Origin of the sequence: Rhodococcus sp. KBW08, assembly GCF_003852455.1 — a bacterium.
In the GTDB taxonomy this organism is placed as follows: Bacteria; Actinomycetota; Actinomycetes; order Mycobacteriales; family Mycobacteriaceae; genus Rhodococcus_F; species Rhodococcus_F baikonurensis.
The window spans coordinates 556,958-612,304 of record NZ_QAJJ01000002.1 but is presented as its reverse complement, the minus strand read 5'-3'; the positions used below and the strand labels follow the sequence as shown (position 1 = coordinate 612,304).

59 protein-coding genes and 1 riboswitch (2 of these 60 only partly in view) are annotated in these 55,347 nt (G+C 62.9%); of the genes, 27 read left to right on the top strand and 32 right to left on the bottom strand.

Annotation, left to right across the window (positions count from 1 at the left end; all coding sequences use genetic code 11):
• Positions 1 to 345, top strand: the 3' portion of a protein-coding gene (locus tag DBV08_RS03245) for an excalibur calcium-binding domain-containing protein (RefSeq protein ID WP_124566489.1). 333 nt of this gene lie to the left of the window's left edge; the window shows 345 of its 678 coding nt (coding positions 334-678); the start codon falls outside the window, past its left edge; it ends in the stop codon at positions 343 to 345.
• 33 nt (positions 346 to 378) lie between these two features.
• Positions 379 to 999, top strand: a complete 621-nt coding sequence (locus tag DBV08_RS03240) for a pentapeptide repeat-containing protein (protein WP_095968982.1) — start codon at positions 379 to 381, stop codon at positions 997 to 999.
• 6 nt (positions 1,000 to 1,005) lie between these two features.
• Here DBV08_RS03240 and DBV08_RS03235 read toward each other — a convergent pair whose 3' ends face one another.
• On the bottom strand, positions 1,006 to 1,281 hold the full coding sequence (locus tag DBV08_RS03235; protein WP_124566488.1) for a DUF1905 domain-containing protein: 276 nt from the start codon (positions 1,279 to 1,281) through the stop codon (positions 1,006 to 1,008).
• A 32-nt stretch (positions 1,282 to 1,313) separates the two neighbouring features.
• A complete protein-coding gene (locus tag DBV08_RS03230) occupies positions 1,314 to 1,826 on the bottom strand; it encodes a GNAT family N-acetyltransferase (RefSeq protein WP_260395268.1) in 513 nt (170 codons plus the stop codon).
• 31 nt (positions 1,827 to 1,857) lie between these two features.
• Between DBV08_RS03230 and DBV08_RS03225 the strand changes: the two genes are divergently transcribed.
• Positions 1,858 to 2,715 (top strand): bifunctional methylenetetrahydrofolate dehydrogenase/methenyltetrahydrofolate cyclohydrolase, encoded by an 858-nt coding sequence (locus DBV08_RS03225; RefSeq protein ID WP_185564411.1) that lies wholly within the window; start codon positions 1,858 to 1,860, stop codon positions 2,713 to 2,715.
• A gap of 5 nt (positions 2,716 to 2,720) precedes the next feature.
• The gene (locus tag DBV08_RS03220) at positions 2,721 to 3,005 is read left to right on the top strand and encodes a DUF3017 domain-containing protein (protein ID WP_003940740.1); all 285 of its coding nucleotides are present in this window, start codon (positions 2,721 to 2,723) and stop codon (positions 3,003 to 3,005) included.
• 5 nt (positions 3,006 to 3,010) lie between these two features.
• On the opposite strand, the gene DBV08_RS03215 is transcribed toward DBV08_RS03220, so the two are convergent.
• The 4 genes from DBV08_RS03215 to DBV08_RS03200 all read right to left on the bottom strand — a co-directional run bounded on the left by DBV08_RS03215 (position 3,011) and on the right by DBV08_RS03200 (position 7,992).
• A complete protein-coding gene (locus DBV08_RS03215) occupies positions 3,011 to 3,586 on the bottom strand; it encodes a hypothetical protein (protein WP_124566486.1) in 576 nt (191 codons plus the stop codon).
• Positions 3,586 to 5,415, bottom strand: a complete 1,830-nt coding sequence (locus DBV08_RS03210) for a DEAD/DEAH box helicase (RefSeq protein ID WP_260395267.1) — start codon at positions 5,413 to 5,415, stop codon at positions 3,586 to 3,588. The genes DBV08_RS03215 and DBV08_RS03210 overlap by 1 nt, the downstream gene beginning before the upstream one ends.
• Before the next feature lie 118 nt (positions 5,416 to 5,533).
• Positions 5,534 to 6,670 carry a homoserine O-acetyltransferase gene (locus DBV08_RS03205; protein WP_124566485.1) on the bottom strand — a complete coding sequence of 379 codons (1,137 nt, stop codon included), beginning with the start codon at positions 6,668 to 6,670 and terminating at the stop codon, positions 5,534 to 5,536.
• A complete protein-coding gene (locus DBV08_RS03200) occupies positions 6,667 to 7,992 on the bottom strand; it encodes a bifunctional o-acetylhomoserine/o-acetylserine sulfhydrylase (protein ID WP_124566484.1) in 1,326 nt (441 codons plus the stop codon). The genes DBV08_RS03205 and DBV08_RS03200 overlap by 4 nt, the downstream gene beginning before the upstream one ends.
• 143 nt (positions 7,993 to 8,135) lie before the next feature.
• A riboswitch (SAM riboswitch) is annotated at positions 8,136 to 8,276 on the bottom strand.
• A 305-nt stretch (positions 8,277 to 8,581) separates the two neighbouring features.
• Between DBV08_RS03200 and DBV08_RS03195 the strand changes: the two genes are divergently transcribed.
• The 7 genes from DBV08_RS03195 to yhjD all read left to right on the top strand — a co-directional run bounded on the left by DBV08_RS03195 (position 8,582) and on the right by yhjD (position 15,227).
• A complete protein-coding gene (locus DBV08_RS03195; RefSeq protein WP_003940772.1) occupies positions 8,582 to 9,805 on the top strand; it encodes an NADP-dependent isocitrate dehydrogenase in 1,224 nt (407 codons plus the stop codon).
• A 130-nt stretch (positions 9,806 to 9,935) separates the two neighbouring features.
• Positions 9,936 to 11,144, top strand: coding sequence for an MFS transporter (locus DBV08_RS03190; protein ID WP_387412481.1), 1,209 nt, complete (start codon positions 9,936 to 9,938; stop codon positions 11,142 to 11,144).
• Between the two features lie 36 nt (positions 11,145 to 11,180).
• Positions 11,181 to 12,026, top strand: coding sequence for an exodeoxyribonuclease III (locus DBV08_RS03185; protein ID WP_124566589.1), 846 nt, complete (start codon positions 11,181 to 11,183; stop codon positions 12,024 to 12,026).
• A 26-nt stretch (positions 12,027 to 12,052) separates the two neighbouring features.
• Positions 12,053 to 12,586: a ribonuclease domain-containing protein gene (locus DBV08_RS03180; protein WP_095969267.1), complete on the top strand. Its 534-nt coding sequence runs from the start codon at positions 12,053 to 12,055 to the stop codon at positions 12,584 to 12,586.
• Complete coding sequence (locus DBV08_RS03175; protein ID WP_124566483.1) at positions 12,586 to 13,080, top strand: barstar family protein; 495 nt, start codon at positions 12,586 to 12,588, stop codon at positions 13,078 to 13,080. The genes DBV08_RS03180 and DBV08_RS03175 overlap by 1 nt, the downstream gene beginning before the upstream one ends.
• Before the next feature lie 26 nt (positions 13,081 to 13,106).
• Positions 13,107 to 14,141 carry a tryptophan--tRNA ligase gene (gene trpS / locus DBV08_RS03170; protein ID WP_003941025.1) on the top strand — a complete coding sequence of 345 codons (1,035 nt, stop codon included), beginning with the start codon at positions 13,107 to 13,109 and terminating at the stop codon, positions 14,139 to 14,141.
• 51 nt (positions 14,142 to 14,192) lie between these two features.
• Complete coding sequence (gene yhjD, locus DBV08_RS03165) at positions 14,193 to 15,227, top strand: inner membrane protein YhjD (RefSeq protein WP_095968993.1); 1,035 nt, start codon at positions 14,193 to 14,195, stop codon at positions 15,225 to 15,227.
• On the opposite strand, the gene DBV08_RS03160 is transcribed toward yhjD, so the two are convergent.
• Positions 15,224 to 16,531: a D-alanyl-D-alanine carboxypeptidase family protein gene (locus DBV08_RS03160; protein ID WP_260395266.1), complete on the bottom strand. Its 1,308-nt coding sequence runs from the start codon at positions 16,529 to 16,531 to the stop codon at positions 15,224 to 15,226. The genes yhjD and DBV08_RS03160 overlap by 4 nt on opposite strands.
• Before the next feature lie 103 nt (positions 16,532 to 16,634).
• Here DBV08_RS03160 and DBV08_RS03155 point away from each other — a divergent pair, with 103 nt between their 5' ends.
• Both DBV08_RS03155 and DBV08_RS03150 read left to right on the top strand, forming a co-directional pair.
• Positions 16,635 to 17,033: a hypothetical protein gene (locus tag DBV08_RS03155; RefSeq protein ID WP_124566482.1), complete on the top strand. Its 399-nt coding sequence runs from the start codon at positions 16,635 to 16,637 to the stop codon at positions 17,031 to 17,033.
• 119 nt (positions 17,034 to 17,152) lie between these two features.
• Positions 17,153 to 17,725, top strand: coding sequence for a dihydrofolate reductase family protein (locus DBV08_RS03150; RefSeq protein ID WP_124566481.1), 573 nt, complete (start codon positions 17,153 to 17,155; stop codon positions 17,723 to 17,725).
• 62 nt (positions 17,726 to 17,787) lie between these two features.
• On the opposite strand, the gene DBV08_RS03145 is transcribed toward DBV08_RS03150, so the two are convergent.
• From DBV08_RS03145 to iolC, 8 genes are read right to left on the bottom strand one after another with little or no spacing between them, the layout of a single operon-like run.
• On the bottom strand, positions 17,788 to 19,293 hold the full coding sequence (locus DBV08_RS03145) for a CoA-acylating methylmalonate-semialdehyde dehydrogenase (protein ID WP_124566480.1): 1,506 nt from the start codon (positions 19,291 to 19,293) through the stop codon (positions 17,788 to 17,790).
• 24 nt (positions 19,294 to 19,317) lie between these two features.
• Positions 19,318 to 20,202: a sugar phosphate isomerase/epimerase family protein gene (locus DBV08_RS03140; RefSeq protein WP_020969134.1), complete on the bottom strand. Its 885-nt coding sequence runs from the start codon at positions 20,200 to 20,202 to the stop codon at positions 19,318 to 19,320.
• Positions 20,199 to 21,245: a Gfo/Idh/MocA family protein gene (locus DBV08_RS03135; protein WP_124566479.1), complete on the bottom strand. Its 1,047-nt coding sequence runs from the start codon at positions 21,243 to 21,245 to the stop codon at positions 20,199 to 20,201. The genes DBV08_RS03140 and DBV08_RS03135 overlap by 4 nt, the downstream gene beginning before the upstream one ends.
• 26 nt (positions 21,246 to 21,271) lie before the next feature.
• The gene (locus DBV08_RS03130; protein WP_095969268.1) at positions 21,272 to 22,177 is read right to left on the bottom strand and encodes a sugar phosphate isomerase/epimerase; all 906 of its coding nucleotides are present in this window, start codon (positions 22,175 to 22,177) and stop codon (positions 21,272 to 21,274) included.
• A gap of 52 nt (positions 22,178 to 22,229) precedes the next feature.
• Positions 22,230 to 24,185 (bottom strand): 3D-(3,5/4)-trihydroxycyclohexane-1,2-dione acylhydrolase (decyclizing), encoded by a 1,956-nt coding sequence (gene iolD / locus DBV08_RS03125; RefSeq protein ID WP_124566478.1) that lies wholly within the window; start codon positions 24,183 to 24,185, stop codon positions 22,230 to 22,232.
• Positions 24,186 to 24,199: 14 nt separating this feature from the next.
• On the bottom strand, positions 24,200 to 25,072 hold the full coding sequence (gene iolB / locus DBV08_RS03120; protein WP_124566477.1) for a 5-deoxy-glucuronate isomerase: 873 nt from the start codon (positions 25,070 to 25,072) through the stop codon (positions 24,200 to 24,202).
• Between the two features lie 21 nt (positions 25,073 to 25,093).
• Entirely contained in the window at positions 25,094 to 25,993 is a 900-nt protein-coding gene (locus DBV08_RS03115) for a hypothetical protein (protein ID WP_046378298.1), read from the bottom strand.
• Positions 25,986 to 26,990, bottom strand: a complete 1,005-nt coding sequence (gene iolC, locus DBV08_RS03110; protein WP_185564409.1) for a 5-dehydro-2-deoxygluconokinase — start codon at positions 26,988 to 26,990, stop codon at positions 25,986 to 25,988. The genes DBV08_RS03115 and iolC overlap by 8 nt, the downstream gene beginning before the upstream one ends.
• A gap of 199 nt (positions 26,991 to 27,189) precedes the next feature.
• On the opposite strand from iolC, the gene DBV08_RS03105 reads away from it, so the two are divergent.
• The 5 genes from DBV08_RS03105 to DBV08_RS03085 all read left to right on the top strand — a co-directional run bounded on the left by DBV08_RS03105 (position 27,190) and on the right by DBV08_RS03085 (position 32,641).
• Positions 27,190 to 27,927, top strand: coding sequence for a GntR family transcriptional regulator (locus DBV08_RS03105; protein WP_003941006.1), 738 nt, complete (start codon positions 27,190 to 27,192; stop codon positions 27,925 to 27,927).
• 106 nt (positions 27,928 to 28,033) lie between these two features.
• Complete coding sequence (locus DBV08_RS03100; protein ID WP_124566476.1) at positions 28,034 to 29,182, top strand: Gfo/Idh/MocA family protein; 1,149 nt, start codon at positions 28,034 to 28,036, stop codon at positions 29,180 to 29,182.
• A gap of 30 nt (positions 29,183 to 29,212) precedes the next feature.
• Positions 29,213 to 30,598 carry an MFS transporter gene (locus tag DBV08_RS03095; RefSeq protein WP_124566475.1) on the top strand — a complete coding sequence of 462 codons (1,386 nt, stop codon included), beginning with the start codon at positions 29,213 to 29,215 and terminating at the stop codon, positions 30,596 to 30,598.
• Between the two features lie 121 nt (positions 30,599 to 30,719).
• Entirely contained in the window at positions 30,720 to 32,210 is a 1,491-nt protein-coding gene (gene iri, locus DBV08_RS03090; protein WP_124566474.1) for a rifampin monooxygenase Iri, read from the top strand.
• Positions 32,211 to 32,215: 5 nt separating this feature from the next.
• Positions 32,216 to 32,641, top strand: a complete 426-nt coding sequence (locus DBV08_RS03085) for a hypothetical protein (protein ID WP_260395263.1) — start codon at positions 32,216 to 32,218, stop codon at positions 32,639 to 32,641.
• 39 nt (positions 32,642 to 32,680) lie between these two features.
• Here the strand turns inward: DBV08_RS03085 and DBV08_RS03080 are convergent, their stop codons facing one another.
• From DBV08_RS03080 to DBV08_RS03065, 4 genes are all read right to left on the bottom strand, one after another.
• Positions 32,681 to 32,998 carry a hypothetical protein gene (locus tag DBV08_RS03080; RefSeq protein WP_260395262.1) on the bottom strand — a complete coding sequence of 106 codons (318 nt, stop codon included), beginning with the start codon at positions 32,996 to 32,998 and terminating at the stop codon, positions 32,681 to 32,683.
• A gap of 62 nt (positions 32,999 to 33,060) precedes the next feature.
• A complete protein-coding gene (locus DBV08_RS03075) occupies positions 33,061 to 34,245 on the bottom strand; it encodes a phytanoyl-CoA dioxygenase family protein (protein ID WP_124566473.1) in 1,185 nt (394 codons plus the stop codon).
• A gap of 172 nt (positions 34,246 to 34,417) precedes the next feature.
• Complete coding sequence (locus DBV08_RS03070) at positions 34,418 to 35,194, bottom strand: TIM barrel protein (protein ID WP_124566472.1); 777 nt, start codon at positions 35,192 to 35,194, stop codon at positions 34,418 to 34,420.
• The gene (locus tag DBV08_RS03065) at positions 35,191 to 36,216 is read right to left on the bottom strand and encodes a Gfo/Idh/MocA family oxidoreductase (protein ID WP_124566471.1); all 1,026 of its coding nucleotides are present in this window, start codon (positions 36,214 to 36,216) and stop codon (positions 35,191 to 35,193) included. Before DBV08_RS03065 ends, DBV08_RS03070 begins: the two co-directional genes overlap by 4 nt.
• 115 nt (positions 36,217 to 36,331) lie before the next feature.
• On the opposite strand from DBV08_RS03065, the gene DBV08_RS03060 reads away from it, so the two are divergent.
• The 4 genes from DBV08_RS03060 to DBV08_RS03045 all read left to right on the top strand — a co-directional run bounded on the left by DBV08_RS03060 (position 36,332) and on the right by DBV08_RS03045 (position 40,434).
• A complete protein-coding gene (locus DBV08_RS03060; RefSeq protein ID WP_124566470.1) occupies positions 36,332 to 37,333 on the top strand; it encodes a LacI family DNA-binding transcriptional regulator in 1,002 nt (333 codons plus the stop codon).
• A 160-nt stretch (positions 37,334 to 37,493) separates the two neighbouring features.
• Positions 37,494 to 38,495, top strand: a complete 1,002-nt coding sequence (locus DBV08_RS03055) for a substrate-binding domain-containing protein (RefSeq protein WP_007727338.1) — start codon at positions 37,494 to 37,496, stop codon at positions 38,493 to 38,495.
• Between the two features lie 64 nt (positions 38,496 to 38,559).
• Positions 38,560 to 39,618 carry an ABC transporter permease gene (locus DBV08_RS03050; protein ID WP_003940759.1) on the top strand — a complete coding sequence of 353 codons (1,059 nt, stop codon included), beginning with the start codon at positions 38,560 to 38,562 and terminating at the stop codon, positions 39,616 to 39,618.
• Between the two features lie 3 nt (positions 39,619 to 39,621).
• The gene (locus tag DBV08_RS03045) at positions 39,622 to 40,434 is read left to right on the top strand and encodes an ATP-binding cassette domain-containing protein (protein WP_007727336.1); all 813 of its coding nucleotides are present in this window, start codon (positions 39,622 to 39,624) and stop codon (positions 40,432 to 40,434) included.
• 55 nt (positions 40,435 to 40,489) lie between these two features.
• Here DBV08_RS03045 and DBV08_RS03040 read toward each other — a convergent pair whose 3' ends face one another.
• From DBV08_RS03040 to DBV08_RS03025, 4 genes are read right to left on the bottom strand one after another with little or no spacing between them, the layout of a single operon-like run.
• Positions 40,490 to 41,491, bottom strand: coding sequence for a Gfo/Idh/MocA family protein (locus tag DBV08_RS03040; RefSeq protein ID WP_124566469.1), 1,002 nt, complete (start codon positions 41,489 to 41,491; stop codon positions 40,490 to 40,492).
• A complete protein-coding gene (locus DBV08_RS03035) occupies positions 41,488 to 42,354 on the bottom strand; it encodes a TIM barrel protein (protein WP_124566468.1) in 867 nt (288 codons plus the stop codon). Before DBV08_RS03035 ends, DBV08_RS03040 begins: the two co-directional genes overlap by 4 nt.
• Complete coding sequence (locus DBV08_RS03030) at positions 42,351 to 43,391, bottom strand: Gfo/Idh/MocA family oxidoreductase (protein WP_124566467.1); 1,041 nt, start codon at positions 43,389 to 43,391, stop codon at positions 42,351 to 42,353. Before DBV08_RS03030 ends, DBV08_RS03035 begins: the two co-directional genes overlap by 4 nt.
• On the bottom strand, positions 43,391 to 44,182 hold the full coding sequence (locus tag DBV08_RS03025) for an SDR family oxidoreductase (RefSeq protein ID WP_124566466.1): 792 nt from the start codon (positions 44,180 to 44,182) through the stop codon (positions 43,391 to 43,393). Before DBV08_RS03025 ends, DBV08_RS03030 begins: the two co-directional genes overlap by 1 nt.
• A gap of 75 nt (positions 44,183 to 44,257) precedes the next feature.
• On the opposite strand from DBV08_RS03025, the gene DBV08_RS03020 reads away from it, so the two are divergent.
• Positions 44,258 to 45,280: a LacI family DNA-binding transcriptional regulator gene (locus DBV08_RS03020; protein ID WP_124566465.1), complete on the top strand. Its 1,023-nt coding sequence runs from the start codon at positions 44,258 to 44,260 to the stop codon at positions 45,278 to 45,280.
• A 58-nt stretch (positions 45,281 to 45,338) separates the two neighbouring features.
• Here DBV08_RS03020 and DBV08_RS03015 read toward each other — a convergent pair whose 3' ends face one another.
• From DBV08_RS03015 to sdhC, 4 genes are read right to left on the bottom strand one after another with little or no spacing between them, the layout of a single operon-like run.
• Positions 45,339 to 46,106 carry a succinate dehydrogenase iron-sulfur subunit gene (locus DBV08_RS03015; RefSeq protein ID WP_003940925.1) on the bottom strand — a complete coding sequence of 256 codons (768 nt, stop codon included), beginning with the start codon at positions 46,104 to 46,106 and terminating at the stop codon, positions 45,339 to 45,341.
• On the bottom strand, positions 46,106 to 47,857 hold the full coding sequence (gene sdhA / locus DBV08_RS03010) for a succinate dehydrogenase flavoprotein subunit (RefSeq protein ID WP_124566464.1): 1,752 nt from the start codon (positions 47,855 to 47,857) through the stop codon (positions 46,106 to 46,108). The genes DBV08_RS03015 and sdhA overlap by 1 nt, the downstream gene beginning before the upstream one ends.
• 15 nt (positions 47,858 to 47,872) lie before the next feature.
• On the bottom strand, positions 47,873 to 48,328 hold the full coding sequence (locus DBV08_RS03005; protein WP_003940699.1) for a succinate dehydrogenase hydrophobic membrane anchor subunit: 456 nt from the start codon (positions 48,326 to 48,328) through the stop codon (positions 47,873 to 47,875).
• Between the two features lies 1 nt (position 48,329).
• A complete protein-coding gene (sdhC, locus tag DBV08_RS03000; RefSeq protein WP_185564407.1) occupies positions 48,330 to 48,734 on the bottom strand; it encodes a succinate dehydrogenase, cytochrome b556 subunit in 405 nt (134 codons plus the stop codon).
• 253 nt (positions 48,735 to 48,987) lie between these two features.
• On the opposite strand from sdhC, the gene DBV08_RS02995 reads away from it, so the two are divergent.
• The 3 genes from DBV08_RS02995 to DBV08_RS02985 are packed head-to-tail and all read left to right on the top strand — an operon-like array spanning position 48,988 to position 51,775.
• On the top strand, positions 48,988 to 49,392 hold the full coding sequence (locus DBV08_RS02995; RefSeq protein ID WP_095969016.1) for a cytidine deaminase: 405 nt from the start codon (positions 48,988 to 48,990) through the stop codon (positions 49,390 to 49,392).
• A complete protein-coding gene (locus DBV08_RS02990; RefSeq protein WP_095969017.1) occupies positions 49,385 to 50,680 on the top strand; it encodes a thymidine phosphorylase in 1,296 nt (431 codons plus the stop codon). Before DBV08_RS02995 ends, DBV08_RS02990 begins: the two co-directional genes overlap by 8 nt.
• Before the next feature lie 9 nt (positions 50,681 to 50,689).
• On the top strand, positions 50,690 to 51,775 hold the full coding sequence (locus tag DBV08_RS02985) for an adenosine deaminase (RefSeq protein WP_124566463.1): 1,086 nt from the start codon (positions 50,690 to 50,692) through the stop codon (positions 51,773 to 51,775).
• Between the two features lie 15 nt (positions 51,776 to 51,790).
• On the opposite strand, the gene DBV08_RS02980 is transcribed toward DBV08_RS02985, so the two are convergent.
• Genes DBV08_RS02980 through DBV08_RS02960 form a run of 5 tightly spaced genes read right to left on the bottom strand, consistent with a single transcriptional unit; the run spans position 51,791 to position 55,026 of the window.
• Positions 51,791 to 53,029, bottom strand: a complete 1,239-nt coding sequence (locus DBV08_RS02980) for a primosomal protein (RefSeq protein WP_095969019.1) — start codon at positions 53,027 to 53,029, stop codon at positions 51,791 to 51,793.
• Positions 53,030 to 53,076: 47 nt separating this feature from the next.
• Positions 53,077 to 53,367 (bottom strand): YbaB/EbfC family nucleoid-associated protein, encoded by a 291-nt coding sequence (locus tag DBV08_RS02975; protein WP_234036935.1) that lies wholly within the window; start codon positions 53,365 to 53,367, stop codon positions 53,077 to 53,079.
• Positions 53,368 to 53,372: 5 nt separating this feature from the next.
• Entirely contained in the window at positions 53,373 to 53,726 is a 354-nt protein-coding gene (locus tag DBV08_RS02970) for a hypothetical protein (RefSeq protein ID WP_387412440.1), read from the bottom strand.
• A complete protein-coding gene (locus DBV08_RS02965; RefSeq protein ID WP_124566461.1) occupies positions 53,723 to 54,715 on the bottom strand; it encodes a C40 family peptidase in 993 nt (330 codons plus the stop codon). The genes DBV08_RS02970 and DBV08_RS02965 overlap by 4 nt, the downstream gene beginning before the upstream one ends.
• A complete protein-coding gene (locus tag DBV08_RS02960) occupies positions 54,712 to 55,026 on the bottom strand; it encodes a type VII secretion target (RefSeq protein WP_124566460.1) in 315 nt (104 codons plus the stop codon). The genes DBV08_RS02965 and DBV08_RS02960 overlap by 4 nt, the downstream gene beginning before the upstream one ends.
• A gap of 81 nt (positions 55,027 to 55,107) precedes the next feature.
• Between DBV08_RS02960 and upp the strand changes: the two genes are divergently transcribed.
• Positions 55,108 to 55,347 carry the beginning of a uracil phosphoribosyltransferase gene (gene upp, locus DBV08_RS02955; RefSeq protein ID WP_007727319.1) on the top strand. 384 nt of this gene lie beyond the right edge of the window, so only the first 240 of its 624 coding nucleotides appear in the window; the start codon lies at positions 55,108 to 55,110; its stop codon lies beyond the right edge, outside the window.

The following is a 55,347-nucleotide window of genomic DNA, read 5'->3' as shown; positions in this document are numbered from 1 at the left end:
AAGAGCACTGTCCCGTCGACGACGAAGACCACGACTTCGTCCCTCGTGCCGACGACGACAACGATCGTGCCGCCGACGACGACAACCGTGGCGATCGTGCCGCTGGTTCCGCAGGTCCCGGAGACCACGACTACGCCGTACGTTCCGCCCGCCCCGGCGTACACGCCGCCGAAGACAACGGAACCCGCCTACGTTCCTCCGCCGGCCAAGGTGCCTGATGCAGGGGTGTATTACGCCAACTGTGCAGCGGTACGAGCGGCCGGTGCGGCCCCGATCTACCGCGGCGATCCCGGTTATTCATCCAAGCTCGATGGCGACGATGACGGCGTGGCCTGCGAGCGCTAGGCGGTCGAACCGGTGTCGGCGCGGCGGGGCAGTATGGACGTCATGCTCCCCGAAGAATCCGACGACGTCGTCGGCGAAGACTATTCAGACGCTCGGCTGGCCGGGCAGAAGTGGCGTCAGCGCACTTTTACCAACTGCAATTTCCGAGACGCCGACCTCACCGGACTCACGACGGAGTCGGTGGTGTTCACGGACTGTGATTTCACCGGTACCGATCTGGGGGAGTCCGTGCACACGGGAACAGCGTTCCGCTCGTGCAATTTTGCTCGGACCAGCCTGTGGCACAGCACGTTCCGAAACTGCAGTCTGCTCGGTTCGACGTTCGACGGTTGCCGTATCCGGCCGTTGACGCTCGACGAAGTCGACTTCTCGTTGACCTCACTGGGCGGGGCGGACTTGAGGAAGATCGACTTCACCTCGTGCCGCTTCCGTGAAGCGAACCTGGTTCGGGCCGACATGCGGGGCGCGGTTCTGGCGTCGGCGGATCTGTCCGGTGCTCGCACGGGTGGACTCAAACTCGAAGGTGCAGACCTGCGCGGTGCGCGGATCGACCCGAGTCTGTGGACGTCCGCGTCTGTCGGAAACGCGCAGATCGAGTTGATGCAGGCCGTGGCTTATGCGTCGGCGCACGGTCTTGTCGTCGACATGAAGTAGTAGCGCCTAGCTCTGCACGCGCTCCTCGAGGTGCACGGTCACCAGTTCGCCCGCCTCCTTGCCGATGGCTTTGCGGAGATCGGCTTTGACCGGCAGCTTGTGGTTGCCGTCTCCCAAGGCCATGAACGAACTCTGGAACGGATGTCCGTCGATCGTCCCGCGAACCTTGACCAGGCCGCGGGTGCCGAAGAACTCGGCGGACTCCGGCCAGATGACGTAGGTCCACCCACCCTTGGCGTCACTCTTCTGCAAGGTGGCCGTGAATTCCTTGTCCAGCAACATGATGTCTGTCCTCTCGGGCCGGGGCCTGTCGATCAGCGGATGAATTCCCGTGCGAGCAGATCCATCAGCAGGCCGTCCTTCCACTTACCGTGGCGATCTCGCGAGTACTCGCGCATCACCCCGACGTCCTTGAAGCCCACTGATCGGTAGCAAGCGATGGCGACGGAGTTGTCGACTTCCGGGTCGATGACAAGACGGTGAAATGCGAGGTCGTCGATCAGATGGGCACACAGCACCCGTATCGATTCGCGGCCGAACCCTTTGCTGTGAAAGTCGGGATCGAGGAACAAGTCGAGACCAGCGTGGCGGAAGTCGGGGTTGTCTTCCGCTTCGTACCACTGGATGAAGCCGATCAAGTGGTCGTCGTAGAAGATGCTGTAGCGCGTGGTGCCGGCCTCCGGCGCCGCAGGCCAGTCGTCGTCGGGATTCTGCCACCACTGCACGACGTCCGGGTGCAGGTGAATTGCCCGCAGACGAGCGTGATGGTCGGGCGCGACGGGGGAGAGGAGCACCCTCGGGCCGCGTAGTTCCGGAGCCGTTGTCACTCATCGACCCTAACCTGGAACAATGGTCGCCGTGACTGCAACGATCCTCGACGGCAAAGCTACCCGCGACGAAATCTTCGAAGACCTGAAGGTGCGGGTGAGCGCTCTGAAGGCAGAGGGCATCACACCCGGCTTGGGCACCATCCTGGTGGGCGACGACCCCGGATCCGCGGCTTACGTGCGCGGCAAGCACAACGACTGCGCCAAGGTCGGTATCAATTCCTTGCGACGTGACCTGCCTGCCGACATCACGCAGGAACAGCTCAACGCGACGATCGACGAACTCAATGCCAATCCCGAGTGCACCGGCTACATCGTGCAGTTGCCGCTCCCCAAGCACCTCGACGAGAACGCGGCCCTCGAGCGTATCGACCCCGACAAGGATGCCGACGGCTTGCATCCGGTCAACCTCGGTCGACTGGTGTTGGGCAAGGAAGCCCCGCTGCCGTGCACCCCACGTGGAATCCTCCATCTTCTGCGTCGCTACGAGGTCCCGATTGCCGGTGCACACGTGGTGGTTGTCGGACGCGGCGTCACGGTCGGTCGTCCGATCGGATTGCTGCTGACGCGTCGTAGCGAGAACGCGACGGTCACGCTCTGCCACACCGGTACCCGCGATCTCGCAGCCGAGGTTCGCCGCGCCGACATCATCGTCGCCGCCGCCGGCGTTCCCGGCCTCATCACCGCGGACATGGTCAAGCCCGGAGCAGCGGTCCTCGACGTCGGCGTCAGCCGCACCGACGACGGCCTGCGCGGTGACGTCGCAGCCGACGTCAACGAGGTCGCCGGATTCGTCTCACCCAACCCCGGTGGTGTCGGACCGCTGACCCGCGCGTTCCTGATCACCAACGTGGTCGAGCGCGCCGAGCGGGTTCTGGCCGGAGCCTGAGTCCGATGTCCTCACTGGTCGGCCTCGCGAAGAAGAATCTGCCCATGCTCGCGGTCCTCGCCGTGATCGCGGCAGCCGTTGTTCTCGTGCTGGCCGACCGGTGGCGTCGCGGCGCCCTCGTATTCGGTGTTGCCGTCATCATCGGTGCTGCTGCTCGGTGGTTCGTTCCCGAGAATCGTGTGGGGCTGCTCGCGGTGCGTGGAAGGGTCTTCGACACCGCGGCGATGGGCGTCATGGGTGTGTTGATCGCGACGCTCGCCCTGACCATCGATCCGCTCGGCACCGACTGAGAAGATCAGTCCCCGTAAAACGAGCGAATGTCGATATCACTCAGAGGGATCCACTCCGGCGGATGTGTGGATGTCGACTTCTTTCCAGCCTTGACCGGTGCACTTCGCAGCGTCACCGCGAGTGCAGGTTCCTCGTCGATTCGCCCGGCCAGGGCGTAGATCGCGGCGAGATGGTGAACGCACGGCGAGCGTCGACCTGAGCAGTCGCAGTTGGCTGTGCACTCCGAAAGATCAACGGCGACTGCGATATTTCGAGCCTGCAGGTCGGTGACGATGCTGTCCGGCAGCTCGCCGGTCGAGACGGATCTGTTGGCCTTTCCAGCCGAGCGGAGAAGGTTCTTCACTGCAGCGATCTCGGATTTGGTCCAGAGCGGGACACCGATCGTCACCGACGAAGTTTTTGCTTTGGTGCTCACCTCGGCTACGACGGTCCCCGACGAGACGACAGTGAACTCCACGGAACCGTTGCGTGCCAGGGTACGAGCTGTCGGCAGGGACGGGTTCGGACCGGACGCCGCTGTCCGCTCCACCGTCCGCAGCCACGCTCGACCCCAAGCGGTGACGCCGAATTCGTTGGCCATCAGATGATCACCGCGCCGTCCAGTTCGAGAAGTTCACGCAGTTCGGTGTCGGGAAGATCGGCCAACGCGGCCTCGGCGTTCCCGGAAACAGCATCGGCCACAGCTCGTTTGGACTCGTGCATCGCTGCGATGTGGTCCTCCACGGTTCCGCCGGTCACCAAGGTGTGGACGTTGACGGTGCGCTTCTGGCCGATGCGGTGTGCCCGGTCGGTTGCCTGATCTTCGACGGCCGGATTCCACCACCGGTCGTAATGCACGACGTGACTCGCACGCGTGAGGTTGAGGCCGAAGCCGGCGGCTCGCAGGCTCAGAATCAGAACCGGCGGGGAATCCGCGTCGTTCTGGAAGGCGTCGACCATCCCGTCTCGCTTGTCGGTGTTCAGGCCGCCATGGAGGAAGGGGATTGCGCCGATTCCCAACTCGGATCCCAGATGCCGCGAGAGCATCTCGCCCATCGTCCGGTACTGCGTGAATATCAGCGCGCGATCGCCGTCATCGACGATCTCGGCGATCATTTCCGTTGCGCGGTCGAGCTTTCCGGATCTTCCGTAGAGATCGTCAGTATCGCCGGTGACCTGCGCCGGGTGATTGCATACCTGCTTGAGGGTGGTCAGAAGCGCAAGGATGTTGCCGCGCCGGGCAATTCCCGTACCCAATCCGGTGTCGAAGGCATCTGCTACAGCAGACCGATAGATGTGCGCTTGTTCCGACGTCAGAGTGCACGAGACGGTGGAGAATTGCTTGGGCGGAAGATCCTTGGCCACTGTGTCTTTGGTTCTGCGCAGAATGAAAGGATCGATGACCGCAGCAAGCCTGGTCGCCGCGGTGGCGGATCGACCGGATTCGATCGGTACGGCAAACCGTTGGCGAAAACGTGCGCGAGTTCCGAGGACTTCGGGATTGGCGACGCGAAAGAGCGACCACAATTCTTCGAGGCGGTTCTCCACCGGCGTGCCGGTCATTGCTACCTTGACGTCGGCCGACAACTGCATTGCGGCCTTCGCTGCCAGGGAAGAGGGGTTCTTGATCTGCTGTGCCTCGTCGAAGACCACTGAACTCCAATGGAACGGGGCCAATTGGTCTGCGTCGGAACGCAAGACGCTGTAGCTGGTCAGCACCGTGGTGCCGGCAGGAACACGAGTGGGAAGTGCGCGAGCGGTCCCGTGATGAACGTGCAGTGGCAGATGCGGAGCGAATCGCTCAATCTCGCGGCGCCAGTTTCCTATCACCGAGGTGGGACACACAACCAGGTGCGGACCGTCGTCGGCGCGGATCGCGATCATCGAAATCGCTTGCAGTGTCTTGCCCAAACCCATCTCGTCGGCGAGGATTCCACCGCCCGAACCCGACAGTGCAGTCAGCCAGGCAACTCCGTGCACTTGATACGGGCGCAATGTCGCCTGAATCTTTGCTCGGCGAAGACTCTCGATTGCCACGCGCGCTTGCGTGAACAATTGCACCGTGGACCGGGCGCTTCTGATTTTTGTGTCGTCGCCGTCGATCGCGGCATGCGCTGCGGTCGGAATGTCATGTGCGCCGGTGTCGACGACGCGCTTCCATGCGAGCAACGACGGTCCGAGGTCGTCGCGACGTGCATCGAGGGTGTGCAGGGCGTCGATCGCGGTGGCGAGGTCGAGCAGTTGCGCTTCGACGTCGGTTGCTGCGATCGACTCGTCGACCGGGATCGCGAGGCGGCAGATGCCCGGCGACCCGGTCGGCATCCCCAGCTCCGCCAGTCGCGCTTCCGGGTCTGCATCACCCCAGAACGCGAACGACATGTGCTCGGGAATGTACGTAGCCTGCAGGCGCGTCGAGCATGGCTGATTCACGTTCGCCGATGCTAGCCGCGCCAGCTCGGGTACGCCAATGAAAATGTCGGGAAAACCTGCAGATCAGCTGTGGTTTTCCCGACATTGACGGATCCTGAAAATGTGGCTCTGTGCCGGATCAGCGGGCCGTGCGTGCGAACTCCATCGTTCGGCGCAGCAGTCCGGCGACAGCGTCCGCCTCCGTCAGGAAGCCGTCGTGGCCGTCCTTGGACTTGAGGATCTCGAGGCCGGAGCACGTGGAAATGCCGTCGGCGATCTCCTCCTGCAAACGAAGGGGATACAGCCGATCCGAGTCCACGCCGCCCACGACGACCGGCGCTGTGATCGATGCCAACGCCGCCGCAACGCCGCCGCGTCCACGACCGATGTCGTGCCGGTTCATGGCCTCGGTCAGGAGGACGTACGTGCTCGGGTCGAAGCGGTCGACGAGCTTGTCTGCCTGATGTTCCAGGTAACTCTGTACGGCGTATCGTCCACCGTTCCAAGGGTTTTCGTCGTTCTGAGCGGAGTTCTCGAAGCGCGCGTCCAGTTCGGACTCGGTGCGGTACGTCAGGTGTGCGATGCGACGGGCGATGCCGAGTCCGGCGCGAGGTACCCGCCCCGTTCCGTGGTAGTCACCGCCCTGCCAGTCCGGGTCGGACACGATGGCAGCGATCTGCGTCGTCTGGGTGCCGATCTGATCCGCAGTGGCCCGTGAACCGGTTGCGAGCACCAACGCGGAGCGAATGCTGTCCGGGTAGGTTACTGCCCATTCGAGCGTGCGCATGCCGCCCATGGATCCGCCGACTACCGAGGCCAACTGGTCGATCCCGAGAAGATCGACGAGCTTCTTCTCCGCTGCGATCTGATCCCGGATGGAGATCTCCGGGAACCTGCTGCCCCACGGCTTGCCGTCGTCGGCCAGCGAACTGGGACCGGTCGTGCCGCGACAACCACCGAGGACATTGGTTGCGATGACGCACCATTCGCCCGTGTCGATCGGTTCGCCGGCGCCGACCATTCCGTTCCACCAGCCGGGGGAGGGCTGATTTGCGGAGATCGGTCCGGTGACGTGTGAGTCTCCGGTCAGTGCGTGCTCGACGAGTACGACGTTGTCGCGGTTCGGGGACAGCTCACCCCACCGCTGAACGGCGAGCGAAACCGATGGGAGTACCGCGCCGCTCTCGAGTTCCAAGGCACCGATGTCGACGAACCCCACCTGGCCGTCGGGCGGGGGGAGGAGGTCGATCCTGGGCTCCAATTCGTTCACGGTCACGAGTTTGCCACCGCAGCCAGGCCGACGGTGAGATCGGCGAGGATGTCGTCGATTCCTTCGATGCCGACCGCGAGGCGGACGAGCCCGGGTGTGACACCGGAGGCTAGCTGCTCTTCGGGGGTGAGCTGCGAATGCGTCGTCGAGGCGGGGTGGATGACGAGTGAGCGAACGTCACCGATGTTGGCGACGTGGCTGTGCAGCGTCAGGGCGTTGACGAACGTCTTGCCCGCATCGATACCGCCGGGCAGTTCGAAGGTGACGATGGCGCCGGTTCCCTTGGGCGTCAGCTGCTTTCCGCGCTCGAACCATGGTGAGGAGGGGAGTCCCGCGTAGGAAACGGAGGCCACCTCGCCGTGGCCGTCGAGGAATTCGGCGACCTTCTGTGCATTGGACACGTGACGCTCGATGCGCAGGCTCAAGGTTTCGATGCCCTGCGCGATGAGGAACGCGTTGAAGGGCGCCACGGCGGAGCCGAGATCGCGCAGCAGTTGGACGCGCGCCTTGAGTGCAAATGCCGGCGCGCCGAGGTCTGCGAAGGTGACGCCGTGGTAGCTGGGATCAGGCGTCGTGAAGTTCGTGTGGCGACCCTGCGTCCAGTCGAAGGTGCCACCGTCGACGATGACGCCGGCGATCGCTGTGCCGTGTCCGCCAAGGTATTTGGTGGCGGAGTGAACGACTATGTCGGCGCCGTGCTCGAGTGGGCGGAGCAGGTACGGCGTCGCAACGGTGTTGTCCACGATCAACGGGAGACCGTTCTCGTGGGCCAACGACGAGATTCCTGGGAGATCGAGGATGTGGTTCTTGGGATTGGCGATCGTCTCGCCGTAGAAGGCCTTCGTGTTCGGGCGAATGGCGTCGCGCCACTGCTCGAGATCGTCGGGATCCTCGACGAACGTGACTTCGATGCCCAGCTTGCGAAGCGTGTAATGCAGGAGGTTGTACGTGCCGCCGTACAGGTACGGGCTGGAGACGATGTGGTCGCCGGCCTCGGCAATGTTGAGGATCGCGATGGTCTCGGCAGCCTGACCCGAGGACAGCAGGAGTGCGGCGACTCCGCCTTCGAGGGCGGCGATGCGCTGCTCGACGGCGTCCTGTGTGGGATTCATGATCCGCGTGTAGATGTTGCCCGGCTCGGCGAGGCCGAACAGTGCCGCAGCGTGATCGGTGCTGTCGAAGACGTAGCTGGTGGTCTGGTAGATCGGCAGAGCGCGCGCATTGGTGGCGGTGTCCGCTGTTTGCCCGGCGTGCACCTGCTTTGTCTCGAACGACCAGTTGGCGGTCGGATCAGAAGTTGCTGCGGCGTCGGCTGTGTTGTCGGTCATGATTTGTTCACTCCAGTGGTCTGACGGATAGATGTCGGACGGGGGCGAAGGATCGCCGCCCCGTGCTGGGGTCTATCTACAAGTGCGACACATACTGAGTTACCTCCGTGGGGCTCGGCCCGGTCTGGGGTCCGTCCCTGTCGGACCCGCGCTTGTCACCCGAATTGCGGTGGAACTGCGTGAGCAGATCCACGTCGGGAAACCTGGTCATCACCCGGGGCACCCCACCGCGGTTGGAGGGTTGCCGTCCAGCGAGCCGGGGCTTGACGCTGGCACTCATGACCAAGTCGGATTCTACCGGGAAGTGAGCGCAGTCCTGACACGGGGCGAAATGTGAGCCGCGACCGCACGCGAGACAGAGCGACGCAGCCCACTAGCAGGCAAAAGTTACTCGCGAGTAGAGACCGGTGGGTGGACCTGCCGGTTGCAGCCTCACGGGTTAGCAGTACGCTTGTCTTGTTTGGGACTCATCTCCCGAGATCAGTCCACACCGTCTAGGTTTGATAATCGAACCGTTCGCGGACCCACTCACAAAGTGTGACCGCAACCGTGTAACCAGGGAAACTTCCTAGGAGGACGCGAAGCACCCATGTCCAAAATCAAGGTTGAGGGCACCGTCGTCGAACTCGACGGCGATGAGATGACGCGCATTATCTGGCAGTTCATCAAAGACAAGTTGATCCATCCGTATCTCGATGTGAACCTCGAGTACTACGACCTCGGTATCGAGTACCGCGACGAGACCGACGACCAGGTCACCATCGACGCAGCGCACGCGATCCAGAAGCACGGCGTCGGCGTCAAATGCGCCACGATCACGCCGGACGAGGCACGTGTCGAGGAATTCGGTCTCAAGAAGATGTGGCGTTCCCCGAACGGAACGATCCGCAACATTCTCGGCGGCACGATCTTCCGCGCACCGATCATCATCTCCAACGTTCCGCGACTCGTTCCGGGCTGGACCAAGCCGATCATCATCGGCCGTCACGCATTCGGCGACCAGTACCGCGCCACAGACTTCAAGGTCCCCGGCCCCGGCAAGGTGATGATCACCTACACGCCTGAGGACGGCAGCGCACCGATCGAGCACGAACTGGTCAACTTCCCCGAAGAGGGCGGCGTCGTCCAGGGGCAGTACAACTTCACCACGTCCATCCGTGACTTCGCTCGCGCGTCGCTCACCTACGGACTGCAGCAGAACTACCCGGTGTACCTGTCCACCAAGAACACCATTCTCAAGGCGTACGACGGTGCCTTCAAGGACATCTTCCAGCACGTCTACGAGACCGAGTTCAAGGCTGAGTTCGATGCCGCAGGTCTGACCTACGAGCACCGCCTCATCGACGACATGGTCGCTTCCGCACTCAAGTGGGAGGGCGGCTACGTCTGGGCATGCAAGAACTACGACGGCGACGTCCAGTCCGACACCGTGGCCCAGGGCTTCGGCTCGCTCGGCCTCATGACGTCGGTTCTGCTGACACCGGACGGAAAGACCTGTGAGGCAGAGGCTGCTCACGGCACCGTGACGCGTCACTACCGTCAGCACCAGCAGGGCAAGCCCACCTCGACCAACCCGATCGCGTCCATCTTCGCGTGGACCCGCGGGCTCGAGCATCGTGGCAAGCTCGACAGCACCCCTGAGGTCATCGGCTTCGCGCAGGCGCTCGAAGACGTTGTCATCAAGACCGTCGAAAGCGGCCAGATGACCAAGGACCTCTCGATGCTGGTCGGCGGCGATCAGGGCTACCTGACCACCGAGGAGTTCCTCGGCGCACTCGACGTGAACCTGCAGAAGGCCATGGCCGCGAAGTAGATTCACCGCTTCACCTTTCAGATGGGACGTCCGGGAAACCGGGCGTCCCATTTGTGTTCGTGGTCTCACGTGAGTGAACTCACCCGCTCTCACTTGGAAGTTCAACCCGATGTGAGACCACAATTGATCAGTGACTTCGTCTACCCTCTCCCGTTCTGACACCTCGACTCCCGGGGTTCGTTCCACCAGAGGTCCGGCGATGCTCGCTCTCGCCCTCGGCGGTTTCGGTATCGGCACCACCGAGTTCGTCGCCATGGGATTGCTCCCGGAAATGGCATCCGGGCTCGGCGTCTCGGAACCCGTCGCGGGCCACGTGATCTCCGCATACGCGCTCGGCGTTGTCGTCGGCGCTCCGCTGATCGCCGCACTCACCGCACGAGTACCGCGCCGCACGCTGTTGATCGCACTCATGGTCGCTTTCACCGTCGGCAATGCCGCTTCGGTTTTCGCGCCCTCCTACACGACGCTGATGATGGCTCGCTTCGTCGCCGGATTGCCGCACGGCGCCTACTTCGGAGTCGCCGCACTGGTCGCAGCTCACCTGGCCGAACCAGGAAAACGCGCGAAGGCCGTGGCCATGGTGATGATGGGCCTTTCCGTGGCCAACGTGATCGGGGTGCCGGTCGCGGCCTGGATCGGCCAGGCACTCGGCTGGCGCAGCGCCTTCGCCTTGGTCGCCGTAATCGGGGTGGCAACGGTTGCTTCGCTGTTCGTCTGGATACCGCGTTTGGACGGTATGCCGGTGACGAATCCGATCACCGAACTCGGAGCGCTGGGCCGCGTTCAGGTGTGGATGACCTTGATCGTGGGCATGGTCGGATTCGGCGGCATGTTTGCCGTTTACACCTACATCAGTACGACTCTCACCGACGTGTCCGGGCTCGGCGCTTCGTTCATTCCCCTCGCACTCATGCTGTACGGACTGGGCATGGTGGCCGGCAACTTCGTCGGCGGATACCTCGCGGATCGCGCACTGATGAAGGGTTTGTTCCTGTCGATGGGATCCCTCGTGGTGATCCTCGCGGTCTTCGTAATCGCCGTGCGCAATCCGTACACTGCGCTTGTCTTCGTCTTCCTCATCGGGCTCGCCGGGTCCTCGATGGTTCCCGGCCTGCAGACACGGCTGATGGATGTCGCCGAGGACGCTCAGACCTTGGCTGCGTCTCTCAATCACGCCGCGCTGAACATCGCCAATGCCTTCGGAGCGTGGATCGGCGGCGTCGTCATCGCGGCCGGTTACGGGTACACCGCGCCGGCGGCAGTTGGGTCGTTGCTGGCCGTCGCAGGTCTCGTCGTGCTGGCGGTTGCGGTGATTCTGCAGCGTAGGGCCGTGCGCTGACCTGGGAGCCCATCCGCGTCGGTGGAATCGGCTACGGTGCTTGCCGTGCCACAAACTGCTGACTCCCACATTCTTGCGCCCCACACCATCACGTCCGTGAACGTCAACGGCGTTCGAGCAGCGGCCCGCAAGGGCATGCTCGACTGGCTGGAGAAGACGTCGGCGGATTTCATCTGCCTTCAGGAAACGCGTGCGTCGGACGATCAGCTTCGCGAGACTCTCGAACCAGCGCTCGGCAACGGATGGTTCCTGGTCTCCGCCGAGCCGTCTGCGAAGGGACGAAACGGAGTCGCGGTGCTCTCACGTACCGAGCCTGACGCGGTGCGGATCGGCCACGGGGACGACGAGTTTCTCGACGCCGGTCGATACATCGAAGCCGACTTCGCGGATCTGACCGTCGCGAGCCTGTACCTGCCGTCCGGTGAGGCGCTCACGCCGAAGCAGGAGGAGAAGGAGCGGTTCATGGCGTCCTTCGCAGTTCACCTCGCTACCACCGCTGCGGCGGCCGAGGCTGCCGATCGTCACGTGGTGGTCAGTGGCGATTGGAACATCGCGCACACCGAACTCGACCTCAAGAACTGGAAGACCAACAAGAAGTCTTCGGGATTCCTTCCCGAGGAGCGCGCCTGGATGGATCTGCTGTTCGCCGAAGATTCCGCGTGGGTCGATGTCTTCCGCACCCTCCATCCGGGTGTCGACGGTCCGTACTCGTGGTGGTCGTACCGCGGCAAGGCCTTCGACAACGATTCGGGTTGGCGTATCGACTACCAGGTTGCCACCCGCGGATACGCCGAGCGGGCCAAGGTCGCGGTCGTCGAACGCGCTGAGTCCTACGACCTCCGATGGTCGGATCACGCACCTGTCACCGTCTCGTACCGGTAGGGACACGCATGCCTGAAGGTCTGAAAATGCCGAGCGCAAAGACGCGCAACGCCATCATCACGGTTGTCGTGGCGGTCGTGGCACTCGTGCTGGCGGTCACCCTGTCTTCGCGGGACTCCGACAGTTCGGCATCTTCGGCGTCATCGTCGTCGGTTACGAAGTCCGCGAGTGTCCAGCCTTCGAGTGCTCGAGCCAAACCCGGTGCAACTACCAAGGCTGCGCCGTCGAGTTCCGAGCCGTCGAGTTCCGCTGCAAAGACAACGCAGCAGGCAAGCACTGATGCGCCGGCGCGGGTTCTCGCCACGCTGGTGGAGATCGACGCCGGGCGGTGGCCGGATTCCGCCAATGCGCCGGGCACGAAGGGCGGCATCACCTTCCGCAACAGCGAAGGGCGTCTACCCGCGGTCGGTGCCGGTGGCGGACGTGTCGTCTACCAGGAATGGGACGTCAACGCGAAGAAGAACGGCCAAGGTCGCGATGCCGAGCGGATCGTCACCGGCAACGACGGTTCGGCGTGGTACACCCTCGATCACTACGACACGTTTGTGAGGATTCGCTGATGTCCGACTCGTCCACGGTCAGCGTGGTGCAGTGGCTGGATCCGTCTTCGGATGTGGCTTCGGTGGCGCTGCAGGGCGACCCGGCCGTTGCGGATGATCTTGCACGGGAACTCCGTGGCGAGAATTTTGTCGTTCGGGTGGTTCGCGGAGAGAACATGCGAACAACGGCGCAGCTCTTCGACGAGTTCGCGGCGGCCTTCCAGTTTCCGTCCCACTTCGGGCGCAACAAAGACGCTTTCGACGATGTCATGCGCGATCTCGACGACGTACTCGGACTCGGCGCCGGATATGTAGTTGTGGTCCGCGGTGCGGGTTCTCTACTGTCCGAGCAACAGGATCAGTTGGAGTGGTTCCGCGAAACGATGGACTTCTACGCCGAAGAATGGGAACCCGTCGTTTTCCGGACCGTCTACCAATTCGGCGCGGACGACCTCACCGCCCGCGGTGACGACCTCGTCGAACTCACCTACCCGGGCACCACGCCACTGCACTGATTTCCACTCGTGAAAAGATCGGAACCATGTCGACCCCTGCAGAACAGAAGCCCACCGCAAAGCCTCGCGTGCTTTCCGGAATCCAGCCGACCTCGGATTCTTTCCACCTCGGCAACTACCTGGGCGCGCTGCAGCAGTGGGTTCCGTTGCAGGACGATTTCGACGCTTTCTACTTCATTCCGGATCTTCACGCCATCACGGTGACGCAGGACCCGAAGGAACTGCGTCGTCGCACCAAGGTGGCGGTCGCTCAGTTGCTTGCAGTGGGTATCGATCCCGATCGGGCGACGCTGTTCGTGCAGAGTCAGGTTCCCGAGCATGCGCAGTTGGCGTGGGTCCTGAACTGCATCACCGGTTTCGGTGAAGCCAGCCGTATGACGCAGTTCAAGGACAAGTCCGCCAAACAAGGCAGCGACAACGCCAGTGTCGGTTTGTTCACGTATCCGGTTCTGATGGCCGCGGACATTCTTCTGTACCGCCCGCAGCGAGTTCCGGTCGGTGAGGATCAGCGTCAGCACCTCGAACTCGCACGCGATCTGGCCGGCCGGTTCAATACCCGCTACGGCAAGGCGTTCGTTGTTCCCGAACCGCAGATCATCAAGGGCACGGCAAAGATCTACGACCTGCAGGATCCGACCGCGAAGATGAGCAAGTCCGCTGCCAGTGCAGCCGGACTGATCAATCTGCTCGACGATCCCAAGGTGTCGGCGAAGAAGATCAAGTCGGCGGTCACCGACAACGAGCGCGAGATTCGCTTCGATCCGCAGGCCAAGCCGGGCGTCAGCAACCTGCTCACCATTCAGTCGGCTCTCTCGGGAGTACCGATCGAGACTCTGGTGGCCGGCTACGAGGGCAAGGGGTACGGCGACCTCAAGACCGATACCGCTGATGTGCTGACCGAGTTCGTCACCCCGCTCAAGGCGAAGGTCGACGGTTACCTCGCCGACGAGGCGGAGCTGGATCGCATCATCGCGGCCGGAGCGCACCGCGCCCGTGAGGTGTCTTCACGCACTCTCGCTGCTGTCTATGACAAGGTCGGATTCCTGGCACCGAAGGGCTGACCGACGCGAATTCGGACTCACGACGCCTGACCGAACATGAGGGGGACGGCAATGGCTGACACGGACGACGACGCACCGAGCTTTCTCGAGAAGCAACGGGCAGCGCGACCATGGCTCGATCATCTGGTTCGCGCGGCTGGACGGTTCCAAGAGCAAAAAGGCGATTACTACGCTGCAGGAATCACGTACTTCAGTGTTCTCGCACTGATTCCGATCATGATGGTCGCGTTTGCCGTGGCCGGCTTCGTATTGGCCGGGCATCCCGAGTACTTGGAGTCGATTCAGGAGCAGATCACCAAGAGCATTCCGGGCAGCTTGGGTGACACCATCAACACGCTGATCGATTCGGCCATCGACTCGCGCGCGAGCGTCGGAATCTTCGGTCTCCTGGGTGCCGCGTACGCGGGTCTCGGTTGGATGGCCAATGTTCGTGACGCACTGACGGCGATGTGGGAGAGCAAGCGCGAGCCGAAGGGTTTCGTGCGCACCAAGCTCGGTGACGCTGGTGCCCTGATCGGTCTGGCTCTCGCCATGGTCGTCTCGCTGGGCATGTCGGCCTTGAGTAGCGGGCCGGTCGCGACTCAGATCGTCAAATGGCTCAACCTCGAGAACATCACCGGTGTCGGAGTCGGGCTCAGAGTCGTTTCACTGGTGCTCTCACTCCTGGCGACGTGGGCGGTGTTCCTGTGGGTGATTGCCCGGCTACCGCGCGAGCCTGTCACGCTGCGGAGCGCCGCGCAGGCAGCGCTTATCGCCGCGGTCGTGTTCGAGATCTTCAAGCAGGTAGGTGCGATCTACCTCGCGGCCGTCACCAGCGGCCCGGCGGGCGTCGCATTCGGCCCGATCATCGGTTTGCTCGTGTTCGTGTTCACGGCGTCGAGGATGCTGCTGTTCTGCACGGCGTGGGCGGCGACGACCAAGGAAAGCATGGCTCTGGCGTTCGTTCCACCGCCGGACCCGGCCGTGATCTCGCCCCGAATCGTTGTCAGTGACGGGGCTTCACCATCGCGCGTGGCTGCATTGATCGCCACGGGTGCGGTTGCAGGTCTGGGTCTTTCGGGCTTCATGCGTCGTCGGCCGCGCTAGCGCCTTCGACGGTTGAGAGCAACTGCTCCCGCCACCAACGCGATCACCACTACTGCGCCGACAGCACCGACGAGGATGCGGTCAGTGGTGTCCGACTCGGCGTCGGCGGTGGGTGCTGCCGAGATCGATCCTGGTGCAGCGGCAGACGGTGTGCGAGTGACGTCGGGCGTGGCGTCGTCGGTGGATCGGTCCGTCAACGAGCCGACGGTTGTGCTCGCGGGGAGCGCATATCCGTAATCGAGTAGACGGGCAGCCTGTTCCCACGGACGGATCGGCTTGGCTTCGCCGCCCATCAATGTCACCAGTAGTTTCCGGCCGTTGCGCTCCGCAGCACCCACGTACGTGTGGCGGGCGTCGTCGGTGAAGCCGGTCTTGCCGCCCAAAGCGCCGTCGTAGTTGTAGAGCAACTGGTTGTCGTTCGCCAGTGTGAATCCAGGGCGGTCCAGATCGTCAGGAATCGTCGGATCCTTGGGGAAGCCGGGAAACTCGACGGTTTCGGTATGGATCAGACCGGCAAACGTCGGATTCTGCAGGGCGGTATGGAAGATCACGGCCAGGTCGTACGGCGAGCTGCTCATGCCCGGGCCGTCGAGTCCGGATGGAGTTGCCGTGCGGGTGTCGAGGGCGCCGAGGTCGGCGGCGAGGGCGTTCATCTTCGACACGGCCGCGGCGTCACCGCCGAGTTGGCGGGCAAGAGCATGTGCGGCATCGTTTCCCGACGCCATGACCAGACCCTGCATCAGTTGCCGGTTGGTGTACTTGCCGCCCTTGCCGATGCCGACAGCGCTACCTTCAGCGTCCGCGTCTTCGGCGGTTGCAGTGATTTCGGTGTCGAGATCGAGTTCGTCGAGTGCGACGAGAGCCAACAGCATCTTGATGGTGCTGGCCGGTCGGTAGCGACCGTGCGGATCTTTGGCGGCGAGGACTTCACCGGTCTCGGCGTCCGCGAGTACCCATCCGGATGCCGCGATATCGGCCGGGAGCGGGGGAGCGCCGTCTGGAAGTACGACGCCGCACTCGCCGAGTTTGTCTCCACCGACGGGGCTTTCCGGAATCGGGACAGCGGTGGGGGCAGTGGATCCGGGCGCGGGTGCTTCGGAGAGATCGATCGCCGGCGCCGGGAGACTGGTGAACGGGCAGCTGTCGGTGTTGGGTGTGGTGAACGGAGCCTCGGTGGTGGTGGGCGGCGGCGGGGCCGGTTGGGCGCCGGCGATTCCCGAGGTCCCTACGACACCGGTGAACGCAATGCTTCCTGAGAGCACTGTTCCGGCAACTGCCACTGCACACTTTCGACGCCACATCATCGATATACGAGGGTATGCGAACCGGAGGGAACGTCCGAATTGCCACGCTAGCGCGGAGATCGAAAACAGACGATTCGGTTTGTAGATCGGGCATAGTGGACGGATGAACCTCGCAGGTATACGCGGACGCCGGACGCTCGCGGCAATGACACTCCTCGGAGCGTTGGCCGCTGCGGTGGGGTGCTCCGGCGAGTCGGAGCCGTCGGCCGAGAGTCAAATTTCGGCAGTCGTCGGTAAGAGTTTCGAATTCATGGCGGCAAGGGACTGGGAGTCAGTGGACAGCACTCAGTGCAGTTCGATGCGCAGTGAGAGTCCGCGGGTCGACGAGTCGCCATTCGACGACACACTTGCCAGTCTGAGGCTGGACGGTGTGGAGAACATCGTGGTGAACGGGGATTCGGCGACGGCTGACACTCGCCACTACAGCACCGAGGATCCGTCCCGGATGATGCGCGAGGACATCACGTTGATCAAAGAGAACGGCGCCTGGGTTGTGTGCTGACTCTTCGGGTGCTGACGCTGCCGATTGCCGTCGATGAGTTCCCCGACCAACCAGAGTCTGTAACAGTGGGGTAGTCGACTACTCGCACGGTGCAGGAACACTGACGACAGGGGATCGGTATGGGCAAGATCGTGGTGACGGAATTCGTGTCTTTGGACATGGTCATGGAAGCGCCCGGTGGTGAACCGGGCTATGCGCATTCTGGATGGGTCTTTCCGTACCAGGAGGGCGATCAGATGAAGTTCAAACTCGACGAAACCCTCGCCGCGGACGTGCTTCTACTCGGTCGGCGGACCTACGAGAGCTTTGCCGGTGCCTGGCCTGACCGCGAGGACGACCAAGGCTTCGCGGACAAGATGAACGAGATGCCCAAGTACGTCGTCACGAGTTCGACGGAGCCACTCGAGTGGAACAACTCGACGGCGCTCGACGGTCCCATCGAGGAATCCGTTCCGAAGCTGAAGGAGCAGATCGACGGCGAAATCCTGGTCGCGGGAAGTCGGACGCTCGTCCACGCGTTGTTGCTGGCCGGTCTGGTCGACGAGCTGCGACTGATGGTCTTTCCGGTCATTCTCGGGTCCGGCGGGAGAGTGTTCCCCGAATCGGCCGACAAGATCGTCCTCGAGTTGAAGGACGATCGTCGGTACGAATCCGGAGTTCAGGTACTGACGTACCACCCCACGGTCGTGTAGACACATCGAAAACATCTGTGGCCGAGCCTCTTCGAGAGTCTCGGCCACAGATGTCTTGCCGGTTAGCTGTTCTCGGGGAAGCCGAGGTTGATACCGCCGTGGCTGGGGTCGAGCCAGCGACTGGTGACGGCTTTACCTCGCGTGAAGAAATGAACACCTTCGGTCCCGTGAGCGTGGGTGTCACCGAAGAGGCTGTTCTTCCAGCCGCCGAAGCTGTAGTAGGCCATGGGAACCGGGATGGGGACATTGATGCCGATCATGCCGACCTCCACCTCGTTCTGGAAGCGTCTGGCAGCGCCGCCGTCGTTGGTGAAGATGGCGGTGCCGTTGCCGTACGGGTTGTCGTTGATCAGTTCGAGGGCTTGGTCGTAGGTATCGACGCGCACGACGGAGAGGACAGGTCCGAAGATTTCGTCGGTGTAGATCGACATGTCGGTAGTGACATTGTCGATGAGGGTGGGCCCCAGCCAGAAGCCGTCCGGTCCACCATCGGCCTGGACTGTGCGTCCGTCGACCACGATGGTGGCGCCGTCCTTCTCGCCGGCATCGACGTAGGAGGCGACCTTGTCGCGGTGGGCCTTGGTGACGAGCGGACCCATGTCGGAGTTCCTGGTGCCGTCACCGGTGACGAGGGGAGTGGTGCGCTCGACGATCTTGGCGACCAGTTCGTCGGCGATGTCGCCGACTGCGACAAGGGCGGAGATCGCCATGCACCGTTCGCCCGCGGAGCCGAATCCGGCGTTGACCATTGCGTCGGCGGCAAGGTCGAGGTCGGCGTCCGGCAGAACGATGGCGTGATTCTTGGCGCCGCCGAGTGCTTGCACGCGTTTGCCGTTGGCGGTGCCGGTGGCATAGACGTACTGGGCGATGGGGGTGGATCCGACAAACGAAATCGCTTTGACTGCTTTGTTTTCCAGGAGTTCGTCGACGGCGAGCTTGTCACCTTGGAGGACGTTGAAGACGCCGGGAGGCAGACCGGCTTCGGCCCAGAGTTCGGCGAGCCAGATCGCCGCGGTGGGGTCCTTCTCCGAGGGCTTGAGAACCACGGTGTTCCCGGCGGCGATGGCGACCGGGAAGAACCACATGGGGACCATCGCGGGAAAGTTGAAGGGGGAGATGATGCCGACGGGGCCGAGGGGTTGGCGGATGGAGTAGACGTCGACCTTGGTCGATGCATTCTCGGTGTATCCGCCCTTGAGGAGATGCGGTATTCCGCAGGCGAATTCGACCACCTCCTGCCCGCGGCTGATTTCGCCGAGAGCGTCGGAGAGGACCTTGCCGTGCTCGGCTGTGATGATCTCGGCGAGTTCGCCTTTGCGAGCGTTGAGGAGTTCGCGGAAGTTGAACAGTATCTGTGTGCGCCGAGCCAGGGAGGTGTCGCGCCAGGCGGGGAAGGCCGCCGCAGCAGCGTCGATGACAGCGCGGGCGTCCTGGAGGTTCGCCAGGGCGAGTCGGCCGGTGATCTGTCCGGTGGCGGGGTTGGTGACGGGGGCGGTGTTCTCGGATGTTCCGGCGAACGACTTGCCGTCCAACCAGTGCGCGATGACACGAGTATCAGTGCTGGTCATGGTATTTCCTAGTGGTCTGGTGGCTCAGGAGTTCGGGGAGGTGTACTTGGCGACGTAGTCGTTCATCGTCTCGCGCTGGTACCGGGAAACCTCGTGTGCGTTTTCGTTCTCGGCGAAGACGCTCGACACCATCACGGTGTTGTCGCGATCGTAGAAGCCGAGTTTGCCGAGACCGCCGAAGAATTCGTCCCAGTTGACGTCTCCGTCACCGATTTTGAGATGCTGATGCACTCGAACGGCATTGCCTGGCGGATTGGTGATGTAGCGCAGTCCGTGGGAACGGTGATGATCCATGGTGTCCGCCACGTGAACGAGTCGGACCATGTCGCCGGCGGCCTCCATGATGGCGGGAAGGTCCCCACCCATGTGGAATTGGTGGCACGCCACGATCACCATGCCGAGGTTCTTGGAGTTCACACCACGGATCGTGCGGATCGCGGCTAGTCCGTCTTCGACGAAATCGTCCGGGTGGGGGTCGATCAGGACGTCGATCCCCTCGCGTTCGATGATCGGAAGCAGTTCCTCCATCGAACGATAGAACGCACGCTCGGACTCTTCGGCTTTCTCGGGACGGCCGGAGAATTCGGTGTTCATGACGTTGACGCCAAGGTCGACCGTGATCTGGATGGCCCGCTTCCAGTAACGCACTGCTGCTTCGCGAGCGTCCTCGTCCGGGCCGGACCACCGTAGGACCGGGAGCACCGACGCGATGCCGACTCCCGCACTCGCGCAAGCCTTCCGGAACTCGGCGACGAGCGCGTCGTCGGCCTTCGGGTGATTGAAAAACGGGATCATGTCGACGTGCGGTGTGAGTTGCAGGTACTCGTACCCGAGATCGGCAACAACTCGGGGAAGCTCCAGCAGTGAGTAATCGTGATGGAAAGGTGTGGGATCGAGTGCGACCTTCATCGCTGAGTTCCGGCCACAGAGTCGCGCGCAACCATGTCAACGGCGACGCGCTGACCCGTCTCCAGAGACTTCACACCAGCGGCGCAGACAGCGGCTGCGGCGTACCCGTCCCAGGCGCCAGGTCCGTCGACGTAGTTGCCGGTGCCGGCACCGATCTTCACTGCTTTGATCCATCGTGCGAACTCGGTGTCGTATGCCTGCCCGAAGCGTTCGCGGAATCCGGGGGTGATCTGTCCACCCCAGTTGCCGGGCTTCGTCTTTCGGATCAGGCCCACGTCGAGTCCGATCATCGCGCTGCCGAGTTCGCCGACAACTTCGGTGCGCACCTCGTAGGCGACTCCGGTGGTGACAAACACCTCGGCGTCGACGTGCCTACCGGATTCAGTCTCGAAGATCGCGATCTGTGGGTCTTGAATGCCCTCGGGTGCAAGCGAATTCACAGACGGCCGAATGATCTGCACCGAGGTGATCTCTTCGTCGAGCAGGAATCGCGTCACGTCGACCTCGTGGACGAGTGAGTCCTTGACGATCATCGCGCTGTCGAAGCCGTTCGGAACTGCAGGATTGCGGTGCGCGCAGTGCACAACGAGAGGGCGACCGAGATCGCCGCTGTCGATCAAATCCTTGAGCTGGGTGTATTCGTGATCGAACCGGCGCATGAAACCGACCTGGATCAGTTTCTTTCCCAGCGCTGCTTCGGCTTTGACGATCGCCAGCGAACTGTCCGCGCCGGTGGTCAGCGGCTTCTCGCAGAGCACCGGCTTGCCCGCTTCGAGACAGGCGAGTACCTGTTTCTCATGAGTTGGACCCGGGGTTGCGAGAACAACGGCGTCGACGTCCTCGGCTGCGATGGCATCGAACGGATCGACGACGACGCGTGACCCCGGCGTCAATGCTGCGATTTCCTCGGCGCGTGCCAGCGAGTAATCGTTGACGACGGTGACTCTGGCACCGCCGATCTTGTTGGTGATGCGGTCGACGTGATCGGCCCCCATGATGCCGACGCCGAGCACTGCGATCCGGAGATCCTGGTTGTCAGACATGCGGTGGTACTCCTCGATTGTGTTGCTCAGCTGAAACGGACGGCGGGGACGCCACAGGTGGACAGGTACTTCTGAGTGCGCTGTGCGATGGGCAGCGGTGTGTCGGGATGGCAGGGATACATGTCCTGCTCGACGATCGCGAACACGTCGATGCCGAGCTTCTCGATGGCCTCCAGAAGCGGCGGCATGTCCGGGATTCCGCGCGGTGGTTCGATCATCGCGCCAAGTTTGACGGCTTCGCCGAACGGCAGGTCCTCCGCCTCCACCTTGGCGACAATCGCCGGATCCACCTGCTTGAGGTGCAGGTACCCGATGCGCTCCGGATGCTTGTTGATGATGGCGAGGTTGTCGCCGCCGCAGTAGCTGATGTGGCCGGTATCGAGGCACAGGTTCACGAAACGCTCGTCGGTACCTTCGAGAAACTTGTAGACGTTGTCCTCGATGTCGACATGGCTGTCGGCATGAGGGTGGTACTGCGCCATGACGCCGTACTCCTCGAGCATTGCCTTGCCGAGAGCATTCATGCCGTCGGTCTTCTTGCGCCACTGCTCGGGAGTCAGATTTCGATCTTCGAGTACCGCTCCGGTGGAAGGATCGCGCCACATCTCGGGGATGACCACTACGTGCTTGCCGCCGACGGCTGCGGTCAATTTGGCGACGTCCTTGATCTGATTCCAGACGGCATCCCAGGAATCGTCCTGGTGCAGGTGTTCGAAGACGGTACCGGCCGAGAGCTTGAGGCCGCGTGCTCCGAGTTCGTCAGTCAGCTTGGCTGGATCGGTCGGAAGGTATCCGAAGGGGCCGAGTTCGATCCATTCGTATCCCGACGCGGAGACCTCGTCGAGGAATCGCGTGTACGGGGTCTGCTGAGGGTCGTCCGGAAACCACACTCCCCAGGAGTCGGGGGCTGATCCGACGCGAATCGCGCTCATGTCTAGATTCCTTTCGCGGGCAGGCTTTTTCGGTGTGTGGTGTGCGGAATTTTCAGTCGGATGGACGGAGGTACGGTCGCTGGATCTTCTTCCAGGACTCGTAGGTTGTCCGGGCGTTCTTGGTCGATTCCAGTTCGGAGGTGGCCGATACCGGTACATCCCACCAGGATTCGCTGTCGGGGGCGCCGATCAGCGGATCGGTTTCGACGTGGATGACAGTGCTGGTTTCACTGGCTTTCGCGACCTTGATCGCATCGGCGAACTCGGAAGCGGTGTTGGCGCGGATGACGTCGACGCCGAGGCTGGCGGCGTTCGCGGCCAGATCGACCGGGAGCACCCCTCCGTCGAGCCGTCCGTCATTCGAGCGGTAGCGATACTGCGTGCCGAAGCGCTGGGAACCGAGCGACTCGGACAGTGAACCGATGGAGGCGAATCCGTGATTCTGCACCAGGACGACGATGACCTTGAGGCGTTCCTGCACGGCGGTGACCAATTCGGTGGCCATCATCAGATAGGAACCGTCGCCGACCATCACGAATACGTCGCGATCGGGGCACGCCATCCGGACGCCCAGACCACCGGCAATTTCGTATCCCATGCAGGAGTAGCCGTATTCGACGTGATACCCCTTGGCATCACGGGTTCGCCACAGCTTGTGGAGGTCACCCGGCATGGACCCGGCAGCGCACACCACGACGTCACGTGCATCGGACAACGTGTTGACCAGGCCGATGACCTGATTCTGATTCAGTGAGCCGTCAGCCGCGGGTTCGGCTGGGTTGTAGACGGATTCGACGATCGCATCCCAATTGCGGGCGAGTTCACCGATCCTGGCCGCGTACTCGTCCTCCACCCGGTAGTCGTTCAGTGCGATCGCCAGAGCGTCGAGTGCCTCACGAGCGTCGGCGACAACACTGACACCGCCCTGCTTCACCGAGTCGAGAGACGCAACGTTGATGTTGACGAAGCGAACGTCGGGATTGGTGAAGGCGGTGCGGGACGCGCTCGTGAAATCGCTGTACCGCGTGCCGATTCCGATGACGACGTCCGCCTCGGTGGCCAACGCGTTTGCAGCCGTGGTGCCGGTGGACCCTACCGCCCCGACGGATTGTGGATGGTCGTAGACCAACGAACCCTTGCCGGCCTGGCTCTGCCCCACGGGGATTCCGGTCTGCGCGCAGAACGCTGCCAGAGAGTCCGTGGCCTGGCTGTAGATCACGCCGCCGCCGGCGACGATCAGCGGCTTGCGAGCCGAACGGATGATCGCGGCGGCGCGTTCGATCACCGATCGCTCGGGGAGCGGGCGGGCCACGTGCCAGACTCGTTCGGCGAAGAACGACTCTGGCCAGTCGAAAGCCTCGGCCTGTACGTCCTGCGGGATGGCGATGGTGACTGCGCCGGTTTCGACGGGGTCGGTGAGAACTCGCATGCCGGCCAGTAGAGCGCTCGGCAACTGTTCCGGGCGCCATACTCGATCGAAGTATCGTGAGACCGGTTTGAAAGCGTCGTTGACTGTGACGTCACCGCTCGACGGGAGTTCGAGTTCCTGCAAGACCGGGGCACTGGCTCGGGTCGCGAAAGTGTCTGCGGGCAGAAGTAATACAGGGAGACGATTGATGGTGGCCAGGGCAGCGCCGGTGATCATGTTGGTGGCGCCCGGGCCGACGCTGGACGAGACCGCCCACGTCTGCAGGCGGTCCTTCATGCGGGCGTGGGCGACGGCCGAGTGCACCATCGCCTGTTCGTTGCGGCCGAGAACGTAGGGGAGTGTCGGCTCACGGCCGGCGTCGAGATCTTGGATCTCGGCCTGCAGAAGTGCCTGCCCCAACCCGGCGACGTTGCCGTGCCCGAAGATCCCGAAGCATCCGGCAAACAGTTTGGTGCGCTGGCCGTCGCGTTCGGTGTACTGGTTGGCAAGGAAGCGTACGACAGCTTGAGAAACGGTGAGGTGTACGGTCGGCTCGTCGCGAGGTGGACGATTGCCGGTTGCGTTGTCGGTGGGTGCCACAGCTTTCACTTCCGTCAGTTGTGGGACTGCAACGGCAGTCGAGGGTCGATGTCCTGGTGATCCCAGCTTCCACGCAGCCAGGTGTGTTGCGGATCGTCACAGATGTTCCACGCCCGGATCTCGCCCGAACCTGCCATGACGTTGAGGTAGTACATGTGGTGGCCCGGCGCTGCGATGGACGGGCCGTGATAGCCGTGCGGTACGAGGACGACGTCGCCGGAGCGAACTTCCTCGAGCACCTCGATTGGTCGCTCGGCGGTTCCGTACACGCGGTGGTAGCCGAACCCTTCGGTGCCGGTGGGGCTTCGGTCGATCTCGAAGTAGTAGATCTCTTCCAGAGCCGATTCGACATCGCTGTTCTCGTCGTGCTTGTGGCTGGGATAGGACGACCAGTTCCCGCCGGGGGTGATGACCTCACACGCGATGATGGAGTCTGCCTCGAAAGTGTCTGCGGTGGCGAAGTTGTGGACCTGTCGGCTGCAGTTTCCGGCGCCGCGAAGTTCGACCGCGACTCCGGACGCGGGACCGTATCGATGGGGAAGCTTGGCGCCGGCGCGCGCTCCGCACAGGGCGAAGCGGCCTCCGCCCGTGCTGCTGACCGAGTAGTCGGCGTCGCGACCGACGTACGCGAAATCGCTGGGACCGTCGAAAACCGATGCGCGGCCGGTCAGGGGAATCTCCGTCCCCTCGGCAACAACCACGGCTGAACCCGCCAGTGGAACGACGATTATCTCGTTCTCACCGGACTGCAGGTGGACGTCAGTGCCAGGGGCGAGTTCGAGTGTCCACAAGCTGGATTCGGTCCACCCGGCGGACTCCGGTGTGACCACTGTCGTGAAATCACCGTCGGCGGAAGAGCCGGCGGGGACGTAGTACCTGCTGAACATCTTGCTCCTGCCAGGTCGGTTCTAGTGGACGAGCTTGACGGCGGTGTCGACGGCAGCCGTCACGTCGCCGTCGGGTGGGTAGAGCAGCGCGCGCCCGACTATCAATCCGCGCACGGACGGCAGCTGAAGGGCAGCGTCCCACTTCGCATACGTCTCTTCCGGCGCGATCTGCGGATCGCCGCCCAAGAGGAGCGTCGGCAGGGTGGTCGCATCCATGACCCGTTCCATCTCGTCGACTACCGGCAGTTTCATCCACGTGTACGCCGAGGTGGAGCCGAGACCTTGGGAGATGTGGATTGATTTGATGACGGCGTCGGGGCTGAGATCGTTGACGACCTTGCCGTTGACGCGGCTGGAGAGGAACGGCTCGAGCATCGCGATCAGTCCGGCTGCGGCCAGTTCGTCCACGGCTTCGGCACATGCCGTCATCGTGGGCAGGGTGCCTGCGTCGTCGAGGGCGATGCGCAGCAGCATCTTTCCGCCGTTCATGCCGAATTTTGCGGTGCCGGCCGCGGTGTATCCGGTCATGCGGTCGTCGAGTTCGAAGCTCGCGCCCGCCAGGCCGCCGCGATTCATCGACGAGAAGACGACCTTGTCCTCGAGGGCGCCGAGGAGGAGCAGATCGTCGAGAATGTCCGCGGTACCGAGAACGCCGTCGACTCCGGGATTGTCGAGCGCAGTGCGTAATCTGTCGAGCAGATCGGTCCGACTGTTCATCGCTGTCGGCTTGCCGCCGACAGACAGTGCCCCACGCGCCGGATGATCGGCAGCGACGATCATGAGCCGGCCGTTGCCTCGAACAGTGGCGCGAGGAGTTCGTGCTGCCCAGGACTTTTCGATGATCTGCGGATCGCTCGCACGCAGTTCCGTCACGTCGGCGTAGGTGGTGGCGAGGGGGCGGGCGGCGAGCTTGTCAGACATTGACTGCCTCCGTGGCTGTGGCTTCGGCGAGATCGTGGACTTCTTCAGCGGTCGGCATCGCCGTGGAGCATTCGAGCCGAGATGCGACTATCGCACCGGCCGCGTTGGCGTAGCGCAGTATCTTCTCCAGCGGCCATCCGGCCAACAGTCCGTGGCACAGTGATCCGCCGAAGCTGTCGCCCGCGCCCAGCCCGTTGACCACGTCGACGGCGTTGGGCGGCACGGTGATCGACTGCTTTCGCGTTTTGCCGAGTACACCCTTGGGGCCCTGCTTCACGATGGCGAGTTCGACTCCGAGGTCGAGAAGCGCATCGGCGGCCTTGTTGGGGTTGGTCTCACCGACCGCGATCTCGCACTCTTCACGGTTTCCCACGGCTACCGTCACGTGTGCGAGGGCTCGCTGCACCTGAGCGGTCGCTTCCTGGGGCGTCGACCAGAACATCGGGCGGTAGTCGAGATCGAGAACCGTCAGCGGGCGGCGTTCACGGGCTTCCCAGGCGGCGAAGTGTGCGCTGCGACTCGGTTCTTCGGACAGCCCAGTCACCGTCGACCAGTAGAGCGATGCTGTTCGAACGGCGTCGAGGTCGATGTCTTGCGGGGTGATCCGAAGATCGGGCGCATGCGGCTTGCGGTAGAAGTACAGCGGGAAGTCGTCAGGGGGGAAGATCTCGCAGAACGTCACGGGTGTCGGGTACTCGGAATTGGTGACGACAAACCTGTTGTCGACACCCAGACGTGCCAACTCGCGTGTGACGAACTTTCCGAAGGGATCGTTTCCTACCCCGGAGATCAACGCTGCTCGTCGTCCGAGGCGGGCGGCCGCTACCGACACATTGGCGGCGCTGCCGCCGAGGAATTTGCCGAACGTCTCGACGTCTTCGAGTCCGACACCGGTCTGAAGTGGGTAGATGTCCACCCCCGATCGGCCGATGGCAAGCACGTCGAATGGTGCGTAAGGGATGTGTGACCCGCTCTGGTGAGTGTTGATGCTTGTCAAGACTGACTCCCGAGAGTTCGTGGTGGGCTGCCCACGCAGGGCACCGATGTATGACTGAAACTGTGCGCCGCGACACAGCGATTGTCAATAGTTTGTCTGGACATTATGACTTGCGGTCAAGTGAATGTTAGTGTTCGCATACACTGCCGAGAGAAGTAGCGTCGATACGGCGCCTTCCCAAGACAGATCGGAGTTGACCGTGGTCGCAGCACTCGCCGTCGAGTTGGACCGCTCGAGCCCGGTGCCACTGTATTTTCAGCTGGCCCAGGCAATCGAGGGAGCTATTCTCGGTGGCGAACTTGCCCCAGGTGATCGCTTCGAGAACGAACTGGCGTTAGCCAAACGGCTCAATCTCTCGCGTCCGACCACGCGACGCGCGATCCAGGAACTGGTGGACAAGGGCCTACTAGTTCGTAAGCGGGGAGTCGGAACTCAGGTGGTGCAGAGTCCGGTGCACCGCCCGGTCGAGCTCACCAGCCTGTTCGACGACCTCGCGAGGGCAGGCCAGGCGCCGACGACCAAGCTGCTCGAGTTCACGGTGGGAGTTCCCGCCGAGGACGTTGCCGCGGAACTCAACCTCGAACCCGACGCCGAAGTGGCCACCATCAGGCGTCTGCGAAGCACCAACGGCGAACCGCTTGCAGTGATGACCAATTACATTCCGGTGGACATCGCACCCGATCCCGAGGAGTTGGAGACGCAGGGGCTCTACCAAACCTTGCGAACTCGCGGCGTTCACATCCGTGTGGCACGGCAGCGAATCGGCGCTCGGGCGGCGACTCGCGAAGAAGCAGGATTGCTCGACGAGAAAGTGGGTGCTGCCCTCTTGACCATGAGCCGCACTGCATTTGACGATTCAGGTAGTGCCGTCGAGTACGGCAGCCACTGCTACCGAGCGTCGCGTTACTACTTCGACACCACCGTGGTCGACCGCTAGATCTCGATCCCGGTGACACGAGTACCCGCCTGACCGAGTCAGTGGGGGTGATTTGTGGTCCCGACATTTCTGCGATCCTTCGATCATTTGACCCGAACGGAGCCTCATGACAGGCATTTCAGTAGCAGTTGCCGGATTCGGATGGATGGGCCGCGTCCACACGCAGGCGTATCTGCGTCTGCGGCAGCACTATCCCCAGTTCCCCGTGATCCGCCTGGCCGCCGTCGCCGACGAGGTGCCAGGCCGAGGGCAGGAAGCGGCGGACCAATTCGGTTTCGAGGCTTTCACTCAGGATTGGCGTGACATCGCGGCCGATCCGACCATCGACGCGGTGAGCATCACGGCCCCGAACTTCTTGCACCGTGACATCGGCATCGCAATGGCAGAGGCCGGCAAACACATCTGGATCGAAAAGCCCGTCGGATTGTCGACGGATGATGCGAAAGCTGTTGCAGCAGCTGTCTCGAAGGCCGGTGTGCAGTCGACCGTCGGTTTCAACTATCGAAATGCGCCGGCAGTCGCCCTGGCAAAAACCCTGATCGACTCGGGGGAGTTGGGCACGATCACGCATTCGCGTTTTCGCTTCCTGAGTGACTACGCGGCACATCCCGAAGGTGCTTTGAGTTGGCGATACGAGCGTGAGCGCGGCGGCGCGGGCGTCCTGGGCGACTTGGCTTCACACGGTATCGATCTGATCAGGCATCTCCTCGGCGACATCGACGCTCTCGTTGCGGATACTGCGATCTTCATTCCGGAGCGCGCGCGTCCGTCCGCCGCGACCAGTGGGCATGCCCGGGCCAGCGGTGGGGAGATGGGAGCTGTCGAGAACGAAGACTTCGTCAGCGCACTGCTGCGGCTCGGTTCTGGTGGCCGCTGCACCCTCGAAGCGTGTCGCGTCGCCGTGGGAGAGCAGAACAACTACGGATTCGAGATTCACGGCACGAAGGGGGCCGTGTTCTGGGATTACCGCCGGATGGGTGAACTGGGCACCAGTCTCGGCTCGAAGTACCAGGACCAATACGTCACGACGGTGTTGGTCGGCCCCGAATCGGGAGAGTTCGGCCGCTTCCAGCCCGGCGCGGCGAACGCCATGGGTTATGACGACCTGAAGGTCATCGAGGCTCGCAATTTCGTCTCCTCGATCGTGGGCGGAGCGCCGCAGGGCGCGACTGTCGCTGATGCCGTCGCGTCCGCGCAGGCTCTGGACGCGATGGTCGCCTCGGTCTCCTCCGGTGGCTGGATTTCTCTCGGCTGATCGAGAATTTCCCCGAAAGGCTCTGGCGCAGTGACATTTCCCCGCGGACTGGCGTTGCTGGTGGCAGCAGCACTGTTCATGGAGATGCTCGACGCGACGATTCTCACAACGGCGCTGCCGTCGATAGCCCACTCCTTCGGAGTTGACGCCGTCGACGTCAATGTCGCCGTTTCTTCGTATCTCCTGGTGTTGGCCGTCCTGATCCCGGCGAGCGGATGGATGGCCGACAGATTCGGAACACGACGTGTTTTCATCTCTGCCATAGCCGTTTTCACGGTGGCGTCGGTGGGATGTGCACTGAGCACGTCCCTGCCGATGCTGGTGGGAATGCGCGCACTTCAAGGGGTAGGCGGCGCCATGATGGTGCCGGTAGGGCGGCTCGCGGTATTGCGAGTGACATCGAAGGCGGAACTCGTACGGGCTATCGCATACCTGACGTGGCCGGCGCTCACAGCGCCGGTCCTCGCGCCCGCTGTGGGCGGAGCCGTCGTGTCGATCGCGTCGTGGCGTTGGATCTTCCTGCTCAACGTCCCGATCGGGATCGTCGGGTTTCTCCTTGCATTGCGCATGGTGCCCGATCTTCGGAAAGTGCAAAAACGAAGCCTCGACTGGCTGGGCCTGGTGGTGATCGGAGCAGGCGTCGCCGTGCTCGTTGTGGCACTCGACAGCGTGCACAGTTCCGGGACCGATTGGATTCGAGTGGGCCTCGGGATCGTTGTGTCTCTGATCTTGTTGACCTTGGCCGTCATTCACCTCCTCCGGTCGGATCACCCGCTCATTGCGCTCGGGGTCCTCCGGCTCCGATCGTTTCGGATCGTCGCGTCGAGCGGCTCGCTGTACCGGCTCGTGATCACGGGTGTGCCGTTTGTGCTGCCACTGTTGTTCCAAGTGGGATTTGGAATGTCGGCGTTCAAGGCCGGTCTGTTGGTGATGGCCCTGTTTGCGGGCAATATCGCGATCAAACCGCTCACCACGCCGCTCATGCGCAGGTTCGGGATCAGACGAGTTCTGGTGGGAAACGGAGTTCTGTCGGTGGTGTGCTTCGGTGCGCTGGCTCTGATTTCTTCGACGACACCGGACGTCGTCATAGCCGTCGCACTGTTTGTCAGTGGCGCGCTGCGATCCATCGGGTTCACCGCGTACAACAGCGTGGCGTTCGCCGAAGTCGACTCGGGGGAACTGACCGATGCCAACACCCTGCATGCAACTCTGCAAGAGTTGGCGTCCGGTCTGGGTATTGCGCTGTCCGCGTTGGTGATCACGCTCTGCACACCGTTGGCGGAGTCGGGCGATCTCGGCGGCGGAGCACCGTTTTCGCTGACTCTGGGTGTCCTCGGAATCTTGCTGGTGCCGACGGTGATCGAAAGTTGGCGGCTCCCACGCGATACAGGTGCTGTGGTGTTGGCGCGCCGATGAAGAGGGGCTTCCCGCCACTTCCATCATAACGCGGGACCCGGGGCTTGCGGCAAGGCCCGGGTGATGGTGCACACTCGTCTGCTGCGAGCAAGCAAATGCCTTGTCCGAAGGAGGGGATCGCATGAGTGACGTCATCATTGTCGGTGCTGGACCAACTGGATTGATGTTGGCAGGTGAGCTCCGGCTACAGGGCGTCGATGTCGTTGTCGTGGACAAGGACGAGGAGCCGACTCAGTTCGTCCGTGCCCTCGGTATCCATGTGCGCAGCATCGAAATCATGGAACAGCGCGGGTTGCTGGACACGTTCCTCGCGCACGGCCGCAAGTACCCGCTCGGTGGATTCTTTGCCGGGATCAGCAAACCAGCACCCGCTCACCTCGATACCGCCCACGGATACGTCCTGGGCATACCTCAGCCCGAGATCGACAGGATTCTTGCCGAACACGCCACTGACGTCGGCGCGGACATTCAGCGCGGAAAGCGCGTCGTCGCGATCCGTCAAGACAGTGACAACGTCACAGCGGAATTGTCGGACGGCACAACACTTCACGCGCGTTACCTCGTAGGCTGCGACGGTGGGCGTAGCACCGTTCGGAAGCTGATCGACGTCGGGTTTCCCGGCGAGCCGTCGAGCGCCGACACCCTGATCGGCGAAATGGACGTGACCATGCCGGCTGACGAACTGGCAGCAGTTGTCGCCGAAATTCGCGAAACGCACAAACGATTCGGAGTCGGTCCCGCCGGCAACGGTGCTTTTCGCGTCGTGGTACCCGCGGCCGAAGTTGCCGACGGTCGCGCGGTTCCCACCACCCTCGACGACATCAAGCAACAGCTACTGGCCATCGCGGGCACCGACTTCGGTGTGCACTCGCCGCGGTGGCTCTCGCGCTTCGGGGACGCCACCCGTCTGGCTGAGCACTACCGGCGTGACCGGATCTTTCTCGCCGGCGATGCCGCCCACATCCACCCGCCTATGGGCGGTCAAGGCCTCAATCTCGGTGTCCAGGATGCCTTCAACCTCGGCTGGAAGCTTGCCGCCGAGATCAACGGCTGGGCACCGGATGGTCTGCTCGACACGTACGAATCGGAACGGCGTCCGGTCGCTGCCGACGTACTGGACAACACGCGTGCGCAGGCAGAGTTGATCTCCACCGCGGCCGGTCCGCAAGCAGTCCGTCGCTTGGTCTCCGAGTTGATGGAATTCGAAGACGTCAAGCGCTATCTGACCGAGAAGATCACTGCGATCTCGATTCGCTACGACTTCGGCGCAGGCGACGACCTACTCGGTCGGAGGCTGAGGGACATCGCGTTGACGCGCGGCAACCTGTACGACCTGATGCGCTCCGGCCGTGGACTTCTGCTCGACCAGGGCGGCAAACTGTCGGTCGATGGTTGGAACGACCGCGTCGATCACGTCATCGACACCAGCGCTGAACTGGACGTTCCGGCTGTCCTGCTGCGACCGGATGGTCATGTGGTGTGGCTGGGGGATACGCAGGCGGAGTTGGATACTCAGCTGTCCACGTGGTTCGGTCGGCCGGCGAGGGACCGCGCGCGACCCTTCGATTTCGAAAACCGAGACCCCGAGACGTCTCGGACGCACTACCGTTGACGACTATGAGGCGAAGGTCAGCACAGGTTGCGGCTGCGGCGGCGGGCTCTGTGGGAGCGCTGATGCTGACAAGCTGCGCAACCAATGTCGATGTGCCGAAAACCTTTGCCGCCACGATAACGGTGACCGGTCAGGCAGAGAAGGCCGAGGCGGGCTCCGGAGAGTGCGTGATCGACATGATCCGTGTTGCTCCGAACGACCAGATTCAGATTTTCGGGGGTAGTGGCGCAGCATCTACAAGGTCGCCACTCGAGGTCGAGGCAATCGATCAACTTCCCGACGGAACGAGCACCTGCTCCTACACCGCACACTTTGATGCCGTCCCCGCAAACCAGAGAAACTACGAGGTGAGCTTGGGGCACTTCTCTCCGGAGTCCTTCAGCTCGGACGAGTTGGAGAACGGTGTCACCTATCAACTGCGCGGGTCCTGACCGAACCAGTTCTCCCTCGCGTTGTATCCGGCCCGACTGTCACTCGGCTCGCCTGGCGGTCCCGTCGCCCCCACGCTGTCGAGCCCTACCTGGGTTGATGTGGAGCCGAACACCCTCGTAGGCGACTGTGTACGGCACATCGTCGTCGTTGTCCGGGTCGCCGGAGTCCGCAGGATCCGGTAATTCCGCGATCTGTTCGACGACCGTCTGGGCTCGCGCCGCACCAGGATCGAACATCTCCTGAAACGGCCCGACGAACGAGCCCCCGAGTCCGCGGCGCTTCGCCCGGACAGCCGCCCACCCGAACACGGCCAACGGGCCGATCATGGCGAACAGCACTAACAAGTCCCACCCCATGCCAACGATCGTACCGACCGACCGGCATTAAGCGGTCCAAGTCTCTTCAGCGCTGCCGTACCTCAGGCCATTCGTCTCTCGGACTGTGCCTTCAGTAGATCGGCCAGTCGATCAGGTGAGATCCGCTCACGAATCGCCTCCGTCACGAGTTCGGCCTGCGTCTGAGGCGCGAGGCCGTCGATCGGTTGGTCTCGGTCCAGATTGGTCGGGAAGGCGTAGCCCTCGGCAGAGGCGGCGACGGCGCACCGAACTGCGTCGTCGGACCCCGCCTCGCCGAGGGCGAGCAGTGCCGGATAGATCGCGTTGACGAGTGCTTCCCGGTCGATGGTTCCGAGGGCTCGACCGAAGGCCGACGACACCTGGAGAAGATTTGCCATACGCAGGACGTCGGCGGATTTGTTGTGGCCGGCGGCGTGGAACAGTGCAGGGTTGAAGAAGACGGCATCTCCCTTCTTCAAAGGTAATTGGACGTAGTTGGCTTCGAAGAACTCCTTGAACTCGGGACGCTCGAACGCGAGGTATCCGGATTCGAATTGCTGAGAGTACGGCAGATACTTCGTCGGCCCCGTCTCGGCCGGCATGTCCACATGGGCGACGGCACCTTGCAAGGTGAGGGCAGGGGTCAAGCGGTGAACATGCGCCCGAAACTTCGCGGCTACGTCGCTCGACATGAAACCGAGGTGGTAGTCGCGATGTGGGTTCTGCGCGGCGCCACCGGGATTGACGACGTTGACGTCCGACGTCACCTGATACATGGGGCCCAGCCAGGCTTCCGAAACCAAATCGACAATGCTGTTCGCGTAGTAGTCCACGTAGGTCCGGGGATCTTCGAGCGCCAACTTCAGTTGTGCACCCCAGATCCTATCGTTGGCGCCAGGCTTGGCGAAGTGATCTCCGGACGCTGCGCCGGATTCGTGTTGGCGCGCAATGAGTTCACGAAAAACCGCGCTGGCGCGATCCAGTATCTCCGCGTCGAACGCGCCTTGAAAGACTGTGATGCCGGGGCCTGTGAGTAACGCCCGGGCGATCTCGTCCTGGATCTCGGCACGGATGTCAGAATTCGCCGATTGCTCGACCAGTGCGTCCGAGCGGTACAGAAGAACGCCGTCGGCCACCGAATCGGCGTACGGGTAATCGGCAAGGTCTGTCTCGTGCGTGACCAGAGCTGCGAAGGCGTCGATGTTGCAATCTTTTCGGTGCAACCTACCCGCGAACGGCACGGTGTGGTCGGTCAGTGGGGGAGTCATTCGGGACCTTTCCTGCGGTGTTCACGATGAGCTGGTCCTCAAAGACTGCCAAGGTGAAGCCATCGAAACTACCCCTGAAATCCATCAAAAAGCCCTCAGCAAGCGGCCCCGTGGACTCGACCGGTGACGGAAGATCCGCGCGCTGCGACGGGATCACGTCCCCGGGTGAGGGCTAGAGAGTGAAGGCCTTCCGGAAAGCATCGAGTGCGGTGTCACTGTCTCCCGATGCCCACCCCTCCAAACCGATTGTGCCGGTGTATCCCTGCTCGCCGAGAACGCGTGCGATGGCGGGGTAGTTGATCTCGCCCGTGCCGGGTTCACAGCGCCCCGGAACGTCTGCCACTTGAATCTCGCCGATGTTGTCACCACAGCGCCGCACGAGTTCGATGAGATTTCCTTCGCCGATCTGAGCGTGGTAGAGGTCGAGCATCATCTTGAGGTTTGGATGTGAGACGGATTCCACCAGTGCCAGAGTGTCTTTGGCACGGGCCATCGGTACTCCGGGGTGATCGACGATCGTATTGAGGTTTTCGAGACAGAAGACGACTCCGGCGTCTTCGCCCAGTCGCGCGATCTTCTCCAGAGCGCGTTGGGCCGTCAGCCACATCGCTCCCGTAGTTCGATATTGCGGGCGCGCAGCCTGTCCGTCGACCAACTCGCCGGTATGGAAGTTCAGCCGGGGAACACCGAGTTTCGCTGCCGGAGCGAGACACAACTGGGCCGTGCGGACCAGTTCGGCGCTGCCCGCTTCGTCGAACAAATCGCCGTGGAGGTAGCCGGTCATCGAGGAGAACCGAGCCCCGGTGGCGACCAGAGCATCGAGGTCCTTGTCCTGCCAACTCCAGATCTCGACTGCAAATCCCGCCTCCGAGATCCGCTGGACACGCTCGACGAAGGGGAGTTCGGTGAACGTCATCTCGGCGGAGACTGCCAAGTCGAAGGGGCTCATCGCCGCACCGACAGCAGCGAAACGGGCAGTCCGGTCTCCACGGATTCTTTTGCCGCCAGGGCGATTTCCAGCGCATTGCGGGCATCGAGACCGTCGACTGACGGCGCAGCACCGGAGCGGATGCAGTCGGCGAAATGTGCCAACTGGGCCACATATGCGTCATGGAACAGTTCGATGTTCACCCGAGGTGTGTCGGCCAGAACGCCCGGTGAGCTGAAATGGCGCATCGCGGTCCGCGTGACCTCGCCTGCGCTGACCATTCCACCGGAACCGAAAACCTCGCCGCGCACGTCGTAACCGTAGGTGGCCTGGAAGTTGGCCTCGGCCGACGCGAGGGCGCCGTTGTCGAAGCGCAACTGAACCATCGACGTATCGAGGTAACCCTGTTCCTTGTACTGCGGGTGGATGAGAGCATCGGCCTGTGCGAACACCTCGACGACGCGAGCCCCCGGGTTGAGCCAGAGCAGAGCGTCGAAGTCGTGAATCAGTGTCTCGTTGAAGATGGTCCACGGCTTGACCCGGGCGGCGACGTCGGCAGTGATGCCAGGATCGCGCGTCAGGGAACGCAGTAGCTGTGGGGTCCCGATTCCGCCGGAAGTGATCACGTCGTGGGCCGCCGCGAAATCGTCGGCGAAACGGCGATTGAAACCGACTTGCAGCGCAACGTTGTTCGTGGCGCAAGCGTCGATTGCTCGATCGGCGTCCGCGAGTGTCAAAGCCATCGGCTTCTCGCAGAAGACATGTTTGCCGGCCTCCGCAGCCGCGACCACGAGATCGGTATGTGTCGGGGCGGGCGTACTGATGAGCACCGCCTCGACGTTCGGATCGGCAATCAACGCGAGGGCATCGGTGTACGCGCGAGCGTCGGGACTGACGCGCTCGATCAATGACGCTGCAGCGCCGGGCACCGGGTCGGCGACGGCGACCAGACGTGTGCCAGGGATGCGCAGTGCGACGGATTCGCCGTGGAAGCGGCCGATCCATCCGGCGCCGATGAGACCGACTGCAACAGAGGCAGACATTGGGGCTCCGTTCGGAGTGAGAGTGAGGAACTAGATCGTTCTAGTGCTGTCAGTAAAGCGCCGGTTGCTCCTCGCGTCAACGTTTCGGTGCATTTTTGCTGGAACGATCTAGTCTGTGGAGGTGAACAGTCGACGTCCCACCTTGCAAGACGTAGCAGACCTGGCCGGTGTGTCACGCGCACTGGTGTCCATCGTCATTCGTGACGTCCCGGGTGCCAGCGATGCGACGCGCGTTCGGGTCAAGGCGGCCGCTGATCAACTCGGCTATCGACCCGATACCGCGGCGCGACTGTTGCGTCAACATCGCAGTCGCTTGATCGGCGTGAGCTACGTTGCAGCGCAGACATTTCACGCGGAGTTGCTCGACGAGATCTACGACGCGGCGGAAAGGTTGCGCTACGACGTCGTCCTCAGTGCCGTCTCGGATCGCAGGCCTGGCTCGCGCGCCGTGCGTACCCTTCTCGACGACCGATGCGAGGCGATCTTGCTGTTGGGTTCACAGGCACCGGAATCGGAGATCGTCGACCTGGCTGCCAAGGTTCCCGTCGTCGTGCTCGCCCGGAAGATGCCCTCAGCACATGTGGACGTTGTCCGCACGGACGACGAGGCGGGCGCAGTGATGGCCGTGAATCATCTCGTCGAACTCGGGCACCGCTCGATCGTCCACGTCGACGGTGGACGCGGTCCCGGCGCTCAGGAGAGGCGTCAGGGCTATCGCAAGGCCATGCGGGCGGCAGGTCTGGAGTCGAGGATTCTTCCGGGTGGTCTCACGGAGGAGTTCGGCGCAGATGCCGCGCAGTCGATGGTCGAGGGGGGACTGCCCGGGGCGGTCTTCGCTTTCAACGATCGCTGCGCACTCGGAGTTCTCGACGTCTTTCTGCGAGCCGGAATCTCGGTGCCGGGCGAGGTGTCCGTGATCGGATTCGACAACAGCGCATTGGCCGGTTTGGCGCACATCGATCTGACCAGCGTCGGGCAGGACACGGCGTTTCTGGGTGACGCTGCGGTCGAGCGGATCTCCGAACGTCTCGACGGTGGAAGTGGGCCATTGGGAAAGGACATTGTCGTGCAGCCGCAACTTGTGGTTCGAGGTTCAACTGGACCCGCGGGGCGTTGACCAGCTGTTTCGGCTCCAACCAGTTTGTCCGGTCTTTGATAAGCAGTCCTAATGTCAGAACAAACTATTGACATTCGACTGTGACGGGTATTACATCTTTCACATACAACCGAGCACCATCCGTTCGCGGGCCGTTGGTTGATGTCGAGAGGGAGTTCACATGTCGTTTCTCACGGGACGCAAGAGCGTTGCCGTACTGGCCGGAGCCTCAGTCGTGGTCTTGGGTCTGGCCGCCTGTTCGAGTACCGGTGGAAAGCCGGATTCCTCAGGATCCGGAATGGGTGCGGGTACGGCGGACACGCCCCGCGCCACCATCGCGATGATCACCCACGAAGTTCCCGGTGACACATTCTGGGATCTGGTGCGCAAGGGCGCCGAAACCGCAGCGGCGAAGGACAACATCGAACTTCGGTACTCTGCCGATCCCGAGGCGCCGAACCAGGCGAACCTGGTTCAGAGCGCGATCGACAGCAAGGTCGACGGGATCGCCGTCACCCTCGCGAAGCCTGACGCCATGGTTGCTGCGGTCCAAAGTGCTACTGCCGCAGGCATTCCGGTGGTCGCCCTCAATTCGGGCCTCGAAACCTGGAAGGACATGGGCGTCAAGGAGTACTTCGGTCAGGACGAGTCGATTGCCGGTGAAGCTGCCGGCGAACGACTCAACACCGAAGGCGCCACCAAGGTGCTGTGCGTCATTCAGGAGCAGGGCAACGTGAGCCTCGAATCACGTTGTGCCGGCGTGAAGAAGTCGTTCAAGGGAACGACGGAGATTCTCAACGTCAACGGCAAGGACATGCCGTCGGTGGAGTCGACGATCACCGCGAAACTTCAACAGGACCCGGCAATCGATCGAGTTCTCGCGCTCGGTGCGCCGTTTGCCTTGACGTCCGTGACGTCGGTCGGCAATGCGGGCAGCAAGGCGAAGGTCGTCACCTTCGACACCAACGCGGCGCTCGTCGACGCCATCAAATCCGGTGACGTGCAGTGGGCAGTGGACCAGCAACCCTTCCTGCAGGGCTATCTCGCCATCGATTCGCTGTGGCTTTACCTCAACAACGGCAACGTGATCGGTGGCGGCTTGCCGACCCTGACCGGACCCGCGTTCATCGACAACACCAACATCGACTCGGTCGCCGAGTACGCCAAGAACGGAACTCGCTGATCCGGGCGCACGGAGGGCTGAGACACCACCCCTCCGTGCGCCTGTCCAGCACGGAAGGGAAATCATGTCCACTCAGGCAGATCTCGACCTTGCCGCCCACAAGGTCGTCACCGATGAACGGGTGAAGGAGCAGAAGCGCATTCAGCGTCTGTTGCTCCGCCCGGAGATGGGTTCACTTGTCGGCGCCATCGCCATCTTCATCTTCTTCTGTATCGTCGCGGCACCGTTCCGTACGCCGGAAGCGCTTGCGACAGTGCTCTACTCCAGCTCTACGATCGGTATCATGGCTTGTGCCGTCGCCCTGCTCATGATCGGCGGCGAGTTCGACCTCTCCGCCGGCGTCGCAGTCACCACGTCCTCGCTCGCCGCGTCGATGATCGCCTACAACCTGCACCTCAATCTGTGGGTGGGCGCGATTCTGGCGCTGGTCGTCTCGCTCGCGGTCGGATTCTTCAACGGCTACCTCGTCATGAAGACGAAGATTCCCAGCTTCCTCATCACCTTGAGTTCGTTCTTGATGTTGACCGGTATCAACCTGGCCGTTACCAAGCTCGTGAGTGGTCAGGTTGCAACACCCAGCGTCTCCGACATGGCCGGATTCGATTCCGCCAAAAAGGTATTCGCATCGTCGTTCTCGGTTTTCGGGGTGTCGGTCAAGATCACGGTGGTGTGGTGGCTGCTGTTCACCGCCATCGCCACGTTTGTTTTGTTCAAGACCAAGATCGGCAACTGGATCTTCGCGGTCGGCGGCAATCAGGACAGCGCACGCGCGATCGGTGTCCCGGTGACCGCAGTCAAGATCGGTCTGTTCATGACCGTCGGTTTTGCCGCCTGGTTCGTCGGCATGCATCTGCTGTTCTCGTTCAACACCGTTCAGTCCGGACAGGGCGTCGGTAACGAGTTCCTGTACATCATTGCCGCAGTCATCGGCGGTTGCTTGCTCACCGGTGGTTACGGAACCGCGATCGGCGCTGCGATCGGCGCATTCATCTTCGGTATGACCAACCAGGGCATCGTCTACGCAGGCTGGAACCCGGACTGGTTCAAGTTCTTCCTCGGCGCCATGCTGCTGTTCGCGGTCATCGCCAACAACGCATTCCGCAACTACGCTGCGAAAAGGTGACACATGAGTACCACAGCTGAAGTTCCCGCTCTCTCGAACTCGGGCGGCAACGTGCCACTGATCGAGCTCAAGGACGTCGGTAAGCAATACGGAAACATCATCGCGCTCAAGGGCATCAACCTGCGCGTCGGCGCGGGTGAAGTGACCGGCGTGCTCGGTGACAACGGTGCCGGCAAGTCCACGCTGATCAAGATCATCGCCGGACTGCACCAGCAGAGCGAAGGTGAACTGCTCGTCGACGGCGAGCCGACCACGTTCCACTCTCCGAAAGAAGCCCTCGGCAAAGGCATTGCGACGGTCTATCAGGATCTTGCCGTCGTCGCGCTGATGCCGGTGTGGCGCAACTTCTTCCTCGGCCAGGAACTTCGTAAGGGCGGCCTCATCAAGTCTCTCGACGCCAACGCCATGCGCGCGACGACGCTCTCGGAACTGTCGAAGATGGGCATCGAACTGCCCGACGTCGACGCACCGATCGGCAGCCTCTCGGGCGGACAGCGTCAGTGCGTTGCCATCGCCCGCGCCATCTTCTTCGGCGCGCGTGTGCTGATTCTCGACGAGCCGACCGCAGCACTCGGCGTCAAGCAGTCAGGAATGGTGTTGCGCTACATCACCGCTGCCAAGGAACAGGGATTCGGCGTCATCTTCATCACGCACAACCCGCACCACGCCTACATGGTCGGAGATCACTTCGTACTCCTCAATCGAGGACGTCAGAAACTCGACGCCAAATACGACGACATCTCGCTCGAAGAACTCACCAAGGAGATGGCGGGCGGTGACGAGCTCGAGACACTGACCCACGAGCTTCGCCGCTAGATCGAAACCTTACGACTGCAGCCTCGGTTCNNGAACCGAGGCTGCAGTCGTTTCGTCAGAGGATGGTTGTCGGCCGAGCCCCGAGGCCGGAATGCATGTACGCCTCGTCGATCAACGTCATATTGGCTACGGCGTCGGCCGGCCCGATGGGTAGCGTTGAGACCCCGGACAGATGATCGGCCAACGCCTCGAGTTGGTAGGTGTACGACGACTTCGTGCCCAGATGCTCGATACTCGTGCGCCCATCGACAGTGACAGAGACACGGTCGTCGACGTCCGGCTGGAGGAAGTTGTGCACCAGGACGTCTCCGTTGGTTCCGAACACCCGGAAGGTGAAGTGGTACTGCTCGTCCAACATCGTTGTCACAACGGATGCCGTGGCGCGGCCGGGATACTCGAGTTCGATGTCGAACCACGAATCGACCCCCGGAGCATATTCCTCGTGGCGCGTCTCGGTGACACTCGGTGCACCGCCGCATGCGTCACCCAGCGTTCGGGATGCATGTAATCCGTAGCAGCCCAAGTCCATCAGTGACCCGCCTGCCAAGGCGAGCTCCCACCGCGGGTCGTTCTCGGATGGTTTGGGCATCCGCAGTACGGTTTCCACCCGAGTGACCGCGCCGACTGTGCCGCTCCGAACCACATCCAACAGGCGCCGGTTCACCGGATGAAAGAGGTAGTGGAACCCCTCGAGCAGCGTCACTCCGCTCACGCATGCTGCGTCGGCTACAGCACGCGCTTCCACCGCGTTGCTCGAAAACGGTTTCTCCGTCAGCACGTGCTTGCCGGCCTGAACGGCGGCGAGATTCCACGGCCCGTGCAGGCTGTTGGGCAGCGCGTTGTAGACGATGTCCACCTCCGGATCCGAGATCAGCTCGGCGTACGAACCGACAACCCGTTCGATTCCATGTTGTTCCGCATAGGCTTCGGCCCGCTCGGGGCTGCGTGCGGCAACGGCCACCAGGCGGTGCCCAGTGGCCGTTGCAGGTTTGATCATCGCGTTCTCGGCGATGCGTGACGCTCCCAGAATGCCGATTCGCAGCGGAGTGACCGTCACAGAACCGACCGCAGATACTCGACGCTGGCTCGCACGTCGCGCACTGGTCCCTCGTCGGACGGGGCCTCGGTCAAAATGGTGTCCTGCTCGAGCACGTACCACCCGTCGAAACCGTGGCGCTGCAATATGGCTGTGACACCGGCGATGTCGACGTCGCCGCCACCGAGCGGGCGGTACATTCCCGCCTTGACTCCGTCGGTGTAGGTGAGCTCACCGCTGCGAACGCGTGATGCGAGGGCATCGTCGACGTCCTTGAGATGTACGTGGGTGACGCGCTCGGGAGCCTGACGTGCCAGGTCGACGGGATCGGTGCCCCCGATCAACAGATGGCCGGTGTCGAGGCACAGTGGGATGGCCGAGCCGTCGAGCACTCGAAGGACCTCGTCGCGTTGCTCGATCATCGTTCCGACGTGAGGGTGGACGACCGCCCGAATGCCACGTTCGGCCGCGGCGTCAGCGAGGCGATCGAGATTGTGCAGCAGGGTTTTCCAACTCTGCTCGCCTAGTTCCGGACGTGAATCGTAGCCGTCGGAGCCTGTCGCGGCGGCCAGGACCAGAACTTCGGCGCCTGAGGCGACAAAACCGTCGAGGATGGGGGAGATGCCGGGCACCGGATCATGTTCGTGATCATGCAGTAGAACCGGTGCAAACCCGCCGACTGCGCTCAGGTCGTGATCCGCGAGCACCTTGGCCATTTCGGCGGGTGCTGTCGGCAGAAAGCCCTCCGGTCCGATTTCCGTTGCCGCCAGACCGACTTCGCGCATTTCCCGGAGGACTTGCGCAGGGTCGAGCTGGTAGCCCCAGCCCGGGACTTCGCACACGCCCCAGGAGATCGGTGCGCCGGCGATGCGAGGAGTGCTCATGTGTGTGCCTCATTCTTGTCGTGAAGGAACAGATCTTTGACTTCGGTGATCGTGACGGGCCGGCCCTCGCGCAGAGAGTGCGTTGCAGCTTCGGAGATCCAGGCCGACTCGACCGCATCCGCGGGAGTACAGGGTGATTCCCGACACCCGGCGACAACGCCGAGGAATGCTTCGAGTTCCGCACGGTAGGCGGAAGTGAAACGGTCCATGAAAAACGTGTACGGCTCCTTCGCGGGAAACAAGATTCCGGGGTCGAGCGAGCGGAGTGGCAAACGGTCGTCGAGTCCCGCAGCGACGGAGTCTCTCGAGCCGAGGACTTCGAGCCGGCAGTCGTGGCCACGGCCGTTGTAGCGAGTATTCGACACGACCGCGATGGTCCCGCCTTCGAACGTGAGAACCGTTGCAGCGGTGTCGACGTCACCGGCATCGGCAATCGCGCGATCACCCTGATTCGAGCCGGTGGCAAAAACCGTGGTGACTTCGCGGCCGCTGACCCACCGGACGATGTCGAAATCGTGGATCGAGCAGTCGCGGAAGATGCCGCCGGAGTGTTCGATGTACGAGATCGGCGGGGGAGCGGGATCGAGGGTCGTCGATCGGAGAGTGTGTATCCAACCGAGTTCGCCGGATCGAACTGCGTCGTACGCCGCCACGAATGACGGGTCGAACCGGCGCTGAAATCCGATCTGGACCGGTACCGACGTCAGCTCGACGGCTTCGAGTACACGAACAGAAGATTCGATGGAATCGGCGACGGGCTTTTCGCAGAACGTCGGGATTCCCCGGCGGACAGCGGCTTCGATCAGCTCGGCGTGCGAACTCGACGACGCGGCCACCAGGACGCCGTCGACTCCCGAGGCGAAAAGCGCGTCGGGATCGGCAGCGGACTCCACGTCGAGTTCGGTTGCCACGTCCGAGGTTCGACGTGCGTCGACGTCCGTGACAACCAGTGAGTCGACGCCGTCCATCGCGAGCAAGTTTCGGGCGTGGAAGCTGCCGATTCTTCCGAGTCCGACGACTCCGATGCGAGCGCCCATCAGTTCAGCCCTCCGAAGACGTTCTGGTCCCAGTCGATGATCGAACCCGTCACGACGCCGCTGCGATCGGAGAGCAGGAACACGACGAAGTCGGCGATTTCGTCGACCTGGCCGAGCTTGCCCATGGGAAGGGTGCTGCCCGCGCGTTCCTGCCAGTCGTCACCCGCGTCGTGAAAAGCCCTCTGTGTTAGGTCTTCTCCCTCGGTCTGTGTCCACCCGATGTCGAGACCGTTGATCCGGATACGATCCCAGCGATGCGCGTGGGCGGCGTTGCGCGTCAGTCCCGCCAGCCCGGCCTTCGCTGCCACGTACGGCGCGAGATACGGCTGGCCGCCGAGTTCGGACGTGGAGATGATGTTGACGATGGACCCCGCAACCGCACGCTCACGCATGTCCTTGACGGCGGCCTGCATCGTGAAGAACGGACCGCGAAGGTTCACCGCGATGTGCTGGTCGAAGAGTTCCTCGGTGGTGTCGAGCAGAGTTCCGCGGGAGGTGAGCCCGGCGGAATTGACCAGAGCATCCACACGGCCGAAGTGAGAGATCGTCTCGGCCACGCTGGCGAGTGCGGAATCCGTCTGTGCCACATCGGCTTCGATGAAGTGGGTTCCCGGTAGTTCTGCCTCGAGCGCTTTTCCGACGTCCGGGCGTCGGCCGGTGAAAGCCACCTGAGCGCCCTCACGGACTGCGGCGCGCACGACGCCGGCACCGACGCCTTGGGAGCCGCCACTGACCAGCAGGACGGTGTCGGTCAGGAGTGCGGGCCTGGTTACGCCCGGCGGTGAAGTCATGGGTTTAGTCTGGCTGTGACGAAGACCTCGAGCAACAGCGAAAAACCATCAAATATCCATCATTGTGAGGTAGTTGTGGCGCATCGATTCAAAGTGCGGGAGATTGCCCAGCAGTCTGGCCTGAGTGAGGCCACCGTCGACCGGGTGCTCAACGACCGTCCTGGAGTTCGTGAGGGCACACGATCGGAGGTTCGCCAGGCGATCACGGACCTGGAACGCCAACGCTCGCAATTGAAATTGGTCGGCCGCACGTTCATCGTCGACGTCGTGTTGCAAACTCCCGCACGGTTTTCCGACGCCGTCCGTGACGCGCTCGAGGCCGAACTGCCGACCCTTGCGCCCGCAGTGGTGCGGTCTCGGTTCCACTTTCGTGAAACCGGTTCGGTAGAAGCGATGACGTCGACGCTCGACAAGATTCGCCGGCGCGGCTCCCACGGAGTCATCGTCAAGGCTCCCGACACTCCGGAAGTCGTGGCGGCGATCGACCGGTTGGTGGCGGCAAAGATTCCGGTCGTCACGTTGGTGACCGACGTTGCCGGCAGCAGGCGAGCCGCCTACATCGGCATCGACAACCGGGCCGCCGGAGCCACCGCCGCGTACTTGATAGATCAGTGGCTGGGGGATCGGGACGGCAACGTGCTGGTGAGCATGAGTAGCGGATTCTTTCGCGGGGAGGAAGAACGGGAGATGGGATTCCGCTCCGCCATGCGCGTCTCGGCTCCGCATCGACGGCTGATCGACATTCCGAACAGCGACGGACTGGATCAGACGAGTAGGAAACTGGTGCGAGCGGCACTCGAATCCGATCCACAGATCCGGGCTGTCTATTCGATCGGTGGCGGCAACGTGGCCACGGTCGACGCGTTCGAAGAACTGAACCGGGAGTGCAGTGTCTTCGTCGCCCACGATCTCGACGGAGACAACCGAAAGCTGCTGGGGGAGAGGCGAATATCGGCGGTGCTCCACCACGATCTGCGGGCGGATGTTCGCACTGCCTGTCAGGTGGTCATGAACGAACACGGCGCCATGGGCGCTCACTTCGGCTTTACGACGTCACCGGTTCAGGTCGTGACACCGCTCAACATGCCCCCGACATAGCTGTGCGCGGTTAAGGAGTCCGGAGACTCCCTAACCGCGCACAGGGCCGAAGGCCCGACTACCGAGCGAAGAGCAGCGCTCGCTTGACTTCCTGAATTGCCTTCGTCACCTGGATGCCGCGGGGGCACGCGTCGGTGCAGTTGAACGTGGTGCGGCAACGCCACACGCCGTCCTTGTCGTTCAGGATGTCGAGACGCTCGGAAGCGGCCTCGTCACGGCTGTCGAAGATGAACCGGTGTGCGTTCACGATGGCAGCGGGACCGAAGTAGCTGCCGTCGCTCCAGTACACGGGGCACGACGTGGTGCAGCATGCGCAGAGGATGCACTTGGTCGTGTCGTCGAAACGAGCACGGTCGTGCTGGCTCTGGATGCGCTCACGAGTGGGCTCGTTGCCACTGGTGATGAGGAACGGCTTCACGGCGCGGAATGCGTCGAAGAAGGGCTCCATGTCGACAACCAGGTCCTTCTCGACGGGCAGGCCCTTGATGGGCTCGACCGTGATGGTGACCGGCTTGCCGTCCTTGGGCAGCATGTCCTTCATCAGCAGCTTGCAGGCCAGACGGTTCACACCGTTGATCCGCATCGCGTCCGATCCACAGACACCGTGTGCGCAGCTGCGACGGAACGTGAGGGTGCCGTCGAGGTAGCCCTTCACGTACAGCAGCAGGTTGAGCAGACGGTCGGTGGGCAGTGCGGGGACCTGGAAACTGTCCCAGTGCTGGCCCTCGCCCGATTCAGGGTTCATCCGCGCGATCTTGAGAGTGACCATGACGGCCCCCTCGGGAACAGCGGGGAGTTTGGGTGCATCTACAGCAGGCGCAGACATCAGTACTTACGCTCCATCGGCTCGTAGCGGGTCTGGATCACCGGCTTGTAGTCCAGACGGATGTCGGAGAGCAGGCCGTCACCCTCCTTGTACGCCATCGTGTGCTTCATGTACTCGGCGTCGTTGCGATCCGGGAAGTCCTCGCGAGCGTGGCCGCCGCGCGATTCCTTGCGGTTGAGGGCGCCGACGACGGTGACCTCTGCCATTTCGAGGAGGAAGCCCAGCTCGATGGCCTCGAGCAGGTCGCTGTTGTAGCGCTTGCCCTTGTCCTGGACCGTGATGTGGTTGTAGCGCTCCTTGAGAGCACGCACATCCTTGAGTGCCTGGGTGAGGCGCTCTTCGGTGCGGAAGACGGAAGCGTTGTTGTCCATCGACTGCTGCAGCTCGGTGCGGATGTCCGCAACGCGCTCGTGGCCGTGATCGGACAGGATGACGCCGACCCAGTCTTCGACCATCGCAGCCGGGGTTTCCGGCATGTCGACGAACTCGGTGGAGTTCGCGTACTCGGCGGCAGCGATGCCGGCGCGACGGCCGAACACGTTGATGTCGAGGAGCGAGTTGGTACCGAGACGGTTTGCACCGTGGACCGAAACGCAGGCGCATTCGCCGGCGGCGTACAGGCCCTTGACGATCTCGTCGTTGTTGCGCAGCACCTCACCGTTGATCTTGGTGGGGATACCGCCCATGACGTAGTGGCACGTCGGGTAGACGGGCACGGGCTCCTTGACGGGGTCCACGCCGAGGTAGGTGCGCGAGAACTCCATGATGTCGGGGAGCTTCTCGTCGAGAACTTCCTCGGGGATGTGGGTCACGTCGATGTAGACGTAGTCCTTGTTCGGGCCGGCGCCGCGGCCTTCGAGAACCTCGAGGACCATCGAGCGCGCCACGATGTCACGGGGAGCGAGGTCCTTGATGGTGGGGGCGTAACGCTCCATGAAGCGTTCACCGTCGACATTACGGAGAATGCCACCTTCACCACGGACGGCTTCCGAGATCAGGATGCCGAGGCCGGCGAGTCCTGTCGGGTGGAACTGGTGGAACTCCATGTCCTCGAGGGGCAGGCCCTTGCGGAAGATGATGCCCATGCCGTCACCGGTGAGGGTGTGCGCGTTGGACGTCGTCTTGTACATGCGTCCCGAGCCGCCGGTCGCGAAGACGATCGACTTGGCGTGGAAGATGTGCAGCTCGCCGGTCGAGAGCTCGTAGCAGATGACGCCGGTGGCAACCGGGCCGTCCTCGGTCTCGGTGATGGCGATGTCGAGCGCGTAGAACTCGTTGAAGAACTCGACGTCGTGCTTGACGCAGTTCTGGTAGAGCGTCTGCAGGATCATGTGACCGGTGCGGTCGGCTGCGTAACACGCACGGCGGACGGGTGCCTTGCCGTGGTCACGGGTGTGGCCGCCGAATCGACGCTGGTCGATCTTGCCTTCGGGCGTGCGGTTGAACGGCAGGCCCATCTTCTCGAGGTCGAGCACCGCGTCGATGGCCTCTTTGGCCATGATCTCGACGGCGTCCTGGTCGGCGAGGTAATCGCCGCCCTTGACGGTGTCGAAGGTGTGCCACTCCCAGTTGTCTTCCTCCACGTTCGCCAGTGCGGCACACATGCCGCCCTGGGCCGCGCCGGTGTGGCTGCGGGTGGGGTAGAGCTTGGTCAGTACGGCCGTGCGGGCACGGGGGCCGGCCTCGATCGCCGCACGCATGCCTGCGCCACCGGCGCCGACGATGACCACGTCATAACGATGTTCCTGCATGAAGTCTGTGCTCCCCTAGCTCGCCGAGATATTGGGGTCGAAGGTGAAGATGACGTACGTGCCCAGGCCCATGATCAGGATCATCGAGAGAACGAGGATCGTGGTCAGCCAGAAGCGCGTGGAGTCCTTGCGGGAGTAGTCCGCGATGACCGTGCGCAGACCGTTACCGCCGTGCAGCTGTGCCAGCCACAACATCGTCAGATCCCAGAACTGCCAGAACGGGCTGGACCAGCGACCTGCGACGAATGCGAAGTTCAAACGGTGAACGCCACCGTCGAGCATCAGCATGATGAACATGTGGCCCAGGACCAGAACGATCAGGGCGACGCCGGAGAAGCGCATGAACAGCCATGCGTACAACTCGAAGTTGTTCCGAGCCTTCGCGCGCGGGGACCGCGGGTTGTCCAGGCTTGCGGGACGGTCGTATGAGGTGCCCAAGCTCTTGGCTTCGGGTCCGTGAGTAGTCGCCATGTCAGTGCTCCGCAAACATGTTGATGAGGATGCGTCCGGCGCCCGGGATCATCACCAGGAACCAGATCGTCAGAATGGTCCAGAGCATGACGCGCTGGTACTTCGGGCCCTTCGACCAGAAGTCCACCAACATCACGCGCACGCCGTTGAGGGCGTGGTAGAGGACTACGCCGACGAGGCCGATCTCCATGAGGCCGACGACGGGGTTCTTGTACGTGTCGATGACGGCGTCGTACGTATCGGGATTGACCCGGACGAGTGCCGTATCGAGAACGTGTACGAATAGGAAGAAGAAAGTAGCGACGCCTGTGATCCGGTGTAGAACCCAGGACCACATTCCGGGGTCGCCCCGGTAAAGCGACCTCGTGCGCTCCTTCTGAGGAGCGGCTTCAGTCGTAGTACTCATCGAGTGCTGTGCCTCCAACGTCATTGGTGGACGCGTCGAGCCTGCAGAGAGCTTCGATGTACCTCAGCCCGGGCTCGACGGGATCCTGAACCGACTTGACTCAGACTCTAAACCTATGTGAAACCGGGAACTAATCAGATGCGGGATTCGTACGCGTACCAAACTCTTTGTAAGGTTTGCCTTTCCAATCTCTGCGAGACGGTTACGGCGTGGTTTCTGCATCCATTCAGTCAGCGTGATTGGATATCGAACCATGGGTGACATCGACTGGAAGTTGTTGCGGCACAACGCGCAAGTGGTCATGCGGAGGGCATACGCGCCGTACTCGGGATATGCGGTGGGTGCAGCTGCCCTGGTAGACGATGGCCGAATCGTCTCAGGATGCAATGTGGAAAATGTCTCATACGGTTTGAGCCTGTGTGCCGAGTGTGGACTCGTCGGTAACTTGGCGGCCTCCGGGGGTGGGCGGCTGGTGGCCTTCACGTGCTGCGACGCGAAGGGGTCGATTCTGATGCCTTGCGGCCGGTGTAGACAGCTTCTTCTCGAACATGGCGGGGGTGAGATGCTGGTCGACACGAGCAGTGGTTTCAGGCCGCTGAGCGAACTGTTGCCCGATGCTTTCGGGCCGGAACAAGCAGAAGGGCTCCGCCATGTTTGACGCAGTTTCCATCATCGGCGCCAAGCGTGACGGTCGCGAGCTGTCGGGAACCGAGATCGACTGGATAGTTCAGGCGTTCACGCAGGGGGTCGTCGGCGACGAACAGATGTCGGCGCTCGCGATGGCGATCTATTTCCGCGGAATGTCGCGGGCGGAGACCGGTCGATGGACCGAGGCGATGATCGAATCCGGCGGGAGGATGGACTTTTCGGACTTGCCGCTGCCCACCGTCGACAAGCATTCGACCGGTGGCGTGGGGGACAAGATCACCCTTCCGCTCGCGCCCCTCGTCGCTGCGTGTGGTCTTGCAGTCCCGCAGTTGTCGGGACGCGGACTCGGTCATACCGGTGGAACTCTCGACAAGCTCGAGTCCATTCCGGGTTGGCGAGCCGACCTCACGGCGACGGAGATGGTCGACATTCTCGCGGACCCGAAAATCGGCGCCGTGATCTGTGCTGCCGGAGCGAACCTGGCCCCCGCCGACAAGAAGCTCTACGCGCTGCGCGACGTGACGGGAACGGTGGAATCCATTCCGCTGATCGCAAGTTCGATCATGAGCAAGAAGATTGCCGAGGGAACCGGCGCCCTGGTGCTCGACGTCAAAGTCGGTTCCGGAGCGTTCATGAAAGACCTCGGCGACGCGCGAGAGTTGGCACGCACGATGGTCGAGCTGGGCAACGACGCCGGCGTGCGTACCAGTGCTCTCATCACCGGGATGGACACCCCGCTGGGATTGACAGCGGGCAACGCTCTCGAGGTACGTGAATCCGTCGAGGTGCTGGCCGGCGGCGGGCCCTCGGACGTCGTCGAGCTGACCCTGGTCCTGGCTCGGGAGATGCTGTCCGCGGCTGGGATCGACGGGATCGACCCAGCAGACAAACTGGCCGACGGCACGGCCATGGACCGATGGCGCGCGATGATCGCCGCCCAAGGTGGGGACCCGCACGCAGCGCTGCCGGTGGCCAGGCACAGCGACGTCGTCACCGCGGACCGAGACGGCGTCCTGACTCGACTCGACGCCATGGCGGTGGGCGTCGCGGCCTGGAAACTGGGAGCCGGACGCGAACGGCAGGGTGAAGCCGTGCAGGCCGGTGCCGGCGTCGAGCTGCACGCAAAGCCTGGCGACGCGGTCCGCGCCGGACAGAAGCTGATGACACTGCATACCGACACACCTGAGAGATTCGACGCTGCGCGTCGAAGCCTCGGCGGTGGCTGGTCGATCGGGACGGAATCCGACACCGTTGCGCGCCCGCTGCTCATCGAGCGAATTGTGGGTGATTCGCGTTAGCGTTGGCGAATGAACGCACCGGAGTTGACCACGATCCGCAGCGCACCCAAAGTTCTACTCCACGACCACCTCGACGGAGGACTCCGGCCCGAGACCGTTCTCGAACTGGCCGAGCAGTGTGGTTACGACGGGCTGCCGGCGAATTCGGCATCCGAACTGGCGCAATGGTTCCGAACTGCCGCCGACAGCGGATCGCTCGAGCTCTACCTCGAGACTTTCGCGCATACCGTAGCCGTGATGCAGACCCCGGAAGGGCTCGCACGGGTAGCGAGTGAGTGTGCCGAGGACCTGGCCGACGACAACGTCGTCTACGCCGAAATCCGTTTTGCGCCCGAGCAGCACCTGGAACAGGGCCTGACCTTGGACGAGGTCGTCGAGCACGTGCTCGAAGGTTTCCGAGCCGGCGAATCCGCGGCCAGGGTCGCGGGACGGGAGATCCGAATCGGGTGTCTCCTGACGGCGATGAGGCATGCCGCCCGGTCACGAGAGATCGCCGAACTCGCCGTACGATTCCGGGACCGCGGGGTGGTCGGTTTCGACATCGCCGGTGCCGAGGCCGGAAACCCGCCGAGCCGGCACCTCGACGCATTCGAATACATGCGTGATGCAAACGCTCACTTCACGATCCACGCGGGCGAGGCCTTCGGATTGCCGTCGATCCACGAAGCCATCGCCTTCTGCGGAGCGGACCGGTTGGGGCACGGCGTGCGGATCGTCGACGACATCGACGTGAACGGCCGAGATGGGGCAGAGTTGGGTCGACTCGCGAACTACGTCCGTGACATGCGCATTCCCCTCGAACTGTGCCCGAGTTCGAACGTGCAGACCGGAGCCGTGGCTGCGCTGGCCGACCATCCGTTCGGACTGTTGGCGGACTTGCGCTTCCGCGTGACCGTCAACACCGACAACAGACTGATGAGCGACACCACCATGAGTCGGGAAATGGCAGCGCTGGTCGAGACCTTCGGTTACGGCTGGACCGATCTGGAACGTTTCACCATCAACGCGATGAAGTCGGCCTTCATCCCGTTCGACGAGCGTCTCGCGTTGATCGACGACGTGATCAAGCCGGGCTACGCCGTGCTCATCGGCTAGAGGCCGGTCACCGGTCTACTCGGGCCGCAGCCGAGCCTCGAACTCACGCTCGAGTTCGCGCCAGGTCTCGGATTCCTTGGTGAACGGTGCGCTCGGAGCCATCCGCGACGGATCGGGGTTGAGGAGGTACGAGACGTACCAGCCCAGTTCGTTCGATGCGGACAGAATTTCCTCGGTGGAGTCGTCGTCGGCGAAATCAGCTGCATCGGTGAACAATTCGACGGCGAGTTCCAGTTGCTCGGCGTCGACGACGTCGGGGCCCTGGGCGAGGTCGTCGGCGATGCCGGGCAGGACGTAGACGTTCTCGTCCGTGACTTCGATTTCGAGAGAACCGTCGACGGCGGCGTTCTGAATTTCGCCGTACGTGCTGACCTGCGAGAGATCGTGTTCGTGGTTGTCGGCGAGGTACCGAGCGAGTGCGCGCTCGCTACGGAAGACGGTGATCAGTCCGTCCTTGCCGAGGAAGATCGCCTGATCACCCATGTAGCAGCGCAGAGTGTAGAACGTCTCGGCCGAGGTGATGATGCGGATCGGGTCGACGCCGACCTCGCCCCAGAAAGTCTCGATTTCGTCTTCGTCCTCGTCGAGGTCGTCTTCGTCGAATTCCTCGTCCTCGCCCTCTTCGGCGACATCGTCGGCATCGACGGTGTTCTCGGCGGCAGCGAGCAGTTCGGCTTCGGCGACCGCCACGGCAGCTGCATCGACCTTCGGGGAGGTGACCACCTTGTCGATGGCGTCGAGCACGGCGTCCCAGTCCTTGACGATCGCAGCGCCGACCTGATCCCACAGCTCGAGGCCTTCGCGGCCTTCGAAGGTGCCGGCTCCGGTGGCAAGTGCTCCGAGTACCGGATGGCCGCTGAAGAAGCGGATGACTGCGTCGAGTTCGCACACCTCACCGATGTTGCGAGCCATGTTCAGGGTGTCTTCGAGTTCCGAGACCACCAGTGCCTCAGGGTCGCCTGCGGCCAGTTCGGGCACGCCGACGAAGTCGAAGGTGAAGTTCTCCTCCGGTTCGAGCTCGGCTGCCGACAGTCCGGAAACGACGGCCCACGCCGGATGCTCGACCAGATCGTTGTCGGAATCCGTTCGGATGAAGGCCGCGAGTTCTGCGACGGAGGAGAACCCGTACAGGTCTTCCTCATGGCCGAGAAACGCTTCCCACTCGTCGTCGCCCTCGCGCCAGCGGGGAGCCCACAAAGTGACGAGGTCTCCGTCGGTGAGTCCGATTTCGATAGGGACGATGTCTCCAGCCATGGGCGGAAGCCTATCCACCGCAGAGCGAAAGGCATAGCGGGGGTTCGTCACGTTTGTTTCAGTGCCACCCGGAGCTCACTGACCAGTCGCTCTCGTTGGTCGTTGGACTGTTGAACTGCCTGGTGAATGGTTGCCACCGTCAGTGCGGCCACCGTGCGCGAATTCATCGCGGTGATTGCGTCGGTTACCCGTAGGTCGACCAGAGCGCCCAGCCCGTCGACAGTTGCCGTGACTATCCCACCCTCGCTCGAGACGACTACCCGCAGAGCGTTGACCCCGTCGACGGCGTCCTGCAAGAGTCCGGTCCGGTGTTTCGCCAACTCCATGATTCGATCCATCTCGTTCACAGCGAACGCATCCAGCTCGACGGAAGGCTCTGATCCTCGGCGGCGTCGACATCGGCCAGTTCGTCTCGGGTCGCGAGACCGAGTCGATCGAGAATCGCCGCCGGAACGCCGGTCGCCTCGAGCTCCACACGATGGAGGGCGCCGGCTTCGACGGCCGCTTTCGAGCACAGCGTGAGTATCTGTTGCGCCAACCGTTCCCCGCCGTACCGCAGTTCGTCCTGGCTGATCCGCAGGTCCACGGGAACGGCGTGCTCCGTGGCGCGGACTGCGATGGTTCCAGATCGGTTGACGGCGACGGCTGTGATGATCGGCGGTGATTCACGCATGTTCTCGGACATGTTTCCTGTCATTCCGTCGGACGGTAGAAGCCGTGAAAGCCCATGCCGCTGTTCGTGGTTCGGATGGCGCTGATCTCGACGGGATCGCCGGCCTCGACCATCTGGCCGTTGCCGATCACCATCGCGACGTGACCGTCCCAGACCGCGAGGTCGCCCGGCATCAGATTGTTCTGATCGATCTGGTTCCCGATTCCCTGTTCCTGTGCCAACCTCGGAATGTCGACCCCGGCCTGGCCGTACGCCCATTGCGTCAACCCGCTGCAGTCCAGGCCGACTCCGGGTGTCGTACCTCCCCAGGCGTAGGGGACACCCTGTTGAGTGAGTGCGTTGCGTACGGCGGCAGCGGCCTCGGCGTTCGGTGCGGTGGCTGTCGATCCGTCCGGAAGTTCAACCTCTACTCCGCCTGTGGCACCGGAAACACCTGTGGCACCGGAAACACCTGTGGCACCGGAACCACTCGCAGAACCGGATGCGCCAGGCGCGGGTTCGGGTATCGGGACGGGTGGGATCAGCGCGGACATCTTCTCGGTCGACCCGGACAGCTCACCGTGCACCCGCTCGATTACCGATACCGCGCGTCCGAGGTGCTCCAACGCGGCCGACAGCAACATCAATTGCCCTGTCGGCGTCATGAGCGTCGGTCCGGCCTTGATCGCGAGGGTCAGAAAGGACTGAAGAATCTCACCGAGTTCGGTCATTCCCACGGACACCGATGTTGTCGCTTCGTCCACGACCCCGGCGATGTCGCTCCCACGATCGGCGAGATTTCGCGTCGACGCCTGCGTCTGCTCGGTTGTGGTCACCGCCGCAGTGAGGGCAGTCGACGAACTCTGCGAGGACGCGAGTTCGCTCAGAGCAGCGCTTCCCAATCGGTATGCGATCTCGAGGACGTCCGAAGCGATTCGGATACCGGCGTCGGGTCCACCGGCGCTGGGGACACCGGTCCCGACGGTGTCGACCAAATCGATGATCGGTCGTGCGAGAGCGTCGACGTCGATCATGAGCGTCCAGCCTCAGCGAGAGTCGTTCGTACCGATTCCTCGGAGTCGAGATAGGTGGCGTGGGCGTCGCGGGTGGCCGACTGGACACTGGAAATCACAGCGGACAGTCGATCGATGTCGTCGATGTGCGCTTGTTGTGCCCGGCCCGCGACACCGATGAAGTCGCTGCCGATCAGCCCCAGGACAGCGGCCAGAGCCAGATGATCGCCGCCCGCCGCGTCCTGTCGCGCTTGGGCGACGTTCTCGGCCACAGTGCCCAACCGCGCAGCGAACTCCGCGATGCTTTCGGTGTCCAGATCCAGATTTGTCAACTTGTCTTCCCCCCGTTGCGCTTACTTCTTCTTGGACGCCGCGCGGGGTGCTCCGGTTCCCGAGGAACTATTCTGATGGTCATGCAAACGCACGTAGTCGACCATCCGCTCGCGGCGGCCCTCTTGACCACAATGCGTGACGCACGCAGTGAGAACGCGACTTTTCGTTCCGCACTTCGCAGGCTCACGCACATGCTGGTCTACGAGGCCATGCGTGACGCGGAGGTCGAGGAGTTCCCGGTCGACACCCCGGTAGCTGCGACGACGGGCATCCGGCTCGCGAAGCCGCCGTTGCTCGTCCCCGTGCTGCGGGCCGGTCTG

Bases quoted from the DNA above. Each gene is read 5' to 3' on its own strand.
- DBV08_RS03155 (WP_124566482.1), top strand. From the start codon at position 16,635: ATGAACCTCGCAGGTATACGCGGACGCCGGACGCTCGCGGCAATGACA.
- sdhA (WP_124566464.1), bottom strand. From the start codon at position 47,857: ATGCAGGAACATCGTTATGACGTGGTCATCGTCGGCGCCGGTGGCGCA.
- DBV08_RS03135 (WP_124566479.1), bottom strand. From the start codon at position 21,245: ATGTCTGACAACCAGGATCTCCGGATCGCAGTGCTCGGCGTCGGCATC.
- DBV08_RS03180 (WP_095969267.1), top strand. From the start codon at position 12,053: ATGCCGAGCGCAAAGACGCGCAACGCCATCATCACGGTTGTCGTGGCG.
- DBV08_RS03070 (WP_124566472.1), bottom strand. From the start codon at position 35,194: ATGAGCCCCTTCGACTTGGCAGTCTCCGCCGAGATGACGTTCACCGAA.
- DBV08_RS03240 (WP_095968982.1), top strand. From the start codon at position 379: ATGGACGTCATGCTCCCCGAAGAATCCGACGACGTCGTCGGCGAAGAC.
- DBV08_RS03045 (WP_007727336.1), top strand. From the start codon at position 39,622: ATGAGTACCACAGCTGAAGTTCCCGCTCTCTCGAACTCGGGCGGCAAC.
- DBV08_RS03030 (WP_124566467.1), bottom strand. From the start codon at position 43,391: ATGGGCGCTCGCATCGGAGTCGTCGGACTCGGAAGAATCGGCAGCTTC.
- sdhC (WP_185564407.1), bottom strand. From the start codon at position 48,734: ATGAGTACTACGACTGAAGCCGCTCCTCAGAAGGAGCGCACGAGGTCG.
- yhjD (WP_095968993.1), top strand. From the start codon at position 14,193: ATGGCTGACACGGACGACGACGCACCGAGCTTTCTCGAGAAGCAACGG.
- DBV08_RS03200 (WP_124566484.1), bottom strand. From the start codon at position 7,992: ATGACCGACAACACAGCCGACGCCGCAGCAACTTCTGATCCGACCGCC.
- DBV08_RS02980 (WP_095969019.1), bottom strand. From the start codon at position 53,029: ATGGCTGGAGACATCGTCCCTATCGAAATCGGACTCACCGACGGAGAC.
- DBV08_RS03005 (WP_003940699.1), bottom strand. From the start codon at position 48,328: ATGGCGACTACTCACGGACCCGAAGCCAAGAGCTTGGGCACCTCATAC.
- DBV08_RS03025 (WP_124566466.1), bottom strand. From the start codon at position 44,182: ATGACTTCACCGCCGGGCGTAACCAGGCCCGCACTCCTGACCGACACC.
- DBV08_RS03175 (WP_124566483.1), top strand. From the start codon at position 12,586: ATGTCCGACTCGTCCACGGTCAGCGTGGTGCAGTGGCTGGATCCGTCT.
- DBV08_RS03015 (WP_003940925.1), bottom strand. From the start codon at position 46,106: ATGTCTGCGCCTGCTGTAGATGCACCCAAACTCCCCGCTGTTCCCGAG.
- DBV08_RS03140 (WP_020969134.1), bottom strand. From the start codon at position 20,202: ATGAAGGTCGCACTCGATCCCACACCTTTCCATCACGATTACTCACTG.
- DBV08_RS03220 (WP_003940740.1), top strand. From the start codon at position 2,721: ATGTCCTCACTGGTCGGCCTCGCGAAGAAGAATCTGCCCATGCTCGCG.
- DBV08_RS02970 (WP_387412440.1), bottom strand. From the start codon at position 53,726: ATGACAGGAAACATGTCCGAGAACATGCGTGAATCACCGCCGATCATC.
- DBV08_RS03150 (WP_124566481.1), top strand. From the start codon at position 17,153: ATGGGCAAGATCGTGGTGACGGAATTCGTGTCTTTGGACATGGTCATG.
- DBV08_RS03215 (WP_124566486.1), bottom strand. From the start codon at position 3,586: ATGGCCAACGAATTCGGCGTCACCGCTTGGGGTCGAGCGTGGCTGCGG.
- DBV08_RS03075 (WP_124566473.1), bottom strand. From the start codon at position 34,245: ATGACTCCCCCACTGACCGACCACACCGTGCCGTTCGCGGGTAGGTTG.
- iri (WP_124566474.1), top strand. From the start codon at position 30,720: ATGAGTGACGTCATCATTGTCGGTGCTGGACCAACTGGATTGATGTTG.
- DBV08_RS03130 (WP_095969268.1), bottom strand. From the start codon at position 22,177: ATGAGCGCGATTCGCGTCGGATCAGCCCCCGACTCCTGGGGAGTGTGG.
- DBV08_RS03195 (WP_003940772.1), top strand. From the start codon at position 8,582: ATGTCCAAAATCAAGGTTGAGGGCACCGTCGTCGAACTCGACGGCGAT.
- iolB (WP_124566477.1), bottom strand. From the start codon at position 25,072: ATGTTCAGCAGGTACTACGTCCCCGCCGGCTCTTCCGCCGACGGTGAT.
- DBV08_RS03065 (WP_124566471.1), bottom strand. From the start codon at position 36,216: ATGTCTGCCTCTGTTGCAGTCGGTCTCATCGGCGCCGGATGGATCGGC.
- DBV08_RS03080 (WP_260395262.1), bottom strand. From the start codon at position 32,998: ATGGGGTGGGACTTGTTAGTGCTGTTCGCCATGATCGGCCCGTTGGCC.
- DBV08_RS03085 (WP_260395263.1), top strand. From the start codon at position 32,216: ATGAGGCGAAGGTCAGCACAGGTTGCGGCTGCGGCGGCGGGCTCTGTG.
- trpS (WP_003941025.1), top strand. From the start codon at position 13,107: ATGTCGACCCCTGCAGAACAGAAGCCCACCGCAAAGCCTCGCGTGCTT.
- DBV08_RS02975 (WP_234036935.1), bottom strand. From the start codon at position 53,367: ATGGATCGAATCATGGAGTTGGCGAAACACCGGACCGGACTCTTGCAG.
- DBV08_RS02985 (WP_124566463.1), top strand. From the start codon at position 50,690: ATGAACGCACCGGAGTTGACCACGATCCGCAGCGCACCCAAAGTTCTA.
- DBV08_RS03145 (WP_124566480.1), bottom strand. From the start codon at position 19,293: ATGACCAGCACTGATACTCGTGTCATCGCGCACTGGTTGGACGGCAAG.
- DBV08_RS02965 (WP_124566461.1), bottom strand. From the start codon at position 54,715: ATGATCGACGTCGACGCTCTCGCACGACCGATCATCGATTTGGTCGAC.
- DBV08_RS03100 (WP_124566476.1), top strand. From the start codon at position 28,034: ATGACAGGCATTTCAGTAGCAGTTGCCGGATTCGGATGGATGGGCCGC.
- DBV08_RS03050 (WP_003940759.1), top strand. From the start codon at position 38,560: ATGTCCACTCAGGCAGATCTCGACCTTGCCGCCCACAAGGTCGTCACC.
- DBV08_RS02990 (WP_095969017.1), top strand. From the start codon at position 49,385: ATGTTTGACGCAGTTTCCATCATCGGCGCCAAGCGTGACGGTCGCGAG.
- DBV08_RS03235 (WP_124566488.1), bottom strand. From the start codon at position 1,281: ATGTTGCTGGACAAGGAATTCACGGCCACCTTGCAGAAGAGTGACGCC.
- DBV08_RS03115 (WP_046378298.1), bottom strand. From the start codon at position 25,993: ATGTCTGACAAGCTCGCCGCCCGCCCCCTCGCCACCACCTACGCCGAC.
- DBV08_RS03035 (WP_124566468.1), bottom strand. From the start codon at position 42,354: ATGAGCACTCCTCGCATCGCCGGCGCACCGATCTCCTGGGGCGTGTGC.
- DBV08_RS03160 (WP_260395266.1), bottom strand. From the start codon at position 16,531: ATGATGTGGCGTCGAAAGTGTGCAGTGGCAGTTGCCGGAACAGTGCTC.
- DBV08_RS02995 (WP_095969016.1), top strand. From the start codon at position 48,988: ATGGGTGACATCGACTGGAAGTTGTTGCGGCACAACGCGCAAGTGGTC.
- DBV08_RS03055 (WP_007727338.1), top strand. From the start codon at position 37,494: ATGTCGTTTCTCACGGGACGCAAGAGCGTTGCCGTACTGGCCGGAGCC.